Raw genomic sequence first — 57,671 nt, 5'->3', positions numbered from 1 at the left:
CGCTGCACTACCTGCTCATCACCGCGTTCTACCCGTCGATGGCGATCGGCTGGATCCTCGGAGCCGTCAACGCCTCGCTCTACCTGGCGTTCGGGGTGTCGGGCATCGTCGTCCCGCCCGCGTTGTGGCTGGCGCTCTACGTCGACGCGACCGCGTTCCAGCTGTGGGTCTACATCCGCAACCGCCGCTACAACGTCAGCCCCTACGAGCACGAGAACTCGACCGGGCTGACCGGGATGGCGATGTCGGTGCTCTCCGCGCCGATCTACGCGTCCTCGCTGGTCGCGACGGTGCTTCGGCGCCCGGCGACGTTCGTCGTCACCCCGAAGGCGGAGGCGGCGAGCCCGGACCGCGTCGTCACCTTCGCCCGGCACCTGCGCTGGTCGGCGTTCCTGGCGGCGGCGATCGCGGCGTCGTTCGCGTTCGGCTACGCCAACCTCGACGTCCTCATGTGGCCGGCGCTCGCGCTGGTCGTCTCCGTGGTCCCGATGGCGATCTGGCTGGGCGGCCTGCTGCGCACCCGTGGCCGGATCGCGTCCGCGGCCGAGCTCGTCGAGCTCGTGCCCGTGATCCCCGAACCCCGTGACGAGAAGATCGGAGCCGTGGCGTGAGGCGCCTGCTCTCCCGGGCGGCGCGCGCCGTCCTCGGCCGCCGCAGGCTGATCGCGATGATCGGCGTGCCCACCGTCCTGCTGGCGGTCAACGCCCCGCCCGCGTTCGCCTGGATCTCCGAGGTGCGCCACGAGGCGTGGCTGCACAGCGCCGAGTACACCGCCGCGAACGGCCGCTGGGACGTCGTCGAGCTGCCCGCGGACGTCCGGATCAACGCCATCCACGCCGCGATGCTGCCGACCGGCAAGGTCCTGCTCGTCGCCGGCTCGGGTAACGACCAGGAGCAGTTCGACGCCGGCACCTTCCGCACCCTGGTCTACGACCCGGCCACCGGCGACGCGACGGAGATCGACACCCCGTCGGACCTGTTCTGCGGCGGTCACACCTTCCTGCCCGACGGGAAGCTCCTCGTCGCCGGCGGCACCCAGCGCTACGAGGTCCTCGACGGCTTCGTCACCCGCGCCGCCGGCGCGATGCGGATCCGCAACGAGAACCCCGACCGCGAGCTGCACCTGGACGCCGGCACCGTGTTCCGCGACCCCGACGGACGCGACTACACCCTCACCAGCCCGGCCCACGTCATGGCCGCGACCAAGACCGGCGAGGGCGACGGGACCGTCGTCACCGCCAGCGAGACCATCGGCTTCGTCGAGTCCACCGAGGAGGGCGCCGCCGGGGTCACCGACCGGCCCGCCCAGTACGCGATCCTGTCGCTGGACCCCGCGGACGCCGCGAACGTCTACGGCATGGGCGACAAGATGACCCTGGACAAGCAGGACTTCCAGGGCATCGCCGACTCCTACGAGTTCGACCCGGTCGCCGAGAAGTACGTGCGCGTCGGGGACATGACCCAGAAGCGCTGGTACCCCACGCTCACCGGGCTGCCCGACGGCCAGGTGCTCGCGATCTCCGGTCTCGACGGCACCGGGCAGATCCTGCCCGGCCAGAACGAGGTTTACGACCCGGCGACGAAGCGCTGGACCGACCGGCCCGACCTGTTCCGCTACTTCCCGACCTACCCGGCGATCTTCCAGACCCGGCAGGAGGGACGGCTGTTCTACTCCGGCTCCAACGCCGGCTACGGCCCGGCCGACGCCGGACGCGTCCCCGGGTTCTGGAACCTGGCGGACAACTCGTTCGCACCCGTCCCGGGGCTGCGCGAGCCGGAGCTGATGGAGACCTCCGGGTCGTCCTGGGCCGGGCCGGTGCAGGACCAGCGGATGGTCGTCGTCGGGGGCGGCGGGGTCGGGGAGTCCCCGGTGTCCTCGGCGCGGATCGACACCATCGACCTGCGCGCCCCGGCGCCCGCGTTCACCCCCGGCCCGGACCTGCGCACCCCCACCCGCTACCCGAGCGTCGTGCAGCTGCCCACCGACGACCTGCTGATCACCGGCGGCTCCGCGGACTACCGCGGCAAGGGCGCGAGCGACATCCTGCAGGCCAACCTGTACCACCCGGGCACGAACACGCTCTCCGCCGTCGCCGACCCCCTGGTCGGGCGCGACTACCACGCCGAGGCGCTGCTGCTGCCCAACGGTCAGGTGCTCACCGCAGGCGGGAACTCCCTGTTCAAGAACGTGGACAACACCAAGCCCGCCCCGTTCGAGCAGCGGCTGGAGATCTACACCCCGCCGTACCTGTTCCACGGCCCGCAGCCGGTGATCGCGACGGCCCCGGAGGAGGCCGGCCTCGGCACCACCATGACCGTGACCAGCCCGGACGCGGCCCGGGTCACCCAGGCCCGGCTGATCCGGCCCAGCGCGGTCACCCACGCGACCGACGTCGACCAGCGCTCGGTGCGCCTCGACATCGCCCGCGACCCGGACGGCTCGCTCGGCCTCGCCGTACCCGCCGAGCCGGCCCTGGTGCCGCCCGGCTGGTACATGCTCTTCCTCGTCGACGACGCCGGGGTGCCGTCCGTGGCGTCATGGGTGCACCTCAGGTGACACACTCCAGCATCGTGCGCTCGCTGCTGGCAGTCTCCTCCGGTGCCCTGGCCGCCGCCCTGGTACTCGTCTCCTGCGGGGCGGGGGCGCCCACCGCGCCCGCCCCGGGCGACCCGGCGTCCGCCCCGCCGAGCGCGACGGGGCTGTTCGTGGACCCGCGCAGCGCCGCGGCCGACCAGGTCGTCCGGTGGCGCGACGAGGGCCGCGACGCCGACGCCGACCAGATCGAGAAGATCGCCTCGCAGCCGTTCCCGCACTGGGTGAGCGGCGACGTCGCCGCGGCCCAGGCCGACACGAAGGACTACGTCGACCGGGCCACCGCGGCCGGTGCGCGCCCGCTGCTGGTCGCCTACAACATCCCGCACCGCGACTGCGGCAGCTTCTCCGGCGGCGGCGCCCCGGACGGCGGCTACTACCGGAACTGGGTCACCGAGATCGTCCGCGGGCTGGGCGGCACGACGGCCACGGTCGTCCTGGAGCCCGACGCGGTGCCGCACGAGCTGTCCGGCTGCGTCGACGGCGACCTGCGCGACGAGCGCTACCAGCTGCTGTCCGAGGCGGTCGCGACGTTCAAGGACGCGGGCGCCCGGGTCTACGTCGACGCGGGCAACCCCGGCTTCATCAGCGACGTCGACGCCCTCGCCGGCGCGCTGGAGCGTTCCGGGGTCCGCGCCGCCGACGGGTTCGCCCTCAACGTCGCCAACTTCTACCCGACGCCGCAGGTGGTCGCCTTCGGTCGGCAGCTCTCCGACCGCCTCGGCGGCGCGCACTTCGTCGTCGACACCAGCCGCAACGGCCAGGGTGTCGCCGACGAGGCGTCGTTGGGCGGGGTGCCCGCGTTCTGCAACCCGCCCGGTCGCGGGCTCGGGGCGGCCCCGACCACCGAGACCGGCGACGACCGCGTCGACGCACTGCTGTGGGTCAAGCGCCCCGGCGAGTCCGACGGGGCCTGCCGTCCGGGGGAGCCCGCCGCCGGGCAGTGGTACCCCGAGTACGCCCTCGGGCTCGCGCAGCGCCAGGCCGGCTGACCCGCCCGGCACGGCCGCTCGGTGCCGGCCGCCCCGGACCAGCTCCCGCGCCGTGCGCACGACGATCTGCGCGTCGAGCCAGAGCGACCAGTACGCGATGGAGTGGTTGTCGTGCGGGACGCGGTCGGCGATCGAGGTGCACCGCGCAGCCCGGAGGTCTGGGCGAGCCCGGTGAGCCCGACCGGGACGCGGTGGCCGGCGGTGTGGCGCTCGTGCTCGCTACGACCTGAACTGATCCGCGACGGCCATGACGTATTCGCCGTAGCCCGAGCCCGCCTGCTGCGCCCCGAGGGCGTGGCAGGCGGCGGCGTCGATGAAGCCCATCCGCAGGGCGACCTCCTCGACGCAGGCGATGCGGATGCCCTGGCGGTTCTCCAGGACGCGGACGTACTGGCCGGCCTCCATCAGCGACTCGTGGGTGCCGGTGTCGAGCCAGGCGAAGCCGCGTCCGAGGTCCTGCAGACGGGCGCGGCCCTGTTCGAGGTAGGCGCGGTTGACGTCGGTGATCTCGAGCTCGCCGCGGGCCGAGGGGGTGATGCGCGTGGCGATGTCGACGACGCGGTCGTCGTAGAAGTAGAGGCCGGTGATGGCACGGTCCGAGCGGGGGTGCTCGGGCTTCTCCTCGATCGAGAGCAGGGTGCCGTCGGGGGCGGCCTCGCCGACGCCGTAGCGCCGCGGATCCCGCACCGGGTAGCCGAACAGCACGCAGCCCGCGTCGCCGGAGGCGACCTCGGCGGCGCGGCGACGCAGCAGGTCACCGAACCCGGCGCCGTGGAAGATGTTGTCGCCCAGCACGAGCGCCGACGGCCCGCCGCGGACGTGGTCGGCGCCGATGACGAACGCCTCGGCCAGGCCGTTGGGGTGCTCCTGGGCGGCGTAGGTGATCTGCAGGCCGAGCCGGCCGCCGTCGCCGAGCAGGCGCTGGAACCCGGGCAGGTCGTGCGGGGTGGAGATGAGCAGGATCTCCCGGATCCCGGCCAGCATCAGCGTGGTCAGCGGGTGGTAGATCATCGGCTTGTCGTAGACCGGCAGCAGCTGCTTGGACACCGCCGCGGTCAGGGGGAACAGCCGGCTGCCGGTGCCACCGGCCAGGATGACGCCCTTCACCGGGCGATCCCGAGGTGGGCGCCGAGCCCGTCGCGCCAGGGCGGCATCGTCACTCCGGCGCGGGTCGCGCGGGACAGGTCGAGCACCGAGTTCGCCGGTCGGCGCGCCAGGTGCGGCCTGTCCGCGGCGTACTCGGCGGTCGACACCGGGCGGACGTCGCCGGGATCGCGGCCGCAGCGGGCGAACACCTCCCGGGCCAGTCCGTGCCAGCTGACCGGCTCGCCGTCGCCGGTCACGTGGAAGGTGCCGTGCCGTCCGGACCCGGCCAGCACGAGCAGCGCCGCGGCCAGGTCGGGGGCGAACGTCGGCCGCCCCACCTGGTCGTCGACGACGGCGGGGGACACTCCGTCGTGGGCCAGCCGCGCCATGGTGGCGACGAAGTTGCCGCCGTCACCGACGACCCAGCTGGTCCGCACGATCACGTGCCGCTCCGGCAGCGCCGCCCGTACAGCCAGCTCCCCGGCTGCCTTCGACGCGCCGTACACCCCGAGCGGGGACGGCGGGGCGTCCTCGGGCACCGGACCGGGCGCGGTGCCGTCGAAGACGTACTCGGTGGAGACGTGGACCAGCAGGCAACCGTGCTCGCGGGCCGCCGCGGCCAGGTGCGCGGGGCCCGCCGCGTTCGCCCGCCACGCCGCGCCCGGTTCGGTCTCCGCCCGGTCGACGGCGGTGTAGGCGGCGGCGTTGACCAGCACGTCGACGCCGGTGAAGTCGTGCGCGGCGACGGCGTCGGCGTCACCGATGTCCAGCGCCGCACGGTCGAGTGCCACCGCGCCGGGCAGTGCGGCGACCAGCGCCCGCCCGAGCTGCCCGTTCGCCCCCAGCACGCACGCGCGCACGCGCCCACCTCCCGATCGTCGGGGCCGACTCTGACACGCTGGCGGGGCCGGACAGTGAGCGGGGAGGGCACGTGCGCATCGTGGTGACCGGCGGGGCCGGGTTCATCGGGTCCTGTTTCGTCCGGGAGGTGCTGGGCGGGGAGCACCCCGAGCTGGCCGGGGCCGGGGTGACCGTGCTCGACGCGTTCACCTACGCCGGCCGGATCGAGAACCTCGCGCCCGTCGCCGACGACCCGCGGCTGACGGTCGAGCGCGGCGACATCCGTGACCCCCGGCGCGTCGCCGAGGTGCTCGACGGCGGTGCCGACCTGCTCGTGCACTTCGCCGCCGAGACCCACGTGGACCGCTCCATCACCGGCGCCGCGGACTTCGTGACGACCAACGTCGTCGGCACCCAGGTCCCGCTGCAGGCCGCGCTGGACGCGGGCGTCGGCCGGTTCGTGCACGTCTCCACCGACGAGGTGTACGGCTCGATCGCGTCGGGCTCGTGGCCCGAGACCCACCCGCTGGAGCCGAACTCGCCCTACAGCGCGGCGAAGGCGGGCAGCGACCTGCTGGCGCGCAGCTACCACCGCACCCACGGCCTCGACGTGGTGGTCACCCGCTGCTCGAACAACTACGGGCCGTACCAGTTCCCGGAGAAGGTGATCCCGCTGTTCACCACCCGGCTGCTCGACGGCGGCACCGTCCCGCTCTACGGCGACGGCCTCAACGTCCGTGACTGGCTGCACGTCTCCGACCACTGCCGCGGGATCGTCCTGGCCGCCACGGCGGGCCGGGCCGGGGAGGTCTACAACATCGGCGGCGGCACCGAGCTGACCAACCTGGACCTGACCCGCGCGCTGCTCGCCGCCGTCGGCGTGGGGGAGGACCGCATCGAGCGGGTCGCCGACCGCAAGGGGCACGACCGCCGTTACTCCGTGGACTGGTCGAAGATCCGCGACGAGCTCGGTTACACCCCCCGGGTGCCGTTCGACGAGGGCCTGGCCGCCACCGTGGCCTGGTACCGCGACCACCGGAGCTGGTGGGCGTGAAGGCGACCCCGCTGTCGATCGAGGGCGCCTGGCTGTTCGAGCCGACCACCTTCGCCGACCGCCGCGGCTCGTTCACCGCTCCCTTCCAGGGCCCGGCGTTCCGCGAGGCGCTCGGGTTCGACCTGACCGTCGCCCAGACCAACCAGTCGGTGTCGGCGCGCGGGGTCGTGCGCGGCGTGCACTACGCCGACGTGCCGCCCGGCCAGGCCAAGTACCTCTACGTGGCCACCGGCGCCGTCCGCGACGTCGTGGTGGACCTGCGGGTCGGGTCGCCGACGTTCGGGCGGGTCGAGGCCGTCGACCTCGACGCCGCCTCGATGCGGGCGGTCTACCTGTCCGAGGGGCTCGGGCACGCCTTCCAGGCGCTCGCCGACACCACCGTCGTCGGGTACCTGTGCTCGACGTCGTACACCCCGGCGGCCGAGCACGGGATCAGCCCGCTGGACCCGGCCCTCGCGCTGCCCTGGGCCGAGGGGGTCGAGCCGGTGCTGTCCGACAAGGACCGTGCCGCGCCCACCCTGGACGAGGCCCTCGCCGCGGGCGTCCTGCCGGCCTGGGAGAGCTGCCGCGCCCGCCTGGCGGAGCTGCGCGGGTAGCGGCTCAGTTCCCGGCCCACCCGGACCGCACCGCGAAGTAGGCCCGGACGAACGGGTCCCGCGCCGCCCCTTCCGCGACGAGCGCCGCGCGGTGCTGCGCGACCCCGCGCGTCTCCGCGTCGATCTCCGGCGGCAGGACGTCACCGGCGAGGTCGGTGAGCCCCAGCAGCGCGAGCAACAGGCCGTCGTGCCCGCCCGGCGCCGTCTCGGTGACCAGCAGCGACGCCAGCCGGGTGCGCAGCGCCCGGGCCGGCTCCGGGTCCTGCTCGGTGAGCAGCACCCGGCGGAACAGCCCGAACCGGCGGTACTCCTGCGCGGCGAGGACCCCGTCGGCGACCAGCTGCCCCACGGCGCCGCCCGCCGAGCCCGCCGGGGTCCGCGCGAGGTGTGCCGCGGTGGCGGCGACGGCGTGCGAGCCGGTGTCGGTGCCGTCCCGGGTCACCGCGGCCAGCGCCGCGGCCAGCGCGGGGTGGTCGGGCTCCCCGCCCGACGGCGTCACGGTGTCGCCGCCGTCGGGGCCGTCCCCGCCGTCGAGGTGCAGTGCACCGGCGTCGACCAGGTCGCGCACCAGCGCGACGGGCAGGACCCGCCCGTCGAACCGGTCACCGATCCGGCCGGTCGAGCGGTCGAGCCCCAGCAGGAGCAGTTCCTCGGCCAGCAGCAGGGTCCGCACGGCCGAGGACGTTAGTGCCGGCGCGACACCTCGGCGTCACCGGGACGCACACTGCCCGACGTCTGCGACAGCCCGTCCGGGGCGGCAGCTAACCTCCGGCCATGTCGGAGAACACCACCCCGCTGAAGCTGTCGGTCATCGGGTGCGGCTACCTCGGAGCCGTGCACGCGGCCTCGATGGCGGAGCTGGGCCACGAGGTCGTCGGTATCGAGGTCGACGTCGCGAAGGCGGAGTCGCTGGCCGCGGGCCGGGTCCCGTTCTTCGAGCCGGGCTTCGAGGAGCTGCTGCGCCGGTCGCTGGACTCGGGGCGGCTGTCGTTCTCCTCGGACATGGCCGACGCCCGGGGCGCCGCGGTGCACTTCGTGTGCGTCGGCACCCCGCAGCGTCGTGGCGAGTACGCCGCGGACCTGACCTACGTCGAGGCGGCGACGGCGTCGCTGATCGAGGTGCTGGGGCCCGGCGAGCTGGTCGTCGGCAAGTCCACGGTGCCGGTGGGCACGGCCGCCCGGCTGGCCGAGCAGGTCGCCGCCCGCGTGCCGGGTGCCGCGCTGGCGTGGAACCCCGAGTTCCTGCGCGAGGGCTACGCGGTCCAGGACACCCTGCACCCGGACCGGCTCGTCTACGGCGTCCCGTCGCTGTCCGGCGCGGACACCGCGGTGGACGCGGAGAAGGTCCTGGACACCGTCTACGCGCGGATCGTCGCCGACGGCACGCCGAAGGTCGTCACCGACTACGCCACCGCGGAGATGGTCAAGACCGCCGCGAACTCCTTCCTCGCCACCAAGATCTCCTTCATCAACGCGATGGCCGAGCTGTGCGAGGCCACCGGCGCCGACGTGAAGCAGCTCGCCGACGCGATCGGCCACGACGACCGGATCGGCCGCAAGTTCCTCAACGCCGGGCTCGGCTTCGGCGGCGGCTGCCTGCCCAAGGACATCCGGGCGTTCATGGCTCGCGCCGGCGAGCTGGGCGCCGACCAGGCGCTGACGTTCCTGCGCGAGGTCGACAACATCAACATGCGGCGCCGGATCCGGATGGTGGAGCTCGCCCGTCAGGTGTGCGACGACTCCCTGCTCGGCAAGCGGATCGCGGTGCTGGGCGCGGCGTTCAAGCCCGACTCCGACGACATCCGCGACTCCCCGGCGCTGAACGTGGCCGCGCAGCTGCAGCTGCAGGGCGCGAACGTCCGGGTGACCGACCCGCAGGCGCTGCCCAACGTGCGGCGGCACTGGTCGCAGCTGGACTGCGTCGACACCCCGGAGGAGGCCGCCGAGGGCGCCGACGCCGTCCTGCTGCTGACCGAGTGGAAGCAGTACCGCGAGCTCGACCCGGGCTCGTTCGGGAAGGTCGTGAAGACCCGCCGGGTGCTCGACGGCCGCAACGCCCTGGACCGCGAGGCGTGGGAGTCCGCGGGCTGGACCTACCGCGCGCTGGGCAGGCGCAACGTCTGAGGCCGGCCCGCCGCGCGGGCTCCGGGGCCCGCCGTGCGGTAGAACGCAGGCGTGACCTCGCACCCCGTCCTCGCCGGATCGGACCGCGCGGCGTTCGGCTCGCTGCAGCGCGCCTCGACGCCCCGCGCCGAGCGCTACCGCATCGGCAAGGGGCTGCGGAAGGTCGCGCCCCGGTCCGGGCTCGCCGAGTGGTCCGCGCAGCTGCGCCGGGCCGACCCGGTCGACGTCGTCGAGGCGCAGAACGCCGGGCGTGTGCACGAGCTCGTCCCGCTGCGGATCCAGCGGATGACCGCATCCCCGCACGCGTTCCTGCGCGGCGCCGCCGCCCTGCACGCCGCGGACTTCGCGGTGCTGCCCGAGACCGGCGTGCACCCCGTCATCTGCGGCGACGCCCACTTGGGCAACTTCGGCTTCTACGCCTCGCCCGAGCGCGACCTGGTCTTCGACCTCAACGACTTCGACGAGGCCCACCCCGGCGCCTGGGAGTGGGACCTGCGACGCCTGGTGTCCTCCACCTGGGTCGCCGGCCGGGACTCCGGCGCGACCGAACAGCAGTGCGGCGAGGCCGCCGCCCGCTGCGTGACCTCCTACGCCGAGCACCTGCGCCACCTCGCCGACGAGCCGCTGCTCGCCCGCTCGTTCGACATCATGGACATCGACACCCTGCGCTCGGACGCCGACCACAAGACCTCGCGCCGGGTCATCGACAAGGCCGCCGAACGGGCGCGCCGGCGCACCAGCGACCGTGCGCTGCCCCGGTTCGTGACCGAGGAGGGCGGTGCGCGGCGGATCGTCACCGAGCCGCCGCTGATCACCCACCCCGACGGCGAGCACACCGCGCGCATCCTGGCCGCCCTCGACGGGTACCTCGCGACGCTGCCGCCGCACTGGAGCCGGATCCTCGGCGGCTACCACGCCGTCGACGTCGCCCACAAGGTCGTCGGGGTCGGCTCGGTCGGGCTGCGCGCCTACCTCGTGCTCTGCGAGGGCTCCAGCCCCGACGACGTGCTGTTCCTGCAGCTCAAGCAGGCACGCCGGTCGGTCGTCGCGCCGTGGGTGCACGGCGGCGAGGCCTGGCACGCCCACCAGGGCCAGCGGGTCGTGGAGTACCAACAGGCCCTGCAGACCGTCTCCGACCCGCTCCTGGGCTGGACGACGATCAACGGCCGCCAGTACTACGTCCGCCAGTTCCGTGACATGAAGGGCGCGATCGTCCCCGACACCCTCGACGCCCCCGCGCTGGCCGACTACGCCGACGTCTGCGGCAGGCTGCTCGCCAAGGGGCACGCTCGCACCTCGGGGGCGTCGATGATCGCCGGCTACCTGGGGAAGGGCGGCAAGGTGGCCGCGGCGCTCGCGACGTTCGCCAGGGCCTATGCCGACCAGACCGAAGCCGATCATGACGCGCTGGTCCGCGCGGTGCGGTCCGGGCGGCTGTCGGATCGGACACCTGAGCAGGTGCCGGGCACGGCGATCGGCTAGGTTCTGGCCCCGTGACCGTCGTCGAAACCCTGCTGGTCTTCGTGGTCGCGCCGGCTGTCCTGTACTTCGCGATCTGGGGCTGGATCGCGGTGCGGAACCGGAGCAACCGCCCCCGCTACAACGCGGGTGACCCCTGGCCGTACGAGCCGCTGTTCTGGATCGCCGAGCCGTCCGCCGCGGGGCACCACGCCGCGCATGCCGGACACGGCGACACCGCCCCGTCCGAGGGCGGCGACACCCGAGGAGGTACCGGTGGCAAGTGGTGACCTCGCCGTCTTCACCGGCAACGAGGAGGACCTGCCCGAGGGGTCGGTCGTCACGAACTCCGGTCGCCTGTCGGTGGCCGAGAACTTCGTCGAGCCGTCCGCGGCCGCGCACCCGTTCACCCCGGTGCAGCTGACCCGCCTGGACGAGGCCCTCTACCTGGCCAGCCGCGAGACCGGCCTGCGGTTCGCGCTGTACCTGGGCGACCTGGGTGCCGACGCGCGGGCCACCGCGGTCGACCTGCACGGGCGCGTCGACGACCACGAGGACGCGGTGCTCGTCGCCGTGAGCCCCGAGCAGCGCCTGCTGGAGATCGTGACCGGCGCCGAGGCGAAGGTCCGCCTCCCCGACCGCGGCGCCAAGCTCGCTCTCATGAGCATGGTCGCGTCCTTCAAGGAGGGCGATCTGTTCGGTGGAATCCTGTCCGGACTGAGGATGCTGGCGGACCAGGCCGGCAGTCGCCCCTGAGCTGGGGTTTCCCATCCGGTGGACACCCGGGCGGACACCCGGTCGCGTCCGTGGACAGTGCGGCGCCCGCGTGTCCGTCACTCGCGGGCCACCACGATCGGCGCAACGGCTCTAAGGTGTCCCCCATGGTGCCCAGCGGGAGGACCGAGCGGTGAGCGGCCCCACCGGCAGCCCGATCCTGATCGTCGACGACCACGAGCTGGTCGGGTCCGCTCTCGCCCTCAACCTGCGCGCCGAGGGCGAGGACGCGACCTTCCAGCCGGTCCGCTCCGCCGCTGCGGTGCTGGAGCACGCCCGGCGCGTCACACCCGGGCTCATCGTGCTCGACCTCGACCTGGGGCGTGACCCGGAGGGCAACCGCATCGACGGGGTCCGGCTCGTCGGCCCCCTCTGCGAGGCGGGCTGGCGGGTGGTGGTGCTGTCCGGCAGCTCCGACGCAGGCCGGGTCGGCGCCGCCCTGGACGCGGGCGGGTTCGTGTTCGTCCCCAAGAACGCGCCGTTCCCGGCGTTGCTCAGCGCCATCCGCGAGGCCCACGCCGGGCGCTCGATCATGCCGCCGGGCCGCCGCGAGCAGTTCATCCGGCTGCACCGCGACCGGGAGCACGAGCGTCGCGACCTGCACGAGAAGCTGGGCAGGCTCACCCAGCGCGAGCGCGAGGTCCTCGCCCTCCTGGCGGGTGGCAAGCGTGCGCAGTCGGTGGCCGACCATTTCGTCGTCTCGCTGGCGACGGTCCGGACGCAGATCCGCGCGGTGCTGACCAAGCTGGAGGTCGGCTCCCAGCTGGAGGCCGTCGCGCTCTACCGCAAGGCCGCCGGGATCTGACCCGTTCGGCCCACAACGCCGCCACCGAACGTCACCGAGAATGACGAGTCCTATCATCGCAATCTCATCAGTCCGGCGACATCTTCGGAGCGGAGGGGACGTGGCGTCCGGTTTCCTCGGCGCGCTCCTGGGCCCGCAGCGGCGGGCCCGGTTCCTGGCCGGACACCTGACCGACGTGCTCGTCGTCGCGGTCCTGGCCGTCCTCGTGGTGGCGGTGAGCCGCCCCGCGGTGGTCGACGGACGGATCGACCTGTCCGACGCGACAGCGGTGCTCACCCTCGTGGCGGCCGCGGTCGGCTCGGCGGCGGCGATCGTCGCGCTGGTGACGGGGCGGCTGTCCGGAGACCCCCGTCCGTCGTGGTTCGGGGCCGCCCTCCTGCTCTACGGCGTCGTGCTCCTCCCGCTGTCCGCACTGGTCCTGCCGCAGTACCCGGCGGGCACCCCGCGGCTGGCCGTGCTGACCATGTTCGTGATCAGCCTGTGCATCCTGGTCGCCGCGCTGCGGCCGCCACCGGCACTCGGGGCCTGGGGCGGCTGGGCGCTGGCCGCGGTCGCCCTCGTCATCGGCGGGGTCGTCGCATCGCAGGCGGAGAGCCCGTTCACCCGGATGGTGGCGACCTCGCCCCTCTACTCGATCGTGGTGCAGAGCGGCTGGGCGCTGGTCGCGGTGCTGTTCCTGCTCGACGGCTACCGGCGTCCGAGCCGGATCCGGGCCCGGATGGGGCTCGGCCTGCTGATCGTCGCGGTGTCGCAGCTGTACCGGGCGATCGTGCCCGGCCAGGAACCGACGGACGGCCTGGTCTACCCGTCGCTGCGGGTGCTCGGGATGGGCGTGGTGCTCACCGCGCTGCTGACCATGGCGTTGCGTGCGGTCACCCAGATACAGGACGACTACGACCAGCTCCAGGAGACCCTCGGCGAGGCGTCGGCGCTGCTCGAACGGGCCACCGGCCAGACCGCCGAGCGCGACCACGAGCTGCGCAACGGCCTGGCGGGCCTGGCCGGCGCCGCGCAGCTGCTGACGACCCGCCCCGGTGACGACCCGCAGGTCGCCCGGATGCGGGAGGCGGTGCTCGCCGAGCTGAACCGGCTCCGCCAGATGCTGCAGACCCCGGTCACCGTCGAGGACGCGGTGGCCGGCCCGATGGTCGACGGGCGCGACGCCGCCCTGCTCGACTACGGCCCGGCCTACGCCGCGGTCACCCCGGCGCCGGGTGCGGGCCCCGGCGGCGAGCACGACGTCGGGGAGGCCCTGCGCACCCTGGTGGACCTGCGCGATGGCCGCTGCATCACCCTCGACACCCAGGACGACCTGCCCCCCGTCGCCGCGCCCGAGTCGCTCACCCGCCAGGTCGTGACGAACCTGCTGGCCAACTGCGACCGGCACGCGCCCCGGACCCCGGTGGTGGTGCGGGCCCGCCTCGCCGACGAGCCGGGTCTGGTCGCCGTCGAGGTCCGTGACCACGGCCCCGGCCTGCCCGACGGGCAGGAGCAGCTCGAGATCGTCCGCGGGCGGCACGACGAGGCCGCCGGCGGCTCCGGGCTCGGACTGCACATCAGCGCCCAGCTCGCTCGGGAGCACGGCGGCACCCTGGTGCTCCGTACGGTGGACGCGCCCCGTGGCTGTCTTGCCGTGCTCACACTTCCGGTGGCCCGCTGATCGGGTGGCGAGATGTCCACGACCTGCCGTTCCGTCCACGGCAGGTCTTTTCGTCGCCGCGAGCCATTCCCAGGCGCCCCACCCGATCTCATACTGGTGACGCAACGGCACGGTGCGATGACGCGATGGTCGTCCGCGCTGCCGTTCGCCGGCACGAAGGAGGTCACCATGGCGCACGAGAACGACGGCACCGACCGCAGGACCCCCGCCACCCCCACGGCCGCGGTCCTGACGCCGCCGACGGGCCTGGAGCCCGTCCCGGCGCTGCCCCGGCCGCGCACACCGTCCGAGCCGAAGACCCCGGCCGGTCCGCCCGCGCCCGTCGTCCCGCAGCTGGGACTGTGCACCTGCGGTCACCCGGAGGACCTGCACGACCACTACCGACCGGGCACCGACTGCGGCAGCTGCGGACCGCGTGTCTGCGCCGGCTTCCGCCCGGCCGACGAACCGGCGTCGACGAACCCGCTGCGGCGGTGGCTGCGCCGCCGCTGACCACACCCCGACACACGAACGGCGCCCCGGGAGCACGGACTCCCGGGGCGCCGTCGTGCGTGGGTCAGGGCTGCTGGACCGCGGTGGTCCGCTCCGGGGCAGGGGTGGCCTGACCGTCGAACTCACGGGCGGCCAGCGCGCGCACGATCCCGGCGCGCCCCTCGGACACGAGCCGGCGCAGCGACGCCGGCTTGGACTCGTCGGCGAGCCAGGCGTCCGCCGCCGCGACGGTCGGCTCCGCGACCGCCCAGGACGGGAACAGTCCGACGACGACGTTCTGCGCCAGCTCCGAGGTCCGGCGCGCCCACACGCCGTCGATCTCGTCGAAGTAGCGCTGGACGTAGCCGTCGAGCAGCCCGGGGCTCACCGTCGCCAGTGCGGGGTGGGAGAACCCGGAGATCGCCGACTCGTTGATCGCGTTCGGCAGGGAGTCGTCGTGCACGGCACGCTGCCACGCCCGCTCCTTGGCCTCCGCGGTCGGGATCAGCGCGCGGGCCCGCTCGGCCTGCCGCGCCCCGGTGGAGGTGGCGTCACGATCGGCCTCCTCGGCGATCTCGGTCTCCCCGGCCTTCCCGTGCGCGACGAGCGCGTGCAGCAGCCGCCAGCGCAGGTCGGCGTCGACGGTCAGCCCGTTCGGGACGTCGACGTCGAGCAGCCAGCCCGTCATCCGGTCCAGGGTGTTCTCCGGCAGCACCGAGGCGGTCAGCGCGTTGACCACGGCCAGCTGGACGTCCGATCCGGGCGGGGCGGTGTCCAGGCGGAACCGCAGCGCGTCGGTCAGCAGCGGCCAGCCGCGGCCCCGCGCCCACTCCGGGGTGCAGTACGACGCCGTCGCGGTCTGGGCCTGCAGCAGCAGCCGCGCCGCGACGCCGATCTCGGACTCGTTGTCGAACCCGCCGGCGACCAGGGTGACGAAGTCACGGGCCTTCAGCTCGGCCTCACGGGTCATCTCCCACGCCGAGGACCAGCACAGCGTGCGCGGCAGCGACTCGGCGATGTCGCCGATCCGGTCCACCAGGGTCGCGAGCGAGCCCGGGTCCAGGCGCAGCGCGCAGTAGGTGAGGTCGTCGTCGTTGACCAGGACGAGCTTGCCGCGGGACAGCCCGACCAGCTCCGGGACGGCCGTGCGCTCGCCGGAGATGTCGAGCTCGACGCGGTGGGTGCGGACGAGCTTGCCGGTCTCCGGGTCGTCGTCGTAGACGCCGACGGCGATCCGGTGCGTGCGCAGCTCACCGGCACCCGGCCGGGCGCCGCCCTGCACGACGTCGAACGAGGTGAACGTCCCGGCCTCGTCGACCCGGAACGACGGGCGCAGCAGGTTCAGGCCGGTGGTGCGCAGCCACTGCGCGCCCCAGTCCGACAGGTCCCGGCCGGACGCCTTCTCCAGCGAGCCCAGCAGGTCGTCGAAGGTGGCGTTGCCCCAGGCGTGGGCGGCGAAGTAGTCGCGCAGCCCGGCCAGGAACGGCTCCAGGCCGACGTAGGCGACGAGCTGCTTGAGGACCGACGCGCCCTTGGCGTAGGTGATGCCGTCGAAGTTGACCTCGACCGCCTGCAGGTCCGGGATGTCCGCGGCGATCGGGTGCGTCGAGGGCAGCTGGTCCTGCCGGTAGGCCCAGGACTTCTCGAGGTTCGCGAACGTCGTCCAGGCGCCCGTGTACTCGGTCGCCTCGGCCTGGCACAGCACCGACGCCCACGTCGCGAACGACTCGTTGAGCCACAGGTCGTCCCACCAGCGCATGGTCACGAGGTCGCCGAACCACATGTGCGCCATCTCGTGCAGGATCGTCTCGGCGCGCCGCTCGTAGAGCGTGCGGGTCACCCGCGACCGGAAGACGTAGTCCTCCAGGAACGTGATCGCGCCGGCGTTCTCCATCGCACCCGCGTTGAACTCGGGCACGAACAGCTGGTCGTACTTGCCGAACGGGTAGGTCACCCCGAAGTTGCGGTGGTAGAAGTCGAAGCCCTGCCGGGTCTCGGTGAAGATCCGCTCGTGGTCCATGTGCGGGGCCAGCGAGGCGCGGCAGAAGATTCCCAGCGGGATCTCGGCGTGCTCGTCGCGATAGGTGTCGTGCCAGCTCGCATACGGCCCGGCGATCAGCGCGACCAGGTAGGTCGAGAGGATCTCGGTCCGCTCGAAGCGGTGCACCCCGCCCTCGACCGTCGCCGGGGCGTTGGAGATGACCTTCCAGTCCTCCGGTGCGGTCACGGTGAGGGTGTAGCGGGCCTTGAGGTCGGGCTGGTCGAAGCAGGGGAACAGCCGCTTGCAGTCGGCCGTCTCGAACTGCGAGTAGAGGTAGACGGCCTGGTCGACGGGGTCGACGAAGCGGTGCAGGCCCTCACCGGTGTTGGTGTAGAGCCCGGTCGCGACGATCGTCAGCTCGTTCTCCGCGGCGAGACCGGGCAGCGCGAGGCCGTCCTCCTCGGTCCACGCGGCGGCGTCGAGCTCGGTGCCGTTCAGCGTCGCCGAGGTGATGCCGTCGCCGACCCACTCGATCCACGTGCTCCCGCCGGGCTCGGCGGCGGTGAAGCGCACCGTGGTCGTCACCGCGAACGTCCGCTCGGAGGGGGCTCCGGCGCCGTCGGTCAGGTCGATCGTGACGTCGTAGGTGGAGACGTCGAGCAGCGCCGCGCGCTCCTCGGCCTGGGCACGGGTGAGGTTGGGCGGGGTCACGTCGTTCGGGGTCCTCTCGGGGGAGTGGTGTCGTCGGCATCCAATCACGGTGCCCGGGGCGCGGCCCGTGGAATCCGCGGCCGGTGCCCGGCGTTGCGCCGGGTATGACGACTCCTGCTGCCGACGGCCGTGCCCGCATCGACATCTGGTTCGACCCGCTGTGCCCCTGGGCGTGGCTGACCTCCCGCTGGGTGCTGGAGGTGGAGAAGGTGCGCGACGTCGACGTCACCTGGCACGTCATGAGCCTGTCCGTGCTGAACGAGGGCCGTGAGCTGCCCGAGCAGTACGTCGAGCTCATGTCGAAGGGCTGGGGCCCGGTGCGCGTGTGCATCGCCGCCGCCGAGCTGAAGGGCCCGGAGATCCTGGCGCCGCTCTACACCGCGCTCGGCGAGCGCATCCACAACCAGGGCAACAAGGACTTCGACGACGTCGTCGCGGGCGCGCTGAAGGAGCTCGGCCTGCCGGAGTCGCTGGCCGAGGCCGCGCACTCCACCGAGTACGACGAGAAGCTGCGCGCCAGCCACCACGAGGGCATGGACCCGGTGGGTCTGGACGTCGGTACCCCGACCATCCACGTCGACGGCGTGGCGTTCTTCGGGCCGGTGATCTCCCGGGTCCCGAAGGGCGAGGACGCCGGCCGCCTGTTCGACGGCGCCCGGCTGCTGGCCGAGAACCCGCACTTCTTCGAGCTCAAGCGCACCCGCACCGAGGACCCGTCCTTCGACTACTGAGCCGGTGACGGCGTGATCGCCGCGATCGAGGGGTCCGGTGCCGGATGGGGCACCGGACCCCTCACCCGTGACGATCACCCGGCGGTGCCGCTCGCGATCGCGAACGGGATCGCCCGTTCGGCCGTGGCGGGCGCCGCGGGGGCGCACAGTGCCCGGCCGTGGACACCTGGTTCTCGCGGCGGACGACGTCGGTGCTCGGAGCGGTGGCGCTGGTCGCCGGGACGCTCGTGGGCGGGCAGCTCGCGGTCGGCTCCGTGCTGGACCGGGGCGCGCTCGCCGACGCGGTGCCCCGGACGTCGCTGAGCCCGTACTCCGACGGCGCGTTCACCGTGCGGGCCGCGGCGGTGGACAGCCGGGTCGACATCGCCGGGGCCGAGGACGGGTCCTACGTGCTCGGCCACACCCCGGCGGGCAGCGACGTGGTCCTCGACCTCGACCTGCTCTCCGGCGACACCGCGCGCCCGTGGTGGGTCCAGCCCGCGACCGGGACGACGCTGGAGCTGGCCCGGCTCGCGAGCTCGGGGATCGCCCGGTTCCCGGCCCCGCAGGGCCCGGACGGGAGCCTCGACTGGGTTCTGGTCGTCGACGACGTCGCCGCCGGGTACGGCGCACCCGACGCCGACGCCGTCGCACGGGCGGTGGGGGAGCGGGTGCGGTCCGCGGCGGCGCGGGCGGGGTCCGGCCGGGGCGGCGGGGCGGACGGCTCCGGCTCGGACGGCTCGGACGGCTCGGACGGCTCGGACGGCTCGGACGGCTCGGACGGCTCGGACGGCTCGGCCGGAGCACCGGACCCGGCGGGGGCCTCCGCCGGGTCCGGCGACGGCCATGGCTCCGGCGGCGACGGCGGCACCGGTGGCGACGGGGGCGGGGGCGACGACGGCTCCGGCAGCGGCTCCCCGTCGGGGTCCGGCGGTTCCGGCCACCCCTCCGGCGGCAGCGCCGGCGACGGCCCGGCCTCGGGATCGGAGCCGGAGGACCGCGACTTCCGCGGTTCCGGCGGCGGCGGAGCCCCTCCCGGCGGGAACGGTGGATCGTCCGATGGCGACGACTCCGCCGAGGACGGCAGCGGCGGCTCCGGTGGCGACCGGTCCGGCGGCGACGAGGGCCGCGGTGACAGGGGCGACAGGGGCGACAAGGGCGACGGGGGAGACGAGAACCGCGGGGACGAGCCGGACGAGGACCGCGGGAACGGGAGCGGCGGGGGAGAGGCCGACGCCCCGGCCCCCGCGGCCCCCGCCCCGAAGCCGGAGACGAAGAAGGAGCCGGCGCCGTCGTCGTCGGCGAAGGCGGCCGACGGCACCTGGGACGAGCTGGCGCAGTGCGAGTCCTCCGGCGACTGGTCCATCTCGACCGGGAACGGCTACCACGGTGGTCTGCAGTTCGACAAGGGCACCTGGAGCGACTTCGGCGGCACGACGTACGCCCCCACCGCCGACGGCGCCACGAAGGAGCAGCAGATCGAGATCGCGACCAAGGTCCGCGACGCCCGCGGCGGTTACGGATCGTGGCCGGCATGTGCCAACAAGTTGGGCCTTCCGAGGTGATCGGTGGTCCTGTGGTGTGGCGTACGGTCGCTGGCTGCGCGACCGGTGGTCGCGTAGGGTCCGTGGTCCCTCTCCCGGTCGTTCGCAGCACCTGCCCTGCCGACGGCGGCCCGGCCTCGATTCCCTACCCTTGGACCTCATGAGTTCGCCCACCCCCGACGCCCACCGGATCGGGAACCGCTACCGGCTCGACGAGCGGATCGGTGCCGGTGCGATGGGTGCCGTGTGGCGGGGGACGGACGAGCTGCTGAACCGCACGGTGGCCGTCAAGGAACTGCTCGCGGCGGCCCTGCCGTCCGACGAGCAGCTGGAGGAGTCCCGCCAGCGGATCCTGCGCGAGGGCCGGATCGGCGCCCGCCTGCAGCACGCGCACGTGATCAGCATGTTCGACGTCGTCGTCCACGACGACCGTCCGTGGCTGGTCATGGAGTACCTGCCGTCGCGCTCGCTGGCCGCGGTGCTCGCCGAGAAGGGGCCGATCCCGCCGCGGGAGGCCGCCGCGATCGGCCGTCAGGTCGCCGACGGGCTGGCCGCCGCGCACACCGCGGGCGTCGTGCACCGGGACATCAAGCCGGGCAACGTCCTGATCGCCGAGGACGGCCGGGCCAAGATCACCGACTTCGGCGTGTCGCGCGCCGTCGACGACGTGCAGCTCACCCGTACCGGCGTCATCGCCGGCACCCCGGCCTTCCTGGCCCCGGAGGTCGCCCGAGGCCAGGAGCCGACGGCCGCCTCGGACGTCTTCGCGCTCGGCGCGATGCTCTACGCCTCGGTCGAGGGCGAGCCGCCGTTCGGCCTCGACGACAACGCCTACGCCCTGCTGCACAAGGTCGCCACCGGCGCGATCACCCCGCCGCAGGATGCGGGCCCGCTGACCGCGCTGCTGATGCGCCTGCTCGCCAACGACCCCGCCGAGCGGCCCAGCTCCGCCCAGGCCCGCGAGGCGCTCGCCCGGATCGCCGCGGGCCAGTCCGTCGCCGGTCTCGCGACGCCGTCGACGGCGACCGCGGTGATGGACACCGGCGACGGCGCGGGTGCGTCCGACGGGCGCGAGGCGCAGGGCGGCGGGACCGTCGTCGACGCGCCGGCCGTGCCCGCACCGCAGGTCATCCCCGGCCCCGGCGGCCGTGGTGGCCGACGGGGCGGTGCCACCCGCTCCCGGGACGGGCGGGGTCGTCGCACCCCGGTCGTGCTGGGCGCGGTGGCCGTGCTGCTCGTCGTCGGTGGCGGTGTCGCGTTCGGCGTCTACTCGACCAGCCGGCAGCAGGACGCCCCGCCGGTGATCGCCGCCCCGCCGACGAGCGGGTCGCCGACGCCGAGCGCGGCCCCGACGACCACGCCCGCGCCGACGACCACCGCGACGCCGACACCGACCACCGGCACCGGGCAGGTGCAGGACCCGGTGTCGTTCGTGCAGAACTACTACCGGATGCTGCCCGGCGACATCGACGGCGCGTTCGCGATGCTCAGCCCGCAGGCGCAGGCCCAGAGCCAGGGCATCCAGGGTTTCCGGACCTTCTACAGCACCGTGCGGAACGTCTACGCCGAGAACCTGCGCAACGCCGGCCCGAACACGGTCACCGCGACCGTCGTGTTCATGCGCAACGACGGCACGACGACCCGGGAGAACTACCGGTTCGTCGTCGGCACCGACAGCGAGGGCCAGGAGATCCTGCAGTCGTTCAGCACGGCCTGACCGTCCCGACCGGTCAGTCGGGGCGCAGCGACGTCACGACGTCCGTGGTCGCGGCGACGATCTGCCGCTGTGCGGTCGCCCGGTCCACGCCCGCCTCGCCGTCGCCGGTCTGCGGGCCGTAGTCGCCGAAGTAGGCGTGCACCCCTCCGTCGACGACGACGAAGCGGGTCCCCGCGGGCAGCTGCGCCCAGGAGTCCGCGATCGCGTCCGGTGTGGCCAGCGCGTCGCGGGAGCCGGACACCGACAGGGCCGCGACCGGCGCCCCCGACACGTCGGCGGCCGGGTAGGACGCCCACAGCACCAGCCCACGCACCCCGGGCACGTCCAGCGCCCGCGCGGCCGCCACGCCGCCGAGGGAGTGCCCGCCGACCGCCCAGGTACGGATCTCGGGCGCCGAGCCGACCGCCCGGCCGACGGCCCCCGGATCGGCCGGCGCGACGCCCAGCGGCGGCGCGGTCACGATCACGCGCACCCCCTGCTCGGCCAGCGGGCGCAGCAGCGCCAGGTAGGCCCGCGGGTCGACCAGCGCCCCGGGGACGAACACCAGGCCCCGGCCGGACGGCGCGGTCGGGCGCAGCTCCCACGTCGTCGCGGTGTGCACCACCGCGACCCGGTCCGACGGCGTGGTCGCGGCGAGCGCGGTCTCGTCGGCCGCGTAGGGACGCAGCCACAGCACGGCGGCGACCAGCGCGACCAGCAGCACCGCACCGGCGGCCCGCCCGGTCGTCCGCAGCCGTCCGGGCCGCGCCGGGCGCCCCGAGCGCACCACCAGGACCAGCCCCACCAGGGCGACGACGGCGAGCAGCACCGGGTAGGCCGGGTGCCCGGCGAGCAGCACCGGGCCCGCGACGACGACGATCCCCACCACGACGACCACGGCCACGATCCCGACCAGCGCCCGCACCGCGACCGCCCACCCGGGCCGGGGCGCCCGGTCAGCCACGGGCCACCGTCGCGGTCACGAACTCCACGATGCGGGCGTTCGCCGCGGCCCGGGTGTGCCGGTCGTGCACCTCGTGGCCCTCGTCGGGGATGCGCAGCAGCTCCACCGGCGCACCGCGCCCGGCCAGCGCCGCGTGGATCGCGAGTGCCTGCGCCAGCGGGACGTTCGTGTCGTGCTCGCCGTGCACGACCAGCAGCGGTGCGGCGATACGGTCCGCCGCGCGCAGCGGGGACAGCTCCTCCAGCAGCGCGCGGTCCCGGTGCGGGTGTCCGTACTCGGTGGTCGCGGGCCCGCTGATCCACGGCTCGGAGTCGGCGTAGAAGGCGGTCATGTCGGACATGCCGCACACGTCGACGCCGGCCGCGAACAGCTCCGGGAACCGGGTCAGCGCGGCCAGGGTGAGGAACCCGCCGTAGGACCGGCCGCCGACGACGATCCGGCGCGGGTCGACGTCGGGCACCCCCGCCAGCAGCCGGGTCGCGGCCCGCACGTCGGCGATCGAGCCCGGCCGCAGCGGGCCGTCGTCGAGCCGGGCGAAGGCCCGCCCGCGACCGGACGACCCGCGCACGTTCGGCGTGAGCACGGTGACCCCGGCGGCGACCAGGCCGTGCAGCAGCGGCGCCCAGCCGGGCCGCTCCTCGGACTCGGGCCCGCCGTGCAGCCACACGAACCCCACCCCCGTCGGCGACGACGGCCGGTGCAGCCATCCGGCCAGCCGCAGCCCGTCCTCGGCCGGGAAGCCGACCGCCTCCGGGCGCGGGGGCCGCGGCGTCACCGGGGTGCCGCCGAGCAGCGGTGTGGCCGGGCGCGCGTCGAGCGGCATCCGCACCACGTACGGCGCCACCCCCGGCGCGTGCCCCGCCACCAGCAGTGACACGCCGTCGCGGGCGAAGGCCACCCCGGTGACGACGTCGCACGGCGCGGGCAGCCGCTCCGGCCTGCCGCCACGCAGGTCGGCGATCTCGACCTGGCTGCGCCCCCCGACGTTCCACACCAGCGCGGCCCGCGGACCACCCGGGTCCAGCGCCACGACCTCCAGGTCGGCGCCGGGCCGGACGGCGACCGGGCGGGCGGGGGACAGGCGGTGCTCGCCCGCGGGGCCGAGCGCGACGGCGAGCAGCGCGGTGTGCTCGCGGTCGGCGTCGGTGTGCACCCAGAGCGTGCCGGGGGCGCTGCCGAAGCGGGCGGCCGCGGTGAGCGCCCCGCCGGGCCCGCCGATCACCCGGTCCCGCGTGCCGCGGTGCAGGTCGACCAGCTCCAGGGCGCGCTCCCCGCGGCGGCCGGTGCGCAGCACGACCCGTCGTCCGTCGGCCGACACCGCCTGGACGACGGCCGACTGCCCGGACCCGAGCACGGTGGAGGAGCCGTCGCGCACGTCGACCAGGCAGGCGGTGCCGTCGCCCGGTTCGGCGCCGCGCGGGGTCGCGTCGGACAGCACGGTGACGCCCAGCGACCGCCCGCTCGGTGCCCACGCGCCCAGCACGACGGCGGTGGCGTGGGTCGCGATCCCGACGGCGGGCCCGCCGTCGGGGTCCAGCAGCGCCACCCGGGTGCGGTCGCCGCCGCACGGGGCGACCTGCACCGCGATCCGGCTGCCGTCGGGGGACCAGGACAGCGCGGTCACGTCGGCGTGCGGGCCGGGGGCCTCCAGTACCCGCGCCCCGTCCGGGTCGACCGGTCCGTCCGCCGGCAGCGCCGCGACGTGCACCCGCGGGCGCCCGGTGCGGTCGGAGATCCAGGCGATGCGGGTGCCGTCGGGGGACACCGCGGGCGAATGGTGCCCGGGTCCGGCCCCGACGGAGGACACGGGCGCCGTGTCCGGGGCGGGTGTGCCCTCCCGCACGGACCTCACCCGTCACCACCCCCGTTCGTGCCGCTGCGGACCGCGGACGCGGGCACGGGACACCGGTGCACGCCCCCGGCGGGGTGGCGCCCCGGCCCCCGGTGCCCGGCCGGAACGAGAAGATACCGGCCGGGCGGCGTGGCCCCGGCGTCCGGGACCGGCCCCGCATCAGAGGTGTGGCCGTCGATCCGGATCCCGCCCACGACGCCGCACATGGGACCACCTCACGTGGATCGTGGTCCCGCCGCAAGACCCGACACGTTTCCGGGGGGTGACAACCGTCGCGATCAGCAGGGGACGACCCGGACGTCGACGATCCGCCGGTCGGTGACCCGGACCTCGTGCACCGGGCCGACCAGCTCGACGGCGCCGTGCAGCACCGGGTCGGTGCAGGAGGTACCGACGAACAGCTCGACGGCGCCCGGCTCGACGACGTGGCACATCCTGCGGTCGTGCAGCGCGAGCCGGCGGGCCGGCACGTCGAACACGACGTCGGCGGCGGCGCCGGGCTCGAGCGGGACCCGTGCGTACCCGAGCAGCGCGCGCTGTGGCCGGGTGACCGAGGCGACGGTGTCGGTGCCGTAGAGCTGGACGACGTCGGCGCCCGCGCGGTCACCGTCGTTGCGGACCCGGCAGGTCACGGTGAAGGCTCCGTCGGTGGGTACCCGTGCCCGGTCGATCCGCAGGTCGGAGTGGCTGAACCGGGTGTAGCTCAGCCCGAACCCGAACGGCCGTACCGGTGCGGTGTCGATCGCGGTCACCGGGCTCGCCGCGCCGAGCCGGGGGTGCAGGTAGGAGTACGGCTGCGCCCCCGCCGACCGGGGCAGGCTCACCGGGAGCCGCCCGGACGGGTTGATCCGGCCCGACAGCACGCCTGCCACCGCGCCCGCGCCCTCCTGACCGGGGAAGAACGCCTGCACCACGGCCGCGCACCGGGCCAGCGCCCAGTCCAGCACGTAGGGACGGCCGGTCAGCAGCACGAGCACCACCGGTGTGCCGCCGTCCAGCACGGCCTCGACGAACTCCCGCTGCACCCCCGGCAGCTCCAGGGTGTCGGTGTCGCAGCCCTCGCCGGAGGTGCCACGGCCGAACAGCCCGGCGCGGTCACCGGCCACGACGACGGCCAGGTCGGAGCCCGCCGCGGCCCGCACCGCCGCGTCGAAGCCCGACCGGTCGGACGTGTCGACGTCGCACCCCCGCACGTGGACCAGCTCGGCGTCCGGCCGCTCACGGCGCAGGGCGTCGAGCACGGTCGGTACGTCCAGGCCGAGCTCCGTGCCCGGGTGCTGGGGCAGGACGTGGTTGGCGAAGCTGTAGCAGCCCATCAGCGCGGCCGGGTCGTCGGCGTTCGGGCCGAGGACGGCGATCCGGCGGGTGCCGGGCGCGAGCGGCAGGACGCCGTCGTCGTGCAGCAGCACGACCGACTGCTCCGCCAGCCGCGCGGCGATCGCCCGGTGCTCCGGCGGGTCGAGGTCGACCGGGGCCGCGGCGCGTGCGGCGGCCTGCTCCGCGGCGCGGGCCGCGGCGCCGTCGTCGAGCAGCCCGAGGTGGGCCTTCTGCTCCAGCACCCGCAGCACGGCCCGGTCGACGACGTGCTCGGGCAGCCCGCCCGAGCGGACCCGCTCGGCCAGCGGCTCCAGGTACGCGGTGCCGGTGGGCAGCTCCACGTCGATCCCCGCGACCAGGGCCTGCTCCGCGGCGGCACCGAGGTCGCCCGCGGTCCCGTGCAGGGTGTGCAGGAACGCGATGGAGAAGTAGTCGGCGACCACGGTGCCCGTGAATCCCCACCGGTCACGCAGCACCCCGGTGAGCAGTCCGGCGTCGGCCGCCACGGGGAGCCCGTCGACCTCGGCGTAGGAGTTCATGACCGAGCCGGCACCGCCGTCGAGCACCGCCATCTCGAACGGCGGCAGCAGCACGTCGGCGAGTTCACGGGGCCCGGCGTGCACCGGGGCGAGGTTGCGCCCGGACTGCGAGGCGGAGTACCCGACGAAGTGCTTCAGCGTCGCGACGACCCCGGCGGACTGCAGCCCGCGCACGTAGGCCGTGCCGATCGTGCCGACGAGGTAGGGATCCTCCCCGATGCACTCCTCGACCCGGCCCCAGCGGGCGTCGCGGACGACGTCGAGCACCGGGGCGAGGCCCTGGTGCACCCCGAGACCGGCCATCGTCGTCCCGATCGCGGCCGCCATCTCCTCGACGAGGCCCGGGTCGAACGCCGCGCCCCAGCTCGGTGGCGCCGGGAACGTCGTCGCCCGCCAGGCGGCGAGCCCGGTCAGGCACTCCTCGTGCACCAGCGCCGGGATCCGCAGCCGGGTCACGGTGCCCAGCCTGCGCTGCCGGTCGGCGAGGTGGGTCAGGCCGTCGGCGGGCTCCACCGGGGCGGTGCCGAACACCCGGGTGAGCTGGCCGAGGCCGTCGCGGGCGAAGGAGTCGAAGCCCGCGTGGCCGGACTGCATCGAGTCCTGCATCGGCGCGACGTCGCCGTCGGTGTCGGTGTCGGCGGCGTGGTCACGCCCCTCCCACAGCCCGACGAGCTGGGCGAGCTTCTCCTCCAGGGTCATCCTGGCGAGCAGGGCGGCGGGGCGCGGGTCGGAACCGGTGGTCGTGGACGGGGACAGATCCGTGCTCATGAGGGCCTTTCACAGGACGGGAGGGGCTCAGCGGCCGGCGCCGGCGGTGAGGCCGGCGAGCAGGAAGCGGCGCCCGAGCAGGTAGACGACGAGCAACGGCAGCAGCGAGAGCAGCACCGCGGCGGTGATGAGCGGGACGTTCGTGCCGTACTGGCCCTGGAAGTCCCACAGCCCCAGCGTCAGCACGCGCACCGAGGCGTCCTGGGTCAGGACCAGCGGGAACAGGAACCCGTTCCACGCCTGCAGCGCGGTGAAGATGCCGATCGTCGCGAGCCCGGGCCGGGCCAGCGGCAGCACGAGTGACACCAGCACCCGTCCGGGGCCCGCCCCGTCGAGCACCGCGGCCTCGAACAGCTCGCCCGGGATGTCGCGCAGGCTCGAGGACAGCACGACCACGGCGAGCGGCAGGGCGAACGCCGCCGTCGGCAGGATGATCGCGAGCAGGGTGTCGTAGAGCCGCAGCTGGGTGACCATCAGGTACAGCGGGACGATCACGGCCTGGGCGGGCACGGCGAGCCCGAGCAGCAGGACGGTGAAGCCGCGGGCGACCCAGCGGCTGCGGCTGCGGACGATCGCGTACGCCGCGGGCAGGGCCAGGACGAGCACGATCGCGACGCAGGCCGCCGCGACCAGGACGTTGTTGAGGAAGTAGCGCGGGAAGTTCGAGGACAGCACCTCGAGGTAGTTGTCGGTCGTCAGGCCCGACGGCACCGCGAGCGGTCCGTCGGAGAGGTAGTCCGACGACGCCCGGAAACTGGTGACGAGCAGGAAGTACAGCGGGACGGCGACCACGACGAACCAGACGCCCGCCCCGAGGCCCCCCACGAGGTTCGGACGGGCGCGGCGGACCCGGCCCGGCCGCGGCGGGCCCGCGGGCGCGGGGGGTGCGTCCCGCCCGGGCGCGGGACCGGTGGTGGTGGTGGTGGCGGACATCGTGCTCACATCCCCTCCCGTTGGCTGGTCATCCGGCGGTAGCCGGTCACCCGGGCGATCACCAGCGAGAGCGTGGTGCCCAGCACCAGCAGCACGACGGCCAGCGCGCTCGCGTAGCCCATGTCGAAGCTGCGGAACCCCTCCAGGTACATGTGCAGCGGGAGGATCCGGGAGGCGGTGCCGGGCCCGCCGCCGGTCAGGATCAGCACGACCTCGAACGTCGTCATCGAGCCGACCACGATCAGCACGCCGGAGGTGATGATCGTGTCCCGCAGCTGCGGGACGGTGATCGAGACGAAGGTCCGCCAGCGTCCGGCACCGTCGATCAGGGCCGCTTCGTAGAGCTGCGCCGGGATCGCCCGGGCCGCGGCCTGGTAGAGCAGGGTGTGGAACGGCATGTACTGCCAGGCGATCACCGCGATCACCGCGGCGAAGGCGTACCGGTTGCTGCCGATGATGTTGCCGTCCTCGATGCCGACCAGCGGGCCGAGCACCGACGCCAGGCCGAAGTTGGGGTCGAACAGGGTGCCCCACAGCACCGCGATGGCGGCGCTGGACATCAGCAGCGGCACGAAGAACAGCGCCGCCAGCACGGCCCGCGACCGGCCGCGGCCGGCGAGCCAGACCCCCAGCGGCAGCGCGACGGCGGTCTGCACCACCCAGGAGACCCCGGTCAGGACGAACGACAGCTGCAGCGACTCGGTGAACAGCGGGTCCGACCCGAGCCGGACCCAGTTGTCGAGCCCGGTCCACCGCGGCGCGGACAGGCCGTCGTAGGCGGTGAAGCTGAGGACGACGACGGCGAGCATCGGCAGCAGCGCGAAGAGCGCGAAGAAGGCCAGGGCGGGGGCGGCCCAGACGAACCCGGGCCGCCCCGACCCGGTCACCGACGTGGTGCTCATCGGCCTGCGCTGTCCATCGCCTCGGCGAACTGCTGCGGCGTCAGCTCCTTGGTGAAGACCTTGGAGAGGTTGGTCAGCATGGTCTGCGCCTCGGCGGCGGGCAGCGCCTGGTCCCAGGACTGGACGAACGTCGCGGCGTTCTTCGTCTGGTCGTAGGTGTAGGTGTTGAAGTCCGCGAACGGCCCGGCCGAGGCGACCTGCTGCTCGATCCCGGTCAGGGCGGGGACCTGCCCCTTCTCCAGCATGCCCTGCACGTACTGCGGGTCGGTCATCTGCGTGAGCAGGAAGTCGGTCGCCGCCGGGACGTCGGCCGACCGCGCGCTGACCGAGTAGTAGTTCGACGGGTTGCCGATCACGGTGCTGGGGTCGCCCGCGCCGCCCTCGACGGCCGGGAACGGCGCCCAGCCGAGCTTGCCCTGCTCCAGGAAGTCGGGGAAGTTGTCGTTGAGGCTGGTGACCTGCCAGGACCCCATCAGCTCCATCGCCGCGCGACCGCTCGTCAGCAGCGCCTGCGAGGCCTGGTTGTCGTAGTCGACGGCGGTGAAGTTGGTGCCGAACGCACCGCGGTCCACCAGGTCCTGGACCATCGTCATCGCCTGCACCACGGCCGGGTCACGCCAGGCGCCGGGCTTGCCGTCGGCGATGGCCTGGAACTTCTCCGAGCCGCCGACCCGGTCGAGCAGGTACTCCGGGTACATCATCTCGGTCCACGACTGGGCCCCGGCGAGCGCGATCGGCTGCACCCCGGCGGCCTCGAGCCGGTCGACGGTGTCGAGGAAGCCCTGCCAGGTGGTCGGGAACTCGGTGATGCCCGCCTGCGCGAACACGTCCTTGTTGTAGAAGAACGACAGCGGCTGCACGCCCTGCATGGGGATGCCGTAGACCTTGCCGTCGATCGTGCCGGTCTCCAGCACCTGCGGGAGGAAGGCCTGCTTGACCTCCGGCCGGGCGTCGAGCGCGGCGGTCAGGTCGGCGGCCTGCCCGGCGTCGGCGTAGCCCTTCAGGTTGCCCCCGCCCCAGTTGTAGAAGACGTCCGGTCCGTTCGGGGAACCGATGGCGGTCTGCAGGGCGGACTTGTAGGGGTCGTTGAGGTAGGTGGTCAGGTCGATCTGCGGGCCACCGGTGTCGTTGAAGCGGTCCACGGCGGCCTGCTGGACGGAGTTGATCCCCTCGTTCTGCAGGGTCCAGAGGGTGAGTTGGCCGGCCTCGCCGCCGGCCTGTGGACCGGCGGTACCCCCGCAGGCGGCGACGGCGGCGAGGCCGGTGGCGAGTGCCGCCGCGAGGACGGTCCGACGGACGCGTGACCAGGTCGACATGGGCTCTCCCTTGAGCAGTCGATCGAAAGTTTCCGAGACTTGCGAACGCGATGAACGCAAGTTAGAGCGCTCGTACGGGGGCGTCAAGGTGCGATGTGTCGACGACGATCTTTGAAACTTTCGATAAGGTGCGGGCGTGAAACGCAGCCGTGTGACGATCGCCGAGGTCGCCGAACAGGCGGGTGTCTCTGTCCCGACCGTCTCGAAGGTCCTCAACGGGCGGGCCGACGTCGCCCGGTCCACCCGCGAGCTGGTGCAGCAGGTCGTGGCCGAGAGCGGCTACCGCCGTCGCGGCGGGGCGTCGCGACGCCGGACCGGGCTGGTCGACGTGGTCGTCGACCGCCTCGACTCGTTCTGGGCGATGGAGGTGCTGCGGGGCGCCGAGGCCGAGGCCCGGCGCACCGACCGGCAGGTCGTGCTCAACACCACCGGCTACGACGACCCCGGCTCGCGGGCCTGGCTCGACCGGATCGCCGGGCGGGGCAGCGACGGTGTCGTGGTGGTCGTCGGCGACCGTGACCCGGAGACCTCCGACCGGCTGGCCGCCCTCGAGGCGCCGGTGGTCCTGCTGGACCCGGTGGGTGACGCCCCGCCCTCGTTCCCCACGGTCGGGGCGACCAACTGGGCCGGCGGGCTGGCCGCGACCGAACACCTGGTGACGCTGGGGCACCGGCGGATCGGCATCGTCTCCGGGCCGCCACGGCTGAGCTCCAGCCAGCAGCGGGTGGACGGCTACCGGGCGGCGCTGCGGCGCGCCGGTATGGAGGCCCACGAGGAGCTCGTGCGCCACGGGGACTTCCTCGTCGGGGGCGGGCGGGCCGGGGCCGCGGCCCTGCTGGACCTGCGCGACCCGCCCACCGCCGTCTTCGCCGGGTCGGACATGCAGGCGGTCGGGGTGTACCAGGAGGCCGACCGTCGTGGCCTGCGGGTGCCGGAGGACCTGTCGGTGGTGGGGTTCGACGACATCACCGTCTGCGAGTACCTGAGCCCCCCGCTCACCACGGTGCGCCAGCCGCTGGCCCGGATGGCGGGGGAGTCCGTGCGGCTGGCACTGGACGAGCCGCGGGCCGACGTCACCGGAGCCGCGGCCCGCCTGGAGCTGGCCACCGAGCTCGTCGTCCGCGCCAGTACGGCCGTCCCCGGCGGCTGAGCCGCGCCGTCGCGTCACGGCGCCGGGTCGCCGGTGATCCAGGCCCACGGGTCGGCGATCACCGGGGCCAGCGCGGCCCGTCCGGCGCCGCGCAGGGCCGCGTCGGCGCCGAGCACGGACGGGACGACCCGGTCCGCCGGGATGCCGTGCCGGTGCAGCTCGGCGGTCACGGCGGCGACGAACGCCGGTCCGGCGGCGGCGAACCGGCCGCCCAGCACCACGCGGTCCGGGTCGGTGGGGGCGGTGAACCCGGCGAGGACGCGCCCGAGCAGCCTGCCCGATCGGCGCGGGTCGGGCTGCACCTCGGGTCGGGTCTCGACGGCCAGACAGCCGCGCCGGCCGCACGGGCACGCGGTGCCGCCCGGGCGGGCGACGAGGTGCCCGAACCGGGTCGCGGCGCGGCCCTGGGACCGCCGGTCGCGCACCAGGGTCACGCCGATCTCGCTGCGCCCGCCGATGTGCACCGTCGTCGTGCCCGGCGGTCCGGTGTCCGGTTCGGCCTCCGCGGCCAGTGCGGCGCCGCAGCGGACCGCCAGTGCGATCCCGCCCGCTCCGAGCTGCTCGGCCTCGGCCGCGACCAGCGTGCCGATCGCGGCCGCGTCCCAGCCCAGCGCCGGAGAGGTCACCGCCGTGGTGGCGGCGGAGCCGGACACGACACCGGGCACCGCCAGCACGATCCCGGCAGCGGGCCGGTCCCCGCCGGCCGCGGCGATCAGGAGCTCACGCAGGACCGGTGCCAGGGCGCGGGCGGCCCGCTGCGGCGGGGTCCCGGTGATCGCGGCCGGGTGCCATCGGCGGGCCCCGGCCCGGCCGGACAGGTCGACCAGGCAACCGCCGACGCCGTCCTGTTCGATCTGCAGGGCGACGCCGACCGGTCCGGCCGGGTCGGGGACCAGACGGCGGCCGGGGCGTCCCGAGGTGCCGCCCGGGCCGGCGCCGATGTCGCGGACGAGGCCGCCGGCGAGCAGCTCCGCGATGAGCCCGGAGACCGTCGACCGGGTCAGTCCGGTCGCCGCGGCGATGCCGGCGCGGCTGATCGCGGACCCGTGGACCACCTCGCCCAGCACCAGGCCCAGGTGGTGTCGCCGCAGGTCACCGGCGGCGATCCGGCTGCTCGCGTCCATGCGTGCTCCGGTCTTAGTTCGTACGTAAGACGAACAAACTCTAGGCGTGTGGCCGCTCGTGGGCCAGGGTCGGAGGGGCCGGCAGCGGAGCCGGTTCCCAGCGAGAGGACGACGATCATGGCCGAGGTCGCCTACCGGGCCGCGTCGCGTGTCTATCCGGGGCCGCCCCCGGTGCGCGCGGTCGACCGGCTCGACCTGGACATCGCCGACGGGGAGTTCCTGGTGCTCGTCGGCCCGTCCGGGTCCGGCAAGTCGACGGCACTGCGGATGCTCGCCGGGCTGGAGGACGTCGACGAGGGCGGCATCGAGATCGGGGGCCGCGAGGTGTCCGGCGTCGCGCCCAAGGAACGCGACATCGCGATGGTGTTCCAGAACTACGCGCTCTACCCGCACATGACCGTCGCGGAGAACATGGGCTTCGCCCTGCGGCTGCAGAAGGTCGGGAAGAGCGAGCTCACCCGGCGGGTCCGTGCGGCCGCCGAGCTGCTCGACCTCACGCCCTACCTCGACCGCAGGCCGAAGGCGCTCTCCGGTGGCCAGCGCCAGCGCGTCGCGATGGGCCGCGCCATCGTCCGCGAGCCCGCGGTGTTCCTCATGGACGAACCGCTGTCCAACCTGGACGCCAAGCTGCGGGTGGAGACCCGTGCGCACATCGCCGCCCTGCAGCAGCGGCTCGGCACCACGACCGTCTACGTCACCCACGACCAGGTCGAGGCCATGACGATGGGGCACCGCGTCGCGGTGCTGCGCGACGGTCTGCTGGAGCAGTGCGCCGCGCCTCGCGAGCTCTACGACCGCCCCGCCACCGCCTTCGTCGCCGGGTTCATCGGCTCGCCCGCGATGAACCTGCGTACCGCGGTGCTCACCCCCGATGGCGCCGACCTGGCCGGTGCCGCCGTCGCGCTGCCACGGGACGTGCTGGCCGACGCGGCGGGGGCCGGGCTGTCGGAGGTCCTGCTCGGGGTCCGCCCGGAGGGCCTGCGCCCGGCCGACGACGCCGAGCCCGCCCTGGAGCTCACCGTCGAGCTCGCCGAGGAGCTGGGGTCGGACACCTTCGTGCACGGCCGGGTCGGTGCCGACGCGCAGCGGTTCGTCGTCCGGCTCGACGGCGGGGCGGGACCGGCCGTCGGTTCCCGGCTCCGGGTCGCGGCCCGTGAGGGCCGCACGGTGCACGCGTTCGACCCGGCGAGCGGCCGGCGGCTCGGCGGATGACCACGTATCTGCCCGAGGGGCTCGTGCTCGGCGCCGCCACCGCCGCTTACCAGATCGAAGGGGCGGTCGCCGAGGGCGGACGCACCCGCAGCATCTGGGACACCTTCGCCCACACCCCTGGTCGGACCGCGGACGGCGAGACCGGCGACGTCGCGGCCGACCACTACCACCGGGTCCACGAGGACGTGGCGCTCATGCGCGAGCTGGGCCTGCAGTCCTACCGCTTCTCCGTCAGCTGGAACCGGGTGACCCCGCAGGTCGGGCCGGACGGCCTCGGACCCGTGTCGGCCCAGGGGCTCGCCTTCTACTCGGAGCTGGTCGACGCGCTGCGGGCCGCGGGGATCGCCCCGGTGCTCACGCTCTACCACTGGGACCTGCCCCAGGCCCTGGAGGACGCCGGTGGCTGGGCGGCACGGGCGACGGCGTACCGCTTCGCCGAGTACGCGGCCGTCGTCGCCGCCGCGCTGGGTGACCGGGTGGAGCTGTTCACGACGCTCAACGAGCCGTGGTGCAGCGCCTTCCTCGGCTACGCGGCCGGGGTGCACGCACCCGGTCGTACCGAGCCCGCCGCGGCACTGGCCGCGGTGCACCACCTCAACCTCGCCCACGGGCTCGCCACCACGGCGATCCGGGAGCTGCTCCCCGGCGCCCGGATCGCCGTCAGCCTCAACCTCGCCTGGGTGCTGCCGCAGACCGGGTCCGACGCCGACCGCGACGCCGCCCGCCGGGTCGACGGCCTGCAGAACCGGCTGTTCACCGGCCCGATGCTCGACGGCGGCTACCCGGCCGACGTCCTCACCGACACCGCCGGGGTCACCGACTGGTCGTTCGTCCTGCCCGGCGACGAGCGGCTGGTGCACGCCCCGCCGGACGTGCTGGGGGTCAACTACTACACGCCGACCGTCGTGCGGCACTGGACGCGCGAGCGGCCGAAGGAGACCGCCGACGGGCACGGCGACGGCGCCGCCACCCCGTGGGTCGCCTGCGAGGACGTCGAGTTCCCGCGGCCCGCCGGTCCGCTCACCGACATGGGCTGGGGGGTCGACGCCCGGGGCCTGGGCGCGTTGCTGCGCCGGCTCGCCGCCGAGCATCCCGGCCTGGACCTGGTGGTCACCGAGAACGGCGCCGCCTATCCCGACGTCCCCGCCGCCGACGGTGCGGTGCAGGACCACGACCGCGTCGCCTACCTGCACGACCACCTCGCCGAGACCGCCCGGGCCGCGGCCGACGGCCTGCCGGTCCGCGGCTACTACGTCTGGTCACTGCTCGACAACTTCGAGTGGGCCCGCGGCTACGCGATGCGCTTCGGCATCGTCGCCGTGGACCCGGTGACCCACGCCCGTACCCCCAAGCTCAGTGCCCGGTTCTACGCCGGCGTCCTGTCCACCGGCTCGCTGCCGGACCGTCCCGCACCCCCGTCCCAGGAGTCCCGCCCCATGTCCGTTCCCGCCCCCACCCCCGCCGACCGGTTCTCCTTCGGACTGTGGACCGTCGGCTGGACCGCGGCCGACCCGTTCGGCTCGCCCACCCGCCCCGAGCTCGACGTCGTCGAGGCCGTCGAGGAGCTCGCCGCGCGCGGCGCCTGGGGTCTCACCTTCCACGACGACGACCTGTTCGGCTTCGCGCCGGACCCGGCCCACCGGGACCGGCAGATCGCACGGCTGCGGAAGGCGTGCGAGGCGACCGGCATGACCGTTCCGATGATCACCACGAACCTGTTCTCGCACCCGGTGTTCAAGGACGGCGGGTTCACCTCCAACGACCGGACCGTGCGGCGCCTCGCGCTGCGCAAGGTGCTGCACAACGTCGAGCTGGCCGCGGAGCTCGGTGCCCGCACCTTCGTGCTGTGGGGTGGACGGGAGGGTTCGGAGTTCGACTCCGCCAAGGACGTCCGCGCCGCCCTGGACCGTTACCGCGAGGCCATGGACCTGCTCTGCGGGCACGTCCTGGAGCAGGGGTACGACATCCGGTTCGCGATCGAGCCGAAGCCCAACGAGCCCCGCGGGGACATCCTGCTGCCCACCGTCGGGCACGCGCTGGCCTTCGTCGAGCGCCTCGCCCACCCCGAGCTCGTGGGCGTCAACCCCGAGGTCGGGCACGAGCAGATGGCCGGGCTCAACATGACCCACGGCGTCGCCCAGGCACTGTGGGCCGGGAAGCTGTTCCACATCGACCTGAACGGCCAGCGCGGCATCAAGTACGACCAGGACCTGGTGTTCGGCCACGGTGACCTGCTGAACGCGTTCTCGCTGGTCGACCTGCTCGAGACCGCAGGCTACGACGGGCCACGGCACTTCGACTACAAGCCGGCGCGCACCGAGGACCGGCGCGGGGTGTGGGACAGCGCCGCCGCGAACATGCGCACCTACCTGCTGCTGCGCGAGCGGGCGGCCGCGTTCCGGGCCGACCCCGAGGTCGTCGCCGCGCTCGTCGAGGCCGGGGTGCCCGCACTGTCCGAGCCGACGCTTGGGGCCGGGGAGACCGCGGCGGACCTGTTCGCCGACCCGGCGCTGGACACCGTCGACCCGGACGCGCTGGGCCGTCGCGGGTACGGCTTCGTCCGGCTCCACCAGCTGGCACTGGAACACCTCGCCGGAGCACGATGACCCCGTGCACGACCGACCGGCTCCCCGCCCGCAGGCCCCGCCCGCGCGCTCACCGGCGGTGCGCCGGCACAACCTCGGCCTGCTGCTGGGGGCGCTGCGGGCGGCGCCGTCGTCGCGGGCGTCGCTCGCCGCGGCGACCGGGCTGACCCGCGGCACCGTCGCGGGGCTGCTGGACCCGCTGGTCGCCGCGGGCGTGCTCGCGGAGGGCGAGCCCGACCGCAGCCGGGTCGGCCGGCCCGGCACCCCCCTGGTGTTCGCCGGCAGCGGGCCGGTCGTGCTGGCCGTGTCGGTCGAGGTCGACGGCGTCGACGCGCTGGTCACCGGTCTGGACGGGCAGGTGGTGCACCGGTCGCGCCGGCGCCGCGACCACCGCGGCCTCGACCCGGATGCGGTGTTCGGGCGGGCCGCGCGGACCGCGGCGAACCTGGCCGCGCGCACCGGCCGAACGGTCGCCGGGGCCGGGATCGCCGTCCCCGGACCGGTGCGCGGCTCGGACGGCGCGGCGGTACTGCTGCGGGCCCCGAACCTGCCCCGGCTCGACGGCTGCCGCCCCGCCGAGCACGCCGGTGCGCTCGGTGAGGTGCCGCTGCTCGTCGGCAACGAGGCCTCGCTCGGGGCGCTCGCGCACCTGGGGCAGGCCGACGACTTCGTCTACGTCTCCGCCGACGTGGGGATCGGTGGCGGGATCGTCGTCGACGGGCGGGTGCTGCCCGGTGCCCGCGGCGTCGCCGGGGAGATCGGGCACGTCGTGATCGAGCGCGCCGGGCGGCTCTGCGGCTGCGGCGGCACCGGCTGCGTCGAGGTCTACGCGGGCCTGCCCGCCCTGCTCGGCGACGCGGGCGCCGCCGACGTCGCGGCGCTGCGGACCGCCGCCCGCGCGGGGGACCCGGCCGCGACGGGGGCGCTGGCCCGGGCCGGTGCCGCGCTGGGTACGGCGCTGACGTCGGTACTCCACGTCGTCGACGTCGGCACCGTCGTCCTCGGTGGCAGCTACGCCGAGCTGGGCACCTGGCTGGTCCCCGCGGTGCACGCGGAGCTGGTGCGCCGCGGGGTCGCGACCGGGCCGGACGTCGCCGTGCTCGTGTCCCCGCACGGCCGGGCGGCCACCGTCACCGGGACCGCCCGCGCCGTGGCCGACCGGGTGCTGGGCGAGCCGGACCTGCTGCTCGCCGGCTGAGCCCGGCTCAGGCCAGCACCCAGGTGTCCTTCGCCCCGCCGCCGCGCGAGGAGTTCACGATCATCCCGCCGGGCGGGGCGACCCGCGACAGCGCCGCGGGCAGCACGTCGACCTCGGGCACCCCGCCGGCGCCGGGGGACTGCACCGCGAAGACCCGCAGGTCGACGGCCTGGGGCCGGAGGGCGCCGTCGGTGAAGGTGGGATGGGTGGAGATCCCGACGAGGTCCTGGGCGACCCAGCCGGCCGGGGTGTCCCGGATCGCCGCGGCCATCCGGTCCAGCTCGGCGCGCCCGGCGTGCGGGCCGATCACGATCCCGGCGCCGCCGTAGCCGTCGACGGGCTTGAGTACCAGCCGGTCGAGCCGGTCCAGGACCTGCTCACGGGCGAGCGGGTCGACGCAGGGCAGCGTCGGCACCGAGGCCAGCACCGGCTTCTCGCCGAGGTAGTAGCGGATCATCTCCGGCACGTAGGCGTAGACGAGCTTGTCGTCGGCGACGCCGTTGCCGGGCGCGTTGCGCAGCGCCACCCGCCCGCGGGCCATCGCCGCCCACAGCGCGCGGCCGAGCGGGCGGTGGTCGGCGCCGCGGGCGATCGCGAGCTCGTTCTCGTCCATCCGACGGTAGAGGGTGGTGATCCGGCGCCGCCGCCCACCGCCGACGAGGAACAGCGCGCCGTCGGTGACCTGCAGCCGGGCCGGGGTCACCAGCGGGACGTCCATGGCCTCGGCGAGCAGCCGGTGCTCGAAGAACGCCGGGTCCACCTCGCCCGCGGTCAGCAGCGCGGCCTCCCCGTCGGGTCCGTCGGGGTCGCCGGCCGCGAGCGCCGCCCGCAGCCGGTCCGGCACGTCGTCGAGGTGGCGCACCTCCGAGGGCGACTCCAGGTCGGGCAGCACGCTGCGGATCAGGCGCCGGCTCATCATCGAGAACCCGATGCCCGACGGGACGCGCAGGTTGTCCTCCAGCACGACCCAGCCGTCGGCGTCGTCGCGGACCAGGTCGATGCCGCCGACGGCGATCCGCACCGCGTCCGGCGGCACCAGCGCGCCCGAGCGGGTGCGGCCGGGGGCCTGCTCGACCACCGAGGCCGGGACGACCCGGTCGCGCACGATCTCGCGCCGGCCGTAGACGTCGCGCACGAAGCACTCCAGCGCCCGGATCCGCTGCTCCAGCCCGGACGCGAGGTGCGCCCAGTCGTGGCGCTCGATGATCCGCGGCACCAGGTCCAGCGGGAACAGCCGCTCGCCGTCGTGGCCGGGCTCGACGCCGGGGACCGGGAAGGTCACCCCGCGGGCGCGCTGCTCGGTGCGCAGCGCGTTCTCCGCCGCGGCCAGCCCGCGCGGGCCGAGCCGCTCCAGCGAGCGGAACAGCCAGCCGTAGCCGGGCCGGACGGCGCCGGTCGCGTCGACGGCCTCGTCGTAGCGGGGTGGGACGTAGCCGTCCAGCAGCTCCGGCGCGGACGGCACGGTCTCCGCCGGTGCCGACGGCGGCCGCTCGCCGTGGGTGCGGGCCAGCAGCTCGTCGACCACGTCGGTCAGCGACCCGCGACGCCCGAACGCGCGCCGTTGCGCCGCCGCGCCCGATCCGCGGGCCAGGACGCCCTCGGCCAGCTCGGCGACCTGCTCGTGGTCGCCGACCTCCTCCAGCCACGGCCGCAGGTCCTCCACCAGCGCGCGCAGCTGCACCGACGGGGAGCTCAGTGTCGGGGGACCGGCAGGGGCCCGGCCGATCTCGACGAGGTCGCCCTCCAGCCCGGACCGCGCGGCCCGCCAACCGGCCGCACGCAGCAGCTCGTACCGGGCGCGGGGCAGCGGCCTGCCCGCCTCGGTGTCGGCGCGGGCCCGCCCGACCAGCGCGCGGAACAGACCCGCGACCAGCACGACGTCGTCGACGTCGGGACAGGCGTCGCACAGCCGCAGCTCGACGGTCGGCAGGTGTGCGCTGGGTCGGACGTCGAAGTAGAGCATCCCGGCGTCGCTGATCGTCCCGGACGCGATGAGCTCGTCGATCATCGTGTCGTACTCGGCGGCGGTGGTGACGTCGCCGGGCGGCCCGGCGGTGGGCCAGCGCTGCCAGATCATGCTGCGGTAGCTGGCGTAGCCGGTGTCGTGGCCGCGCCAGTACGGCGAGCTGGCGGTGATGGCGAGCAGGGTCGGCAGGGCGGGGGAGACCCGGCGCGAGACCTGCACGGCGGTGTCGCGGTCGGGGACGTCGACGTGCACCTGCACCCCGCAGATGTGCTGCTCGCGCACCAGCATCTGGTACTCGTGCTGCATCCGCTCGTACCGGGCTCCGGCGGAGATGTCGTCGCCGGACAGGTCGACCAGCGGCACCGTCCCGGCCGCGACCACACCCAGCCCCAGCGGTTCGGCCGCCTCGCGCAGCCGGGTACGCAGGCGTCGCACGTGGGTGCGCAGCTCGTCCAGCGACGGCGTCGCGGGCGAGTTGGTCTCGACCAGCGACCGTTGCAGCTCGGGGAAGAACTCCGCCCCGTCCAGGTGCTCCAGCAACCGTTCCGCGTCGGGCGCGGCCCGGCGGTCGGCCAGGCCGACCACGTGGAACTCCTCCTCGACCCCCACCAGCGGCACGTTCCCCACGGCCGGTGACGCTAGGTGTCCGCTGTTACGTCCGTGTGTCCCGCGGCGATCGCGCCCGACGCCACTCCGTCCGGTGGTCCGTACGGCGGTATCCGGACGTCTGTCCGGACCAGTTCCCACCGGCTGTTCTCTCCAGCGTCTCCGGATCCGCCGACCCCACGGAGCCGCCCATGTCCGCCGGCCGCCGCGCGCGGGCCCGCAGCTTCGTCGAACCTCGCCACGCCGATGGGCGCCCCACCGCGGTCCGGCACCGGCGCGGCCCCATCACGGCGGGCTCGACCGGACGGGTGACGTGTGCCGACCACTGCGGCCGATCACCGCTGCCGCGGGCAGAGGATCCGTGAACTCGCTTACCGGGTAAGCGGATTCGTAGAGCGAACCGTGCCCACCCCGATATCGGGGTACACCGGCTCACGGCTCGGCCTGCACGGCCGACACGCGGTGGTCGGCAGACGGTCGGCGCGTGGAATCGCCTACCGGTCGAGCGAGTTCTCCGGGAGAGCACCCGGGACCACGGCGGCGGAGGCCTCGGCCGCCCGGGCGATCCGCAGCAGGTCCGCGTGCTGTGCCGCTGCCTCGTCGGGCGACAGGGGATCGCCGTGCCCCGGGACGAACACCCGTGTCCCGGTGGCGGCGGGGGCTGCGGCGACGTCGAGCAGCAGCCCCACGGCGGCCGCCCAGTCGCGGCGGTAGGAGTCCGGCCCGAACGACGGCGGTGCCCCGTTCTCCAGCAGGTCCCCGGCGAAGAGCACGCCCGCGTCCGGGACGTGCACCGCCAGGTCGTGTCCGGTGTGCGCGGGGCCGGGGTGCACGAGCTGCACGACGCGTCCGCCCAGGTCGAGCGTGTGCACGGAGGCCGGGCGGGGGCAGACCGGGCGGTCGGGGAGGACCGGGACGGTGGCGGCGAGCGCGTCGGCCGTCGCGGCGGCGGAGCTGCCGGATCCCCCGGAGCTCCCGGCGCTCCCGGCGTCACGGTAGTGCCGGGACCAGTGGGCGCGCTGGGCGGCGGCCGTCGCCAGCAGTGCACCCGCGCAGCCGGCCTGGGCGTACACCGGGGCGCCCGGGAACGCGGCGGTGCCGAAGCAGTGGTCGAAGTGGGCGTGGGTGAGGGCCACGACGGCCGGCAGGGCGGTCACCGCGCGCACCGCGGTGGCGAGCTCGGCGCCCTGGGCGGTGTCGCCGCGGGTGTCGATGACCAGGGCGGCGGACGTGCCGAGCACGAGACCGGTGGTCAGGTCGAGCTCGTGGTGCCGGCGGGCGAGTACCCCGTCGGCGAGCTCGAGCCAGCGCCCGTCCGACCGCTGCCCGCCCGACCGCTGCCCGTCCATCCGGTGATCCTCGCGCTCAGACCGCGATCGCGGTGGACCGGCCCAGGGCGTCGGTTCCCGGGCCGAGCAGCTCCGCGGTCCCGTGGGCCACGCGTTCCGCGGTCCAGGCGCAGGCCAGCGCGTCGAGGACGTCGTCGAGCCGGGCGGCGGTGGGCAGGTCACCGAGCGACGCGGCGGAGGGGACCCACTCCGACAGCGCCGCGACCCGCTGGCCCGCCCCGCGCGCGGTCTTCTTCGCCGCGAACGCACGCGACGGTGCCATGGTGCGGAACGTCAGCTCCGGGTGCGCCTCGACCACCGACGACGGCAGCCGCACCTGCTGGAACTCGCGGATCTTCCCGACGATGTACCAGGTCTGCAGGCTGATCTTCTTCCCCGTGACGGCCTGGGCGGCGGCGCAGGCCTCGTCGTAGGAGCCTGCGTCGAGCACCGGGGCGGGCGGGGTCGGGAACAGGGAGGACCGCGCCCGGCCCAGCCGCGCCGACGCGAGGATCTCGGCCTCGCGGCGCTGCGCACCGGCCGGGACCGACAGCGGGATGTCGATCCCGACGGCGTCGCACCCGGCCGTCGCGGCGAGTACCGACGCCGCGTCGGGGACCACCGTCCACGTCACCTCACGTGTCCGTCCGCTGCCGGAGAGCACGCACACCACCCAGCCACCCGGGACCCCGTCCACGCCGCTGATCCGCATGGGGGAGGATCGTGCCCCGTGCGCGTCTACCTGGGCAGTGACCACGCCGGTTTCGAGGTCAAGGGCAAGCTCGTCGAGTACCTGACCGAGCAGGGGATCGAGGCGATCGACGTCGGGGCTCCGACCTACGACGCCCTCGACGACTACCCCGCCTGGTGCATCGAGACCGCGCGGCGCGTGGTCGAGGACCCGGAGTCCCTCGGCATCGTGCTGGGCGGGTCCGGCAACGGCGAGCAGATCGCCGCCAACAAGGTGCAGGGCATCCGCGCCGCGCTGGCGTGGAACGAGGCCACCGCGACGCTCGCCCGCGAGCACAACGACGCCCAGATCATCGGTGTCGGCGCGCGGCAGCACAGCTTCGACGAGGTCGTCGCGATCGTCGACGCCTTCCTGGCCACCCCGTTCTCCGGCGACGCGCGCCACCAGCGGCGCATCGACCAGGTCCTCGACTACGAGCGGACCGGCGAGATCGAGCTCCCCGCGTCCTGACCCGGAGCCGGGATGCCCGAGGGACACACGCTGCACCGGCTGGCGCGGCTGCACCGGAAGCTGTTCGTGCGCCGGCCGGTCGGCGTGTCCAGCCCGCAGGGCCGTTTCGGAGCCTCTGCGGCGCTGCTCGACGGTGAGGTGATGACCGGGGCCGAGGCCCACGGCAAGCACCTGTTCCACCGCTACGGCCGCGACCGCGTCGTGCACGTCCACCTCGGGCTGTACGGCACGTTCGTCGAACAGCCGCTGCCCGCGCCGGAACCGGTCGGGCAGCTGCGGATGCGCCTGGTCGGGCAGACCCACTACGCGGACCTGCGCGGCCCGACCGCCTGTGAGCTCCTCACCTCGGCCGAGGCCCGCGCCCTGAGGGCCCGGCTGGGTGCGGACCCGCTGCGTCCCGACGCCGACCCGGACACGGTCTGGGCCCGCATCTCGGCCTCGCGCAGCCCGCTCGCGACGCTGCTGATGGACCAGAAGGTGCTCGCCGGCGTCGGGAACGTCTACCGCGCCGAGGTGCTGTTCCGGCACGGCCTGGACCCGCAGCTCCCGGGCCGGTCGCTGGACCGGGAGACGTGGGACGCGATGTGGGCCGACCTCGTCGTGCTCATGCGCGACGGCGTGCGGACCGGCCGTATCGACACCGTGCGTCCCGAGCACGACCCGCGCCGGCGCGGGCAGGCCGGACGGAAGGACCGGCACGGCGGCGAGGTCTACGTCTACCGCCGCACCGGGATGGACTGCCTCGTCTGCGGCACGCCGGTACGGCACGCCGAGCACCAGAACCGCAACCTGTTCTGGTGCCCGGCCTGCCAACCGTCGCGGGTCTAGGGTCGGACCCGTGGAGCAGAAGCCGATCGAGTGCTGGATGACCGACATGGACGGCGTCCTCGTCCGCGAGGGCAGCATCGTCCCGGGTGCGGACACGCTGCTGTCGCGGCTGCGGGACAAGGGCGTGCCGTTCCTGGTCCTGACCAACAACAGCATCCACACCCCCCGCGACCTGCGCTACCGGTTGCAGGCCACCGGCCTCGACGTGCCGGAGGAGTCGATCTGGACCTCCGCGCTCGCCACCGCCGCGTTCCTCGGCGAGCAGCGCCCGCAGGGCAGCGCCTACGTGATCGGCGAGGCCGGGCTGACCACCGCGCTGCACGACATCGGCTACGTCATCACCGACCGCAACCCCGACTACGTCGTGCTCGGCGAGACCCGCACCTACAGCTTCTCCTCGATCGCGACCGCGATGCGCCTGGTCGAGCAGGGTTCCCGGTTCGTCGCCACCAACCCCGACGCGACCGGCCCGTCCCCGGAGGGCATCCTCCCCGCGACCGGCTCGGTCGCCGCGATGATCTCCAAGGCCACCGGGGTCGACCCGTACTTCGTCGGCAAGCCGAACCCGCTGATGATGCGGGCCGCGCTCAACCGGCTCGGCGCGCACTCGGAGTCCACGGTCATGATCGGCGACCGGATGGACACCGACATCCTGGCCGGACTGGAGGCCGGGATGCGCACGGTGCTGGTGCTCTCGGGCATCACCAGGGAGCACGAGATCGACCGGTTCCCGTTCCGCCCGACGCGGGTCGTCTCCTCGGTCGCGGACCTGATCGACGACGTCTGATCCGCCCCCGGACCTGCGGGGTTGCGAACTACACCGATGTGGTTCACCCTCGAACACATGTACGGAGAACTGGTGTCCTGGCAGCGGTGCGCCGGCTGCGGCGCGGAGGCCGAGCTCCCCGGTGACGAGACGGCGGGCGTCGCCGTCCCGTGCCCGGACTGCCCCGGCTCGATGACCGAGGAGTTCAGCTGGGACTCGGTCGCGGCCTGAGCGGCCCGCTCAGACCTTGAACCCCAGTGCGCTGGGCTCGCCCCGGCGCAGCGCCGCGACGTGCTCGACGACCGTGGTCAGCGAGTGCAGGTCGTGGCCGTTGCGCATGGCCGAGACCAGCGCGCGCTCGGCGGCCTCGATGCCCTCGGCGGCGTCGACGACCTCGGCGAGCCGGTCCGGCGCGGCGATCAGCAGGCCGTCGTCGTCGCCGCACACCAGGTCGCCCGGGCTCACGACGAGCCCGCCGAACGACACCATCTCGTCGACGGTGCCCGGGTCGCTCGTGCTGCCCGAGGCCGGGCAGGTCCCGCGGGCGAACACCGGCAGTCCGATCCCGCGCAGCCCGCGGACGTCGCGGACCAGCCCGTCGACGACGATCCCGGCCAGCCCGCGCCGCTTCGCCTCGGTCGCGAACAGCTCACCGGACACGGCGCGGTGACCACCCCCTCCGGCGACCACGAGCACCGAGCCGGGGCGGGCCGCGGACAGCGCAGCGAACATCGGCAGGTGGTCGTCCACACAGGACACCGTCACCGCGGGCCCGGCCATCGACACGTCCGGCACCAGGGCCCGGATCGCGGGGTCCACCACGGGGAGCGACTTGTCGGCGTCGCAGATGGCGGACACCTGCAGCTCGCGCAGACGGTCCAGGAGGTCGGTCATGGACGTCATCCTGTCGCACCGTCCGCCGTTGCGCGCCGTCGAGCGTCCGCGGCGCGCGCGGCGATCTCCGAGCGGCGCACCTTCCCGGCGTCGTCGCGCAGCGGGTGGTCGACGACGTCGATGCTCCGTGGCTGTTTCGCCCTGCTCAGACGCCCGTCGAGGAACTCGCGAAGATCGTTCTCGATGCCCGGTTCGGCCTGTACGACGGCGTGCACGACGTGCCCGTAGTCGGAATCCGGCAGCCCGACGACGACGGCGTCCCGTACCCCGGGATGCGCGGTCAGCGCCGCCTCGACCTCCGCCGGGTACACGTTCGCGCCGCCGACGAGGATCATGTCCGAGCGCCGGTCGGCCAGGTACAGGTAGCCGTCGGCGTCCAGTGAGCCCATGTCGCCGAGCGACTCCCAGCCGTCGCGCTCGTGGGCGGAGGCGCCCAGGTAGTGGTACGTCGGCGCCCCGCCCGACCGCATCCAGATCTCACCGGTGACACCGGGGCCGAGCTCACGGCCGTCGTCGTCGCGGACGGTGATCTCGCCGCGGGTGACCCGCCCGACCGACCCCGGGTGGGCCAGCCAGTCGTGGCCGTCGATCGCGGTGCCGGCCTGCGACTCGGTGCCGGAGTAGATCTCGAACACCGTCTCCGCGCCGACCCGGTCGATCCAGCCGCGCTTGACCTCCGGCGGGCAGGGCGCGCCGACGTGCAGCACGGTCCGCAGGCTCCCGGTGTCGCAGGCGGCCCAGTCGGCGTCGGGCAGGCGCAGCATCCGGCTCATCATGGTCGGCACCGCGTAGAGCCAGGTGACGCCGTACGCGGGGATCATCGCGAGTGCGCGGGCGGCGTCGAACCGGCCCATGAGCACGACGTGGTGGCCCTGGAGCAACGCCATCAGCGTGAACATGAAGGGCGCGTTGTGGTGCAGCGGCGCGGTGCAGCCGAAGACGCCGTCGCGGTCGATGCGCAGCCCGTCGGCGCGGGCCAGGACCTGTTCGACGCAGGCGGCCTGACCGGCGACGATCACCTTCGGGGTACCGGTCGACCCGCCCGAGGTGGGGGCCTTCCAGCTGGGCCCGACGACGTCGGGGAGCGGGCCGTCGTCGTAGGAGCCGGCGGCGACCGGGGTGTCGACGACGAGCGCCGGCGCGGCGACGGCGAGCACCGCGTCGCGCTCGGCGGCGGGCAGCCGGGCCGACAGCGGCTGCGGCACCGCGCCGACCTTCCACGCCGCGACCGAGCTCTCGAGGTGCGCGGCGCTGTTCGGCAGCGCGATCGACACCAGGTCCCCGCGCCGCACCCCGCGGTCGGCGAACGCCCTGGCCAGACGGTTGGTGCGGGCGTCGAATTCCGCGCGGGTGCGCACCACACCGGGGCCGTTCGCGGTGTCCTCGGTGACCAGTGGGCGGTCCGGGTCGGCGTCGACGAGCGCACGCAGCCGGGCGGCGAGCGCGGTCGCGCCGGCGGGCACCTCGGGCTCGGGGAAGCGGGGCTCGCGGAGTCGTGCGGTCATGCGGTCCTCCCGGTGGTGCCGGTGACGGCGGCGTCGAGACGCTCGTCGTCGGGGACCGGTCCGCGGGCCAGCACGTACCGGGCCGCCAGCAGCGAGACGAGCACGATCACCAGCGAGTACCCCACGACGGGCACGATCGACCCGGTCGCGGCCAGCAGCGACTGCCCGACGAGCGGGGCGGTGCCGCCGAACAGCGTGCCCGCCAGCGCGTAGGACAGCGAGATCGCGGTGTAGCGCATCCGCGCGGGGAACGCCTCGGCCAGCATCCCGGCGAGGATCGCGTAGTACATCGTGTGCGGCAGCGTCGCGAGCGCCATGCCGAGCGCGGCCAGCCCGAAGCTGCCGGTGGAGATCAGCCAGAACATCACCGGGAACAGCGGCAGCTCGATCAGCAGCAGCGCGGTGACGACCTTCCGCGGGTTCCACCAGGTCGCCATGAACGCCCCGAGCGGCTGGGTGAAGAACTGCACGGTCGAGCTGATCAGCACGACGTTGAGGAACACCTGGCGGTCGAAGCCGAGGTCGTTGACCGCCCAGGACAGCGCGAACGTGTTCTTGAAGTACGCGGCCGCGGCCACCAGTGCGCACGCTCCCACCGAGACGACCACCAGCATCGTCCGCTCCCGCAGCAGCTCCGCGAGCGGGAACCGCGCCGTCGTGCCGCGCGACCGCATCGCGACCAGCGCCGGGCTCTCCTCGATCCGCAGCCGGATCACCAGCCCGACGACGACCAGCGCCGCCGACACGAGGAACGGCACGCGCCAGCCCCAGGACAGGAAGGCGTCCTCCGGCAGCATCGCGACGAGCGCGAACGAGCCGGTGGCGAGCATCTGCCCCGCCGGACTGCCCTGCTGGGCGAAGGCGCCGTAGAGGATCCGGCGGTTCTTCGACGCGTGCTCCGAGGCGATCAGCACCGCGCCGCCCCACTCCCCGCCGACGGCGAGCCCCTGTACGAGCCGGGCCACGACCAGCAGCACCGGGGCGAGGACGCCGATGTCGTCGTGGACGGGCAGCAGCCCGATCGCGAGCGTCGAGACGCCCATCAGCAGCAGCGTCGCGACCAGCGCGGTCTTGCGGCCGAGCCGGTCACCGAGGTGGCCGAAGACGATCCCGCCGATCGGCCGGGCGAGGAACCCGACCCAGAACGTGGCGAACGAGGCCAGCACACCGGCGGCGGGGGAGGCGTTCGGGAAGAACAGCGGCCCCAGCACCAGCGCGGCGGCGGTGCCGTAGATGTAGAAGTCGTACCACTCGATGGTGGTGCCGACGAACGAGGCGATCCCCGCCTTGCGGCGCATCGACGGTGTGCTCGTGCTCAACCCGGTGCCCCCTTGCACTCGTCGTGGAGCGACGGTCGCGACCACGCCGTCGTGACCACCGCCACGCAACGGTAGAACAGCATTGGGACGCCTTCGGGACGCTCTTGCTTCCGTTCCTGTCGTCGGATCGACATGATCGGAGGGTGGAGCTACGGCAGCTGGAGTCGTTCGTCGTCGTCGCCGAGGAGCTGCACTTCGGTCGGGCCGCGGCCCGCCTGCAGGTCTCGGGCCCGCCGCTGTCCCAGCAGATCCGCAGGCTCGAACGCGAGGTCGGCGCCACGCTGTTCGACCGCCACACCCGCGCCGTCGCCCTCACCCCGGCGGGGGCGGCGTTCCTGCCCCGGGCCCGCCGTGCCCTCGCCGCCGCGGACGAGGCCGTCGAGGCGGCGCGCGAGGCCGCCGCGGGCGGCACCGGCTCGGTCCGCCTCGGGTTCGCCGGACCCAGCTCCAACGCCTGGCTGTACCGGACCGCCCGCCGCTTCCGCGCGCACCGGCCGCAGGCCCGGCTGGTACTGGTCACCGGCCGGTTCTCCGGCGAGCTGGCCGAGGACCTGCGCACCGACCGGGTCGACGCCGCGCTGATCCGCACCCCGGTCGACGACGACGGCCTCGTCGTCCACGAGATCGACCGGCACCGACTCGTCGCCGCGCTGCCCGAGGAGCACCCGCTCGCCGGGCGGGACACGATCGACCTGGCGGAGCTGGCCCACGACCCGTTCGTCACCTACCCGGTCCGGCGGATGGCGGTCATGCGCACGTCGGTCGACGCGGCCTGCCTGCACGCCGGATTCCTGCCGCGCATCGAGCAGGAGGCCCCCGAGACGCACACCCTGCTGTCCCTGGTCGGGGCCGGTGTCGGGGTGGGGCTGGCGCTGGACGCGACGGCGGAGCTGCGCACACCGGGGGTGGTGCTGGTGCCGCTGACCGACCCGCCGGAGGTGCCGCTGGCGCTGGCGTGGAAGGCCGGTGCGGTGAACCCGGTCCTGGCGGGGCTGCTGGAGGCGGCCGGTGTGGGTGGGGCAATCGTGCGGGGGGTCGGGTCGGTCTGACCCCTGCCCTCCCGCCCCACCGGCTCAGCCGGTGGCCCCGGCCCGGTGCGGTGTCCGCACGGTCAGCCTCCTCCGGGCCGGCTCGCCCACCTTCACCGGAATCCCCTCCTGTCGGGCCGCCACGTCGTGGCGGCATGATGGACGGTGCCGCCTCCCGTCGCGTCAGGTGCAAGCCCCGGACGTCACCATCCCGTCGCGACACGCCGGGGCCTGCGACACGCCGGTCACGGATTCACCCCCGCGGGTGGTCGGCCCCCGCCCACGGTCCGGTCGGTCGATCACCCTTCGCATCGGCCGCCCCGGACGTGGGGACGGAGGGTGTCCGGCGTCCTGGGAGAACCGGTTCCGTCCGTTTCACACCACACTTTCGGTACCCGTGGTGATCGGGTCACTCGTTGGTGTCGCCGCCGTATCCCCGCCGGTGAGCGGCTGCCTACTGTCCGCTTGCCGTGACGCACAGGCGTCCCGGTGGTGCTCACGGGAATCGTGAGACACGTCCGTCCCACCGGACACGATCGGGGAGAAAGACATGCGCAGGAAGCTTGCGGTCACCGGCGTCGCCGTCATCGCCACCATGGTCGCCTTCAGCCCGCTGGCGTCGGCTGCGCCCGCGCCGAAGGACGACGACGGTGACTCCTTCGTCCAGGACGTCGGCAACACCCGGGGCGACCAGTTCGGCCTGGTGAACCTCGACGACGTCAACGTCCTCAACAACGCCAACGTCTGCCCGGGCGTCAACGCGGCTCTCGGCAACGTCCTCGGGATCCTCGGCGGCGGGGCGGCGCAGAACCGCGACAACCCGACGTCCTGCGACTGATTCCCGACGACGGCCTCCGCCCCCTGCCTCCCGCCGCCACGGGACGCAGGGGGCGGTTCCGTCCTGCCCGACGCCGGCCGGGACTCAGTGGAAGACGTAGTCCGACGGTTCGACGCGGCGGGTGCGCTCGTCGTACTCGCGCATGTAGCCGGGCCAGTTGGTGACGATGCGCCCGGTGTCGTCGCGGTACCAGGAGTCGCAGCGGGTCCACGCGGTGCCGGGGAAGCGGGCCTGGACCTCCTCGTCGTAGGCCTGCTCGACCTCGGGGCGGACCTCCACGCCGGACGCGCCGCGGCGGGCCGCCTCCTGCAGGGCCTCGCGGACGTAGCGGACCTGGTGCTCCAGGTACCGGACGATCGAGCCGCCGGAGGTGTTGGTGTTCGGGCCGTAGAGCACGAACAGCGACGGGAACCCGGGGACGGTCATGCCGAGGTAGGCGTGCGCGCCGTCGGACCACTCGGTGCGCAGCGACCGTCCCCCCGGGCCGCTGATCTCCATCGGGAACATGAAGTCGGTCGCCGCGAACCCGGTGCCCCAGATGATCGTGTCGACCTCGTGCAGCGTGCCGTCCTCGGTGCGCACCCCGGTGGGCTCGACGGCCGCGATGCGCGACGTCTCGACCTCGACGTTGGGCCGCTGCAGCGCGGGCAGCCAGTGCGAGCTGAACAGGATGCGCTTGCAGCCGAAGGTGTAGTCCGGCCAGACCTTGCGGCGGACCTCGGGGTCGCGCAGCTGGGCCCGCATGAACAGCGTCGCGTAGAGCCGCCCCAGCCTGCCCCAGGTGGCGGGGTGGCGGATCATCAGCGTCAGTGCCTCGCAGTACTCGGTGATGAACCGGCGTCGCGCGGCCTGCAGGCCGGGCACCCGCGCGATCGCGGCCCGCCACCACGCCGGGAACCTCCGGTTCCGTCGCGGCAGGAACCAGTTCCCGGACCGCTGGAACACCGTCATGTGCCCCACCTCGGGGGCGATCGCCGGCACGAACTGCACGGCGCTGGCTCCGGTCCCGATCACGGCGACGCGACGGCCGCGCAGGTCGTGGTCGTGGTCCCAGCGCGCGGAGTGGAACATCGTCCCGGCGAACGAGTCGACGCCGGGCAGGTCGGGGGACACCGGCCGGTTCAGCTGCCCGGTCGCGACGATCAGCACGTCGGGGGTCCAGGTGCGGCCGTCGTCGGCGGTGACCGTCCACGGTCCGTCGGCCTCGTCGCGCCGGGCGTCGACGATCCGCACACCGGTCTGCACCAGCTCGTCGACCCCGAACTCGGCGACGACGCCCCGCAGGTAGGCGAGGATCTCCGGCTGCGGTGAGCAGAGCCGCGACCAGTCGGTGCGCTGCGCGAACGAGTACGAGTACAGATGGCTCGGCACGTCGCAGGCGGCGCCCGGGTAGGTGTTGTGCAGCCAGGTACCGCCGATGCCGTCGGCGGCGTCGACGATCGTGACGTCGCGGATGCCGTGGGCCCGCAGCTCGATCGCGGCGGCGATGCCGCCGAACCCGGCGCCGACCACGAGAACGCTCGGTGCGTGCACGGGACCTCCCTGTCTCCGGAATGCAGCAGCGATCACCGTAGCGAGGCGGCCCGGGGCCCCGGGTGCCCGTCCCGGCCCGTGCGGGCCGTCTCCGACCTCACACGACGGGGCCGTGCGACCCGGCCCGCGACGGAGCACAGTGGAGGGCGAACGGCCGACACCGGGCCGGCCGGGAACGGAGCACAGTGATGAGCACCGTCGTCGTCGGCGTGGACGGATCGGACGCGGCCCTGGACGCCGTCGCGTGGGCGGCCCGCGAGGCCGCCGCCCGGCACGCCGACCTGCTGCTCGTGCAGGCCTTCGACGTGGCCGGGCTGTACGCGGACGCCGCCGTCGCACCCCTGCTCGACGACGTCGAGGAGTCGATCCGCGAGGAGTCCCGTGCGACCCTCGACGCGGCCCGGCACGCCGCCGCGCAGGCCGCACCCGAGGTCGCGGTCGACCTCGCGGAGGACCGGCGGGCGCCGTCGACGGCACTGGTCGAGCGGTCCGCCACGGCGGAGCTGCTGGTACTCGGGTCCGCCGGGCGCGGGGCGATGGGCACCGCGCTGGGGTCGGTGACCCTCGCCGTGGCCTCGCACGCGGGCTGCCCGGTCGTCGTCGTCCGCGGCACGTCGTCCAGCGGGCCGGTCCTGGTCGGGATCGACGGCGGCCCGCTGTCCGACGTCGCGCTGGAGCACGCCTTCGCCGCGGCCGCCGAGCACGGCACCGGGCTGGTCGTCCTGCACGCCTGGCACGACGGCCGGTCCCCGGCCCTGCGTGCGACCGGTGCGTTCGACCGGCTGCGCGAGGCCGAGGAGCGGGCGCTGGCCGAGCGGCTCGCCGGCTGGTCGGAGCGCTATCCCGACGTCGCCGTCGAGCGGGTGATCGAGCGCGCCGAGCCGGGACGGGTGCTGGCCCAGCGCAGCGGGGCGGCGCGGCTGGTCGTCGTCGCCACCCGGGGGCGGGGCGGGTTCACCGGGCTGCTGCTCGGCTCGACCGGGCTCGCGCTGGTCCAGCGCGCGGACTGCCCGGTGATGCTGGTCGGGCCCGCCGCGACGGCCTGAGCGGCTACGACCGCAGCGCGGCGGTGAGCGCGGCGACCGTGACGTCGCCGCGGTACTGCTCGCCGTTGACGAACAGGGTCGGCGTGCCGCGCACGCCCGAGCGCACCGCCGCGTTGAACCCGGCCTCCACGCGGTCCTCCGCCAGCCGCGTCGCCGGCCAGACGACCCGGTCCGGCCGCACCCCCGCGGCGACGGCGTGCTCCCGCAGGTCGTCCTGGCGCAGCCGCGGCGGACCGGGGGCGAACAGGGTGTCGTGCATCTCCCAGAACCGGCCGTCGAACCCGGCCATCTCCGCGGCGAGGGCGGCTGCGATGGCGTGCGGGTGCACCTCGTGCAGCGGGAAGTGCCGGAACGCGAACCGCAGCCGCCCCTCGAAGCGGTCACGGACCTCCTCCAGCACCGGTGCGGCGTCGCGGCAGTAGGGGCACTCGAAGTCGCCGTACTCCACCAGCGTCAGCTCGGCCTCGGGCGGGCCCAGGACGTGGTCGTACGGTCCGACGGGCGGGTCCAGGCTGATGGCGGCCTCCTCGTCGTGACCCGCGCAGGGCAGGATCAGCACATGGCGGTGGTGACCCTAGCCGAGCGCGGCGATCTCTCCGATGCCGCGAGGCGCTTCCTCGGGACCGAGTCCGGATCGGCGGTCCTGCTGGTCGGGGCGGCCGTCGTCGCGCTGCTGTGGGCCAACCTCGGCGGCGGGTACGAGACGTTCTGGCACACCCCGCTGGCCGTGTCGTTCGGGGAGTCCGCGCTCGACCTGGACCTGCGGCACTGGGTCAACGACGGCCTGATGGTGCTGTTCTTCCTCTCCGTCGGGCTCGAGATCGCCCGCGAGACGACGCTGGGCGAGCTGCGCGGGGTCCGCGCCCTGGCCGCACCGGCCGCGGCCGCGCTCGGTGGACTCGTCGTGCCCGCGCTGTTCTTCCTCGCGCTCAACGCCGGTGGCGAGGCGGCGGGTGCCTGGGGGATCGCGATCTCCACCGACACCGCGGTGATGCTGGGTGTGCTCGCGCTGCTCGGGCCGCGCTGCCCCGACCAGCTGCGGGTGTTCCTGCTGGCACTGGCCATCGTCGACGACATCGGCGCGGTGCTGGCCATCGCGCTGTTCTACACCGACGAGGTCGACCTGCTCGCGCTGCTCGTCGCCGTGGTGCTGCTCGCCGGGCTGCTCGCGCTGCGCTGGGTGCGGTTCTGGCGGACGCCGTTCTACGCCGTCGCCGGGATCCTGTGCTGGGTCGCGGTGCTGCGGTCGGGGGTGCACCCCAGCGTCGTCGGCGTGGCGCTCGGGCTGCTGGTCAACGCCTACGCCCCGCGCCGCACCGAGATGGTCGAGGCCGTCCGGATCGGGAAGAACTTCCTGCTCGACCCCACCCCGGAGCGGGCCCGCACCGCCCGCGCGGTCGCGGTCGCCGCCGTCTCCCCGAACGAACGGCTCCAGCAGGCCATCCAGCCGTGGAGCAGCTACGTCATCGTGCCGCTGTTCGTGCTCGCCAACGCCGGGGTGGTGCTGTCGTCGGAGACCCTGTCGGCCGCGGCGACGTCGATGCTCACCTGGGGCATCGTGCTCGGCCTGGTCGTGGGCAAGCCGATCGGCGTCGCCGCCGCGACCTGGATCGCGCTGCGCACCGGGCTGGGCCGGGTGCCCGACACGCTGCGCTGGGGTCAGCTGATGGGCGGTGCCGCGCTGTCGGGCATCGGGTTCACCGTCGCCCTGTTCGTCACCGAGCTCGCGCTCACCGACGAGCTGCTCGTCGCCGAAGCCAAGATCGGGATCCTGGCCGGGTCGGTCCTGGCCGCGCTGTCGGGCTGGCTGGTGTTCCGGCTGGCCGGGGAGCGGGGCGGGCAGTGCGCGCCGAGCGGGCTGCCGACGCTCCCGCCGCGCCCGTGGCGGCCGGCGGACTGAGCCGGCCCGGTCGCCACGGCCGCGTACGACGGCGGATCAGCCGGTGACGTCGCGCCCGATCAGCTGCCGGGCCACGATCCACTGCTGCAGCTCGTTCGCACCCTCGAAGATCTCCAGGATCTTCGCGTCCCGGTACATCTCCTCCAGCCGTACCGACTCCCCGGACTCCGACACCTGCCGCGCGAAGCCGAGTGCGCCGTGGATCTGGATGGCCTCGCGGACGAGGTCGTTGGCCAACCGGGTGCCGTAGGCCTTGGCCATTGCGGCCTCCGGCTCCGCGGAGCGATCGCCGCGGTCGAGCAGGGTCGCAGCCTTCTGGTAGAGCGTGCGGGCGCACTCGATCTCGGTGGCGCGCTGGGCCATCGTGAACTGCCAGTGCTGCATCGCGCCGAGCGGGCCGCCGAACACCTGGCGGGTACGCAGCCGCTGCACGGCCAGGTCCAGAGCCGCCTGGGCGACACCGACACCGGCGGCGCCGATCCCGATCCGGCCCCGGACCAGGGCCGACAGGGCGACGCCCAGCCCCGCCCCCCACTGGCCGAGCAGGTTCTCGGCAGGCACCCGGACGTCGTCGAACACGATGTCGGCGGTGATCTGGCCCCGGTGACCCATCTTCAGGTCGGGCGCACCGATCCGGACGCCGGGGCTGGACAGGTCGACCAGGAACATCGCGGCCCGGTCGCTGCCGGCCCCGGCGCGCACCAGCACCGAGACCCAGCCGGCGACGACGCTGTTGGTGATCCAGCGCTTGCGCCCGTTGAGCACGTAGTCGCCGTCGTCGGTCGGCTCGGCGACGGTCTGCATCCGCTCCGCGGTGAGGTCCGAGCTGGTGTCGGGCTCGGTCGTGGCGAAGGAGAAGGCGGTGCGGCCGCTGGTCAGCTCGGGGATCAGCCGGGCCCGCAGGTCGTCCGAGGCGTAGGTGAGCGTCTGCGGGACGAGGATGCACTGGCCGTCGTAGACGCCCGCCATCGAGCTCGAGTGGTAGGCGATCTCCTCGGTGACCGTGCAGGTGGCCAGCATCGGATGCATCAGACCTGCGCCGAAGTCGGCCCCGAACGGGACCTTGAACAGGCCCTCCTCGGCGAGCCCGCGGAAGACCTCCCAGGGGAAGCTGTCGGCGGACTCCTCGCGGGTACCGATGTCACGGGCGTGCGGGGCGAGCCGCTTCTCGACCGCGGCGCGCGCCGTCGCGCGGACCGCGACGATCTCCTCGGGCAGCCAGACGTCGTGGGTCATGTGGTCCTGCGTGCGCGGCACCGGGGTTCCGGTGGCCTGTCCCTGCTCGGTGATCGTCACGGCGGGTCCTTCCTCGGTCGACCGACCCACACTAACAGTCATTGCTGACTGTTAGTTGCCCGTGTCCGGCGCGGCCCGGCCGCCGGTCTCAGAGCGATGCGAGGATGTCGAAACCCGACCCGTCGGCGACGGCCATGTAGATGCGCTGCTCGGCGCGGCCGTCGCGTACGGTCACGGGTCCGCGCGGTCCGACGTAGTGGCACCGTCCGGCGGCCTCGGACAACCGGACCGCGTCGGTGGTGCCGACCCGGTTCACCAGAGCGGCGAGGACCCCGACGCCCTCGTAGCAGGACTCGCCGGGCGCGCACGGCAGCGGTGCGCCGGGGCCGAACCGGCGGGCGTAGCGGGCGCCGAAGGCCAGGCTCTCCGCGGTCGGGAGGGCCTCGAAGTAGCCGGCGGCGGTGAACACGTCCTGCGACGCCCCGGCCCCGGCGCAGGCCAGCATGCTCTCGTCCATCAACGGGGAGAACCGGGCGTACCGGCTCTCCAGCCCGCGCCGGGCGAACTCGCGGTGGAACGCGACGGCGTCGGAGCCGACGAGCAGCGTCAGGACCCCGTCGACGTCGAGGTCGGCCAGGTCGTCCAGCACCGCCCGGTGGTCCGAGGTGCCGAGCGGCACGAAACGGGTGTGGTCGAGCGTCGGCCCGCCGGACCCGTCGAGCGCGGCCCGGGTCCGCGCGATCGACCGGTGCGGCCAGCGGTAGTCGTTGCCGATCACCGCCCAGCGCCGGACGCCGATCTCCTGGGCCATCCACCGCAGCGCCGGGGTGAGCTGGATGTCCGGTGTCTCACCGATCGGGACGACACCCGGCGTGGTCTCACCGCCCTCGTAGAGCGCGGTGAACACGTACGGCACCAGTCCGCGCAGCGCCGACGCGAGCCGCACCCGCACCGGGGAGATGTGCCAGCCGACGACGGCGTCGATCGCCCCGGTCCGCGCCGCCTGCGCGACCGCCGTCGCCACCTGCTCCGGCGCCCCGGACCCGTCGAGGATCCGCAGGTGGACGGGGCGGTCGAGGACCCCGCCCACCGCGTTCAGTTCCTCGACGGCCAACCGGGCGCACAGGATGCACGACGGCCCGTAGATGCCGTCGGAGCCGGCCGAGGGCACGACGAGGCCGACGGTGAACGACGGTCTCGCAGTCGACGGCATCGGACGCACCCCCACGGACGCTTCGACGACCGGAACGCCGGCGCGGGGCGGGGTGTTCCCGCCGTCACACCGCGCGGGCCCACGGTCCTTCGGCCCTGAGCGGACCGGCGCCGCCCCACGAGGATCGACGGCGAGGAGGTGGCCGACGATGACGACCCGACGGACGGTCCCGGTGGTGCTGGCGGTCGCGGCGATGATGACGGTGCTCGCCGCACGGATGGCCCGCCGGACCGGGGCGTCCCCGGCCGAGGCGCGCGTGCCGCGGCCCGGCGACACCCTGCTGCCCCGTGCCGATCTGCAGTACGACCGCGCCCGTACCCTCGCCGCGCCGCCCGCCGAGGTGTGGCCGTGGATCGCGCAGCTCGGCCAGGACCGGGCCGGGTTCTACTCGTTCCAGGCCCTGGAGAACCTCGCCGGGTGCCGGATCACCGGCGCCGACCGCGTGCACCCGGAGTGGCAGCACGTCGAGCCGGGGGACCGGTTCCGGCTGCACCCCGACGTCGCGCTGCGGGTGGCCGCCGTCGAGCCCGGCGCCCACCTGGTGGTGACCTCCCGGGGCGGTGACGCACCCGGCCGCACAGACACCGCGATGACCTGGCTGTTCCACCTCGCGCCGGTCGCGCTGCCCGACGGCACGCCGGGCACCCGGCTGCACCTGCGTGAACGCTACGAGACCGGGGGTCTCGTGGAGCGGGCGGCGGCCCGGCTGACCGGCGTGGTCAGCGCGGTCATGACGTGGCGGATGCTCGGACGGCTCGCGGTGCTCGTGACCGGGGCGCCCGCGCACCCGTCCGGGTGGTCGGGGCCCGGCGTGCCGCTCGGCTCCCGCCTGCCGGCCTGATGCCTGGCAGGGTGGTCGGCCCAGAGGCGCTGAGCCGACCGGACCCGAAAGGACCTCGATGTCGCAGCCGTACACCTCCGACTCCAGCCGGATCGCGGCGATCCTCGCGCACCTCTCGGCGCCGATCGCCGCGATCCTCAGCGCCGGGCTGCTGAGCCTGGTCGGCCCGCTGCTGGTCTGGCTGGTGAAGAAGGACGACCCGTTCGCGCGGCGGGCCGCCGCCGGGGCGTTCAACTTCAACCTGTCGTTCTGGGTGCTGTTCATCCTCTGCTGGATCCTGATCTTCACCGTGGTCGGGATCGTGGTGGCGCTGCCGCTGATGCTCGTGCTGTTCGTGGTCTCCGCGTGGTGCCATATCAAGGGCGCGGTGCGGGCGTCGAACGACCGGCCCTACGACTACCCGTTCCAGCTGCGCGTGCTGTCCTGACGGGGTGGCCCTCAGGCGGCGTGGGCGGGAGTGAACGTCTCCCGGTGGATCAGGCGGGGGGCCATGCGGCGACGCTTGAACGCCCTGACCCCGGCCTCGACCATCCCCGGTGGCCCGCAGAGCCAGCCCGACCAGCCCCGGGCCGATCCGACGTCGTCCAGGAACAGGTCGGTCGGGAGTCCGGTGCGGTAGAACGTGCCGTCGGGCGGGCTCTCGTGGGAGAGCACGGGAACGACGTTGA

51 protein-coding genes and 1 pseudogene (2 of these 52 running past the window's edge) are annotated in these 57,671 nt (G+C 74.4%); 30 read left to right on the top strand and 22 right to left on the bottom strand.

Translation table 11 applies throughout. The features are described 5' to 3' along the window. The 3 genes in view from ATL51_RS10480 to ATL51_RS10470 are tightly spaced (at most 14 nt apart) and all read left to right on the top strand, a layout consistent with a single transcriptional unit that may run on beyond the window. Positions 1-611, top strand: the 3' end of a protein-coding gene (locus ATL51_RS10480) for a glycosyltransferase family 2 protein (RefSeq protein WP_208622968.1). The gene continues 1,195 nt to the left of window position 1, outside the view; only the last 611 of its 1,806 coding nucleotides appear in the window; the start codon falls outside the window, past its left edge; its stop codon occupies positions 609-611. Beyond that, positions 608-2,557 carry a radical copper oxidase GlxA gene (locus ATL51_RS10475; protein ID WP_301548985.1) on the top strand — a complete coding sequence of 650 codons (1,950 nt, stop codon included), beginning with the start codon at positions 608-610 and terminating at the stop codon, positions 2,555-2,557. The genes ATL51_RS10480 and ATL51_RS10475 overlap by 4 nt, the downstream gene beginning before the upstream one ends. Before the next feature lie 14 nt (positions 2,558-2,571). After that, complete coding sequence (locus ATL51_RS10470) at positions 2,572-3,585, top strand: glycoside hydrolase family 6 protein (protein WP_208622967.1); 1,014 nt, start codon at positions 2,572-2,574, stop codon at positions 3,583-3,585. Positions 3,586-3,804: 219 nt separating this feature from the next. On the opposite strand, the gene rfbA is transcribed toward ATL51_RS10470, so the two are convergent. Beyond that, a complete protein-coding gene (gene rfbA / locus ATL51_RS10465; protein ID WP_073575549.1) occupies positions 3,805-4,692 on the bottom strand; it encodes a glucose-1-phosphate thymidylyltransferase RfbA in 888 nt (295 codons plus the stop codon). Next, positions 4,689-5,531: a dTDP-4-dehydrorhamnose reductase gene (gene rfbD, locus ATL51_RS10460; RefSeq protein WP_100878508.1), complete on the bottom strand. Its 843-nt coding sequence runs from the start codon at positions 5,529-5,531 to the stop codon at positions 4,689-4,691. Before rfbD ends, rfbA begins: the two co-directional genes overlap by 4 nt. A gap of 71 nt (positions 5,532-5,602) precedes the next feature. Here rfbD and rfbB point away from each other — a divergent pair, with 71 nt between their 5' ends. Beyond that, positions 5,603-6,565, top strand: coding sequence for a dTDP-glucose 4,6-dehydratase (rfbB, locus tag ATL51_RS10455; protein WP_100878507.1), 963 nt, complete (start codon positions 5,603-5,605; stop codon positions 6,563-6,565). Beyond that, positions 6,562-7,161 (top strand): dTDP-4-dehydrorhamnose 3,5-epimerase family protein, encoded by a 600-nt coding sequence (locus tag ATL51_RS10450; RefSeq protein ID WP_100880626.1) that lies wholly within the window; start codon positions 6,562-6,564, stop codon positions 7,159-7,161. The genes rfbB and ATL51_RS10450 overlap by 4 nt, the downstream gene beginning before the upstream one ends. 4 nt (positions 7,162-7,165) lie before the next feature. Here ATL51_RS10450 and ATL51_RS10445 read toward each other — a convergent pair whose 3' ends face one another. Then, positions 7,166-7,834 carry a GPP34 family phosphoprotein gene (locus ATL51_RS10445; protein ID WP_073575552.1) on the bottom strand — a complete coding sequence of 223 codons (669 nt, stop codon included), beginning with the start codon at positions 7,832-7,834 and terminating at the stop codon, positions 7,166-7,168. 101 nt (positions 7,835-7,935) lie between these two features. Here ATL51_RS10445 and ATL51_RS10440 point away from each other — a divergent pair, with 101 nt between their 5' ends. From ATL51_RS10440 to ATL51_RS10410, 7 genes are all read left to right on the top strand, one after another. Beyond that, positions 7,936-9,285 carry a UDP-glucose dehydrogenase family protein gene (locus ATL51_RS10440; protein ID WP_208622966.1) on the top strand — a complete coding sequence of 450 codons (1,350 nt, stop codon included), beginning with the start codon at positions 7,936-7,938 and terminating at the stop codon, positions 9,283-9,285. 51 nt (positions 9,286-9,336) lie between these two features. Further along, complete coding sequence (locus tag ATL51_RS10435; protein WP_100878506.1) at positions 9,337-10,767, top strand: DUF2252 domain-containing protein; 1,431 nt, start codon at positions 9,337-9,339, stop codon at positions 10,765-10,767. A gap of 11 nt (positions 10,768-10,778) precedes the next feature. After that, positions 10,779-11,033 carry an aa3-type cytochrome oxidase subunit CtaJ gene (gene ctaJ / locus ATL51_RS10430; RefSeq protein ID WP_062397046.1) on the top strand — a complete coding sequence of 85 codons (255 nt, stop codon included), beginning with the start codon at positions 10,779-10,781 and terminating at the stop codon, positions 11,031-11,033. Continuing rightward, complete coding sequence (locus ATL51_RS10425; protein ID WP_073575554.1) at positions 11,020-11,499, top strand: DUF5130 family protein; 480 nt, start codon at positions 11,020-11,022, stop codon at positions 11,497-11,499. The genes ctaJ and ATL51_RS10425 overlap by 14 nt, the downstream gene beginning before the upstream one ends. 151 nt (positions 11,500-11,650) lie before the next feature. Beyond that, complete coding sequence (locus ATL51_RS10420; protein WP_100878505.1) at positions 11,651-12,322, top strand: response regulator transcription factor; 672 nt, start codon at positions 11,651-11,653, stop codon at positions 12,320-12,322. 100 nt (positions 12,323-12,422) lie between these two features. After that, positions 12,423-13,982 carry a sensor histidine kinase gene (locus tag ATL51_RS10415; protein WP_157818308.1) on the top strand — a complete coding sequence of 520 codons (1,560 nt, stop codon included), beginning with the start codon at positions 12,423-12,425 and terminating at the stop codon, positions 13,980-13,982. Between the two features lie 117 nt (positions 13,983-14,099). Beyond that, the gene (locus ATL51_RS10410) at positions 14,100-14,474 is read left to right on the top strand and encodes a hypothetical protein (protein WP_100878503.1); all 375 of its coding nucleotides are present in this window, start codon (positions 14,100-14,102) and stop codon (positions 14,472-14,474) included. Between the two features lie 64 nt (positions 14,475-14,538). Here the strand turns inward: ATL51_RS10410 and pepN are convergent, their stop codons facing one another. Further along, positions 14,539-17,145, bottom strand: coding sequence for an aminopeptidase N (pepN, locus tag ATL51_RS10405; RefSeq protein WP_100878502.1), 2,607 nt, complete (start codon positions 17,143-17,145; stop codon positions 14,539-14,541). 104 nt (positions 17,146-17,249) lie between these two features. Between pepN and ATL51_RS10400 the strand changes: the two genes are divergently transcribed. The 3 genes from ATL51_RS10400 to ATL51_RS10390 all read left to right on the top strand — a co-directional run bounded on the left by ATL51_RS10400 (position 17,250) and on the right by ATL51_RS10390 (position 21,116). Then, positions 17,250-17,876 (top strand): mycothiol-dependent nitroreductase Rv2466c family protein, encoded by a 627-nt coding sequence (locus tag ATL51_RS10400; RefSeq protein WP_062397035.1) that lies wholly within the window; start codon positions 17,250-17,252, stop codon positions 17,874-17,876. 158 nt (positions 17,877-18,034) lie between these two features. After that, the gene (locus tag ATL51_RS10395) at positions 18,035-19,420 is read left to right on the top strand and encodes a transglycosylase family protein (RefSeq protein WP_100878501.1); all 1,386 of its coding nucleotides are present in this window, start codon (positions 18,035-18,037) and stop codon (positions 19,418-19,420) included. A gap of 139 nt (positions 19,421-19,559) precedes the next feature. Continuing rightward, a complete protein-coding gene (locus ATL51_RS10390; RefSeq protein WP_100878500.1) occupies positions 19,560-21,116 on the top strand; it encodes a serine/threonine-protein kinase in 1,557 nt (518 codons plus the stop codon). A 13-nt stretch (positions 21,117-21,129) separates the two neighbouring features. On the opposite strand, the gene ATL51_RS10385 is transcribed toward ATL51_RS10390, so the two are convergent. From ATL51_RS10385 to ATL51_RS10360, 6 genes are all read right to left on the bottom strand, one after another. Further along, positions 21,130-22,059, bottom strand: coding sequence for an alpha/beta hydrolase (locus ATL51_RS10385; protein WP_100878499.1), 930 nt, complete (start codon positions 22,057-22,059; stop codon positions 21,130-21,132). Next, positions 22,052-23,824: a S9 family peptidase gene (locus tag ATL51_RS10380; protein ID WP_167409987.1), complete on the bottom strand. Its 1,773-nt coding sequence runs from the start codon at positions 23,822-23,824 to the stop codon at positions 22,052-22,054. The genes ATL51_RS10385 and ATL51_RS10380 overlap by 8 nt, the downstream gene beginning before the upstream one ends. Before the next feature lie 365 nt (positions 23,825-24,189). After that, positions 24,190-26,535: a beta-xylosidase/alpha-l-arabinosidase gene (locus tag ATL51_RS10375; protein WP_100878497.1), complete on the bottom strand. Its 2,346-nt coding sequence runs from the start codon at positions 26,533-26,535 to the stop codon at positions 24,190-24,192. 27 nt (positions 26,536-26,562) lie between these two features. Continuing rightward, positions 26,563-27,468, bottom strand: coding sequence for a carbohydrate ABC transporter permease (locus ATL51_RS10370; protein WP_100880624.1), 906 nt, complete (start codon positions 27,466-27,468; stop codon positions 26,563-26,565). 5 nt (positions 27,469-27,473) lie between these two features. Next, positions 27,474-28,370 carry a carbohydrate ABC transporter permease gene (locus tag ATL51_RS10365; RefSeq protein WP_100878496.1) on the bottom strand — a complete coding sequence of 299 codons (897 nt, stop codon included), beginning with the start codon at positions 28,368-28,370 and terminating at the stop codon, positions 27,474-27,476. After that, on the bottom strand, positions 28,367-29,686 hold the full coding sequence (locus ATL51_RS10360) for an extracellular solute-binding protein (RefSeq protein ID WP_100878495.1): 1,320 nt from the start codon (positions 29,684-29,686) through the stop codon (positions 28,367-28,369). The genes ATL51_RS10365 and ATL51_RS10360 overlap by 4 nt, the downstream gene beginning before the upstream one ends. A 136-nt stretch (positions 29,687-29,822) precedes the next feature. Between ATL51_RS10360 and ATL51_RS10355 the strand changes: the two genes are divergently transcribed. Then, on the top strand, positions 29,823-30,836 hold the full coding sequence (locus ATL51_RS10355; protein ID WP_100878494.1) for a LacI family DNA-binding transcriptional regulator: 1,014 nt from the start codon (positions 29,823-29,825) through the stop codon (positions 30,834-30,836). Positions 30,837-30,850: 14 nt separating this feature from the next. On the opposite strand, the gene ATL51_RS10350 is transcribed toward ATL51_RS10355, so the two are convergent. Continuing rightward, complete coding sequence (locus ATL51_RS10350; RefSeq protein WP_100878493.1) at positions 30,851-31,960, bottom strand: ROK family transcriptional regulator; 1,110 nt, start codon at positions 31,958-31,960, stop codon at positions 30,851-30,853. 117 nt (positions 31,961-32,077) lie between these two features. On the opposite strand from ATL51_RS10350, the gene ATL51_RS10345 reads away from it, so the two are divergent. The 4 genes and pseudogenes from ATL51_RS10345 to ATL51_RS10330 all read left to right on the top strand — a co-directional run bounded on the left by ATL51_RS10345 (position 32,078) and on the right by ATL51_RS10330 (position 36,955). Next, complete coding sequence (locus tag ATL51_RS10345; protein WP_100878492.1) at positions 32,078-33,172, top strand: ABC transporter ATP-binding protein; 1,095 nt, start codon at positions 32,078-32,080, stop codon at positions 33,170-33,172. Then, positions 33,169-34,497, top strand: a pseudogene (locus ATL51_RS10340) (GH1 family beta-glucosidase); the annotation flags it as partial. The gene ATL51_RS10345 and the pseudogene ATL51_RS10340, both read left to right, overlap by 4 nt. A gap of 111 nt (positions 34,498-34,608) precedes the next feature. Next, positions 34,609-35,778, top strand: coding sequence for a xylose isomerase (gene xylA, locus ATL51_RS10335; RefSeq protein ID WP_100880623.1), 1,170 nt, complete (start codon positions 34,609-34,611; stop codon positions 35,776-35,778). A gap of 4 nt (positions 35,779-35,782) precedes the next feature. Then, positions 35,783-36,955: an ROK family protein gene (locus tag ATL51_RS10330; protein ID WP_100878491.1), complete on the top strand. Its 1,173-nt coding sequence runs from the start codon at positions 35,783-35,785 to the stop codon at positions 36,953-36,955. A gap of 7 nt (positions 36,956-36,962) precedes the next feature. On the opposite strand, the gene ATL51_RS10325 is transcribed toward ATL51_RS10330, so the two are convergent. The 3 genes from ATL51_RS10325 to ATL51_RS10315 form a co-directional block, all read right to left on the bottom strand. Continuing rightward, a complete protein-coding gene (locus ATL51_RS10325) occupies positions 36,963-39,548 on the bottom strand; it encodes a carboxylate--amine ligase/circularly permuted type 2 ATP-grasp protein (RefSeq protein WP_100878490.1) in 2,586 nt (861 codons plus the stop codon). Positions 39,549-40,021: 473 nt separating this feature from the next. After that, on the bottom strand, positions 40,022-40,876 hold the full coding sequence (locus ATL51_RS10320) for an MBL fold metallo-hydrolase (protein WP_073575571.1): 855 nt from the start codon (positions 40,874-40,876) through the stop codon (positions 40,022-40,024). A gap of 16 nt (positions 40,877-40,892) precedes the next feature. Further along, positions 40,893-41,567: a DUF429 domain-containing protein gene (locus ATL51_RS10315; protein ID WP_073575572.1), complete on the bottom strand. Its 675-nt coding sequence runs from the start codon at positions 41,565-41,567 to the stop codon at positions 40,893-40,895. A gap of 18 nt (positions 41,568-41,585) precedes the next feature. Here ATL51_RS10315 and ATL51_RS10310 point away from each other — a divergent pair, with 18 nt between their 5' ends. The 4 genes from ATL51_RS10310 to ATL51_RS28125 are packed head-to-tail and all read left to right on the top strand — an operon-like array spanning position 41,586 to position 43,881. After that, the gene (locus tag ATL51_RS10310) at positions 41,586-42,056 is read left to right on the top strand and encodes a ribose-5-phosphate isomerase (RefSeq protein ID WP_073575573.1); all 471 of its coding nucleotides are present in this window, start codon (positions 41,586-41,588) and stop codon (positions 42,054-42,056) included. A gap of 12 nt (positions 42,057-42,068) precedes the next feature. Beyond that, positions 42,069-42,884, top strand: a complete 816-nt coding sequence (locus ATL51_RS10305) for an Fpg/Nei family DNA glycosylase (protein ID WP_100878489.1) — start codon at positions 42,069-42,071, stop codon at positions 42,882-42,884. Between the two features lie 46 nt (positions 42,885-42,930). Further along, the gene (locus ATL51_RS10300) at positions 42,931-43,671 is read left to right on the top strand and encodes an HAD-IIA family hydrolase (protein WP_208623135.1); all 741 of its coding nucleotides are present in this window, start codon (positions 42,931-42,933) and stop codon (positions 43,669-43,671) included. Between the two features lie 57 nt (positions 43,672-43,728). Further along, the gene (locus ATL51_RS28125; RefSeq protein WP_157818307.1) at positions 43,729-43,881 is read left to right on the top strand and encodes a hypothetical protein; all 153 of its coding nucleotides are present in this window, start codon (positions 43,729-43,731) and stop codon (positions 43,879-43,881) included. A gap of 9 nt (positions 43,882-43,890) precedes the next feature. Here the strand turns inward: ATL51_RS28125 and ATL51_RS10295 are convergent, their stop codons facing one another. The 3 genes from ATL51_RS10295 to ATL51_RS10285 are packed head-to-tail and all read right to left on the bottom strand — an operon-like array spanning position 43,891 to position 47,368. After that, a complete protein-coding gene (locus tag ATL51_RS10295; protein WP_237453574.1) occupies positions 43,891-44,544 on the bottom strand; it encodes an RraA family protein in 654 nt (217 codons plus the stop codon). A 5-nt stretch (positions 44,545-44,549) separates the two neighbouring features. Then, positions 44,550-46,049, bottom strand: a complete 1,500-nt coding sequence (locus tag ATL51_RS10290) for an AMP-binding protein (RefSeq protein ID WP_100878488.1) — start codon at positions 46,047-46,049, stop codon at positions 44,550-44,552. Further along, positions 46,046-47,368: an MFS transporter gene (locus tag ATL51_RS10285; protein WP_237454191.1), complete on the bottom strand. Its 1,323-nt coding sequence runs from the start codon at positions 47,366-47,368 to the stop codon at positions 46,046-46,048. The genes ATL51_RS10290 and ATL51_RS10285 overlap by 4 nt, the downstream gene beginning before the upstream one ends. A gap of 143 nt (positions 47,369-47,511) precedes the next feature. Here ATL51_RS10285 and ATL51_RS10280 point away from each other — a divergent pair, with 143 nt between their 5' ends. Then, entirely contained in the window at positions 47,512-48,417 is a 906-nt protein-coding gene (locus ATL51_RS10280; RefSeq protein ID WP_167409986.1) for a LysR family transcriptional regulator, read from the top strand. 529 nt (positions 48,418-48,946) lie between these two features. Further along, on the top strand, positions 48,947-49,234 hold the full coding sequence (locus ATL51_RS10275) for a hypothetical protein (protein ID WP_073575578.1): 288 nt from the start codon (positions 48,947-48,949) through the stop codon (positions 49,232-49,234). Positions 49,235-49,318: 84 nt separating this feature from the next. On the opposite strand, the gene ATL51_RS10270 is transcribed toward ATL51_RS10275, so the two are convergent. Further along, positions 49,319-50,767 carry a flavin-containing monooxygenase gene (locus ATL51_RS10270; RefSeq protein ID WP_073575579.1) on the bottom strand — a complete coding sequence of 483 codons (1,449 nt, stop codon included), beginning with the start codon at positions 50,765-50,767 and terminating at the stop codon, positions 49,319-49,321. 188 nt (positions 50,768-50,955) lie between these two features. Here ATL51_RS10270 and ATL51_RS10265 point away from each other — a divergent pair, with 188 nt between their 5' ends. Continuing rightward, positions 50,956-51,813, top strand: coding sequence for a universal stress protein (locus tag ATL51_RS10265; protein WP_100878486.1), 858 nt, complete (start codon positions 50,956-50,958; stop codon positions 51,811-51,813). Positions 51,814-51,817: 4 nt separating this feature from the next. On the opposite strand, the gene ATL51_RS10260 is transcribed toward ATL51_RS10265, so the two are convergent. Beyond that, complete coding sequence (locus ATL51_RS10260; RefSeq protein ID WP_301548983.1) at positions 51,818-52,372, bottom strand: DsbA family protein; 555 nt, start codon at positions 52,370-52,372, stop codon at positions 51,818-51,820. Here ATL51_RS10260 and nhaA point away from each other — a divergent pair, their 5' ends adjacent. Continuing rightward, positions 52,373-53,713, top strand: coding sequence for a Na+/H+ antiporter NhaA (nhaA, locus tag ATL51_RS10255; RefSeq protein WP_100878485.1), 1,341 nt, complete (start codon positions 52,373-52,375; stop codon positions 53,711-53,713). A gap of 36 nt (positions 53,714-53,749) precedes the next feature. Here the strand turns inward: nhaA and ATL51_RS10250 are convergent, their stop codons facing one another. Continuing rightward, complete coding sequence (locus tag ATL51_RS10250) at positions 53,750-55,009, bottom strand: acyl-CoA dehydrogenase family protein (protein WP_301548982.1); 1,260 nt, start codon at positions 55,007-55,009, stop codon at positions 53,750-53,752. 88 nt (positions 55,010-55,097) lie between these two features. Continuing rightward, positions 55,098-56,162 (bottom strand): substrate-binding domain-containing protein, encoded by a 1,065-nt coding sequence (locus tag ATL51_RS10245; RefSeq protein WP_100880619.1) that lies wholly within the window; start codon positions 56,160-56,162, stop codon positions 55,098-55,100. Between the two features lie 148 nt (positions 56,163-56,310). Between ATL51_RS10245 and ATL51_RS10240 the strand changes: the two genes are divergently transcribed. Both ATL51_RS10240 and ATL51_RS10235 read left to right on the top strand, forming a co-directional pair. Continuing rightward, positions 56,311-57,003: a hypothetical protein gene (locus ATL51_RS10240; RefSeq protein WP_174565870.1), complete on the top strand. Its 693-nt coding sequence runs from the start codon at positions 56,311-56,313 to the stop codon at positions 57,001-57,003. 58 nt (positions 57,004-57,061) lie between these two features. Next, positions 57,062-57,430, top strand: a complete 369-nt coding sequence (locus ATL51_RS10235) for a DUF4870 domain-containing protein (RefSeq protein ID WP_073575584.1) — start codon at positions 57,062-57,064, stop codon at positions 57,428-57,430. Between the two features lie 11 nt (positions 57,431-57,441). Here ATL51_RS10235 and ATL51_RS10230 read toward each other — a convergent pair whose 3' ends face one another. Continuing rightward, on the bottom strand, positions 57,442-57,671 hold the 3' portion of the coding sequence (locus ATL51_RS10230) for a 2Fe-2S iron-sulfur cluster-binding protein (protein WP_073575585.1). Its footprint extends 802 nt past the window's final position; 230 of the gene's 1,032 nt are visible here — the last part of the coding sequence; the start codon falls outside the window, past its right edge; its stop codon occupies positions 57,442-57,444.

The sequence above is a fragment of the Pseudonocardia alni genome, from assembly GCF_002813375.1.
GTDB lineage: Bacteria > Actinomycetota > Actinomycetes > Mycobacteriales > Pseudonocardiaceae > Pseudonocardia > Pseudonocardia alni.
Note: the sequence above shows the minus strand (reverse complement) of the source record. Positions and strands in the feature narration are given on the sequence as shown.

Bases quoted from the DNA above. Each gene is read 5' to 3' on its own strand.
- ATL51_RS10410 (WP_100878503.1), top strand. From the start codon at position 14,100: ATGACGCGATGGTCGTCCGCGCTGCCGTTCGCCGGCACGAAGGAGGTC.
- ATL51_RS10375 (WP_100878497.1), bottom strand. From the start codon at position 26,535: ATGAGCACGGATCTGTCCCCGTCCACGACCACCGGTTCCGACCCGCGC.
- ATL51_RS10300 (WP_208623135.1), top strand. From the start codon at position 42,931: ATGGACGGCGTCCTCGTCCGCGAGGGCAGCATCGTCCCGGGTGCGGAC.
- ATL51_RS10240 (WP_174565870.1), top strand. From the start codon at position 56,311: ATGACGACCCGACGGACGGTCCCGGTGGTGCTGGCGGTCGCGGCGATG.
- ATL51_RS10265 (WP_100878486.1), top strand. From the start codon at position 50,956: ATGAGCACCGTCGTCGTCGGCGTGGACGGATCGGACGCGGCCCTGGAC.
- ATL51_RS10320 (WP_073575571.1), bottom strand. From the start codon at position 40,876: ATGGACGGGCAGCGGTCGGGCGGGCAGCGGTCGGACGGGCGCTGGCTC.
- ATL51_RS10400 (WP_062397035.1), top strand. From the start codon at position 17,250: ATGACGACTCCTGCTGCCGACGGCCGTGCCCGCATCGACATCTGGTTC.
- ATL51_RS10345 (WP_100878492.1), top strand. From the start codon at position 32,078: ATGGCCGAGGTCGCCTACCGGGCCGCGTCGCGTGTCTATCCGGGGCCG.
- ATL51_RS10440 (WP_208622966.1), top strand. From the start codon at position 7,936: ATGTCGGAGAACACCACCCCGCTGAAGCTGTCGGTCATCGGGTGCGGC.
- ATL51_RS10370 (WP_100880624.1), bottom strand. From the start codon at position 27,468: ATGTCCGCCACCACCACCACCACCGGTCCCGCGCCCGGGCGGGACGCA.
- ATL51_RS10235 (WP_073575584.1), top strand. From the start codon at position 57,062: ATGTCGCAGCCGTACACCTCCGACTCCAGCCGGATCGCGGCGATCCTC.
- nhaA (WP_100878485.1), top strand. From the start codon at position 52,373: ATGGCGGTGGTGACCCTAGCCGAGCGCGGCGATCTCTCCGATGCCGCG.
- ATL51_RS10390 (WP_100878500.1), top strand. From the start codon at position 19,560: ATGAGTTCGCCCACCCCCGACGCCCACCGGATCGGGAACCGCTACCGG.
- ATL51_RS10305 (WP_100878489.1), top strand. From the start codon at position 42,069: ATGCCCGAGGGACACACGCTGCACCGGCTGGCGCGGCTGCACCGGAAG.
- ATL51_RS10350 (WP_100878493.1), bottom strand. From the start codon at position 31,960: ATGGACGCGAGCAGCCGGATCGCCGCCGGTGACCTGCGGCGACACCAC.
- ATL51_RS10315 (WP_073575572.1), bottom strand. From the start codon at position 41,567: ATGCGGATCAGCGGCGTGGACGGGGTCCCGGGTGGCTGGGTGGTGTGC.
- ATL51_RS10295 (WP_237453574.1), bottom strand. From the start codon at position 44,544: ATGACCGACCTCCTGGACCGTCTGCGCGAGCTGCAGGTGTCCGCCATC.
- ATL51_RS10360 (WP_100878495.1), bottom strand. From the start codon at position 29,686: ATGTCGACCTGGTCACGCGTCCGTCGGACCGTCCTCGCGGCGGCACTC.
- ATL51_RS10245 (WP_100880619.1), bottom strand. From the start codon at position 56,162: ATGCCGTCGACTGCGAGACCGTCGTTCACCGTCGGCCTCGTCGTGCCC.
- ATL51_RS10365 (WP_100878496.1), bottom strand. From the start codon at position 28,370: ATGAGCACCACGTCGGTGACCGGGTCGGGGCGGCCCGGGTTCGTCTGG.
- ATL51_RS10290 (WP_100878488.1), bottom strand. From the start codon at position 46,049: ATGACCGCACGACTCCGCGAGCCCCGCTTCCCCGAGCCCGAGGTGCCC.
- xylA (WP_100880623.1), top strand. From the start codon at position 34,609: ATGTCCGTTCCCGCCCCCACCCCCGCCGACCGGTTCTCCTTCGGACTG.
- ATL51_RS28125 (WP_157818307.1), top strand. From the start codon at position 43,729: ATGTACGGAGAACTGGTGTCCTGGCAGCGGTGCGCCGGCTGCGGCGCG.
- ATL51_RS10275 (WP_073575578.1), top strand. From the start codon at position 48,947: ATGCGCAGGAAGCTTGCGGTCACCGGCGTCGCCGTCATCGCCACCATG.